The sequence below is a fragment of the Vibrio sp. V30_P3S12P165 genome (assembly GCF_009904905.1).
Lineage (GTDB): Bacteria > Pseudomonadota > Gammaproteobacteria > Enterobacterales > Vibrionaceae > Vibrio > Vibrio fujianensis.
The window spans coordinates 1-51,830 of the sequence record NZ_WXWH01000053.1; the positions used below are offsets into that span (position 1 = coordinate 1).

The 51,830-nt window shown below is 42.7% G+C and carries 45 protein-coding genes and 1 tRNA gene; 17 read left to right on the forward strand and 29 right to left on the reverse strand.

Annotated elements, in window-relative coordinates; translation table 11 throughout:
* Nucleotides 1-2: 2 nt before the first annotated feature.
* The 3 genes from CAG57_RS10470 to CAG57_RS10480 are packed head-to-tail and all read right to left on the reverse strand — an operon-like array spanning nt 3 to nt 3,044.
* Nucleotides 3-1,178, reverse strand: coding sequence for a glycosyltransferase (locus CAG57_RS10470; RefSeq protein WP_161426937.1), 1,176 nt, complete (start codon nt 1,176-1,178; stop codon nt 3-5).
* Between the two features lie 11 nt (nt 1,179-1,189).
* A complete protein-coding gene (locus CAG57_RS10475; RefSeq protein ID WP_161426936.1) occupies nt 1,190-2,554 on the reverse strand; it encodes a protein adenylyltransferase SelO family protein in 1,365 nt (454 codons plus the stop codon).
* Nucleotides 2,544-3,044, reverse strand: coding sequence for a toxin-activating lysine-acyltransferase (locus CAG57_RS10480; protein ID WP_161426935.1), 501 nt, complete (start codon nt 3,042-3,044; stop codon nt 2,544-2,546). Before CAG57_RS10480 ends, CAG57_RS10475 begins: the two co-directional genes overlap by 11 nt.
* Before the next feature lie 299 nt (nt 3,045-3,343).
* Here CAG57_RS10480 and yfbR point away from each other — a divergent pair, with 299 nt between their 5' ends.
* Together yfbR and CAG57_RS10490 are read left to right on the forward strand one after the other, a co-directional pair.
* Nucleotides 3,344-3,928 carry a 5'-deoxynucleotidase gene (yfbR, locus tag CAG57_RS10485; protein ID WP_161426934.1) on the forward strand — a complete coding sequence of 195 codons (585 nt, stop codon included), beginning with the start codon at nt 3,344-3,346 and terminating at the stop codon, nt 3,926-3,928.
* 43 nt (nt 3,929-3,971) lie between these two features.
* Nucleotides 3,972-5,300, forward strand: coding sequence for an anti-phage deoxyguanosine triphosphatase (locus tag CAG57_RS10490; RefSeq protein ID WP_161426933.1), 1,329 nt, complete (start codon nt 3,972-3,974; stop codon nt 5,298-5,300).
* Between the two features lie 56 nt (nt 5,301-5,356).
* Here CAG57_RS10490 and CAG57_RS10495 read toward each other — a convergent pair whose 3' ends face one another.
* Complete coding sequence (locus CAG57_RS10495) at nt 5,357-5,971, reverse strand: tRNA-uridine aminocarboxypropyltransferase (RefSeq protein ID WP_099610178.1); 615 nt, start codon at nt 5,969-5,971, stop codon at nt 5,357-5,359.
* 3 nt (nt 5,972-5,974) lie between these two features.
* Here CAG57_RS10495 and rrtA point away from each other — a divergent pair, with 3 nt between their 5' ends.
* Nucleotides 5,975-6,532, forward strand: a complete 558-nt coding sequence (gene rrtA, locus CAG57_RS10500; protein WP_161426932.1) for a rhombosortase — start codon at nt 5,975-5,977, stop codon at nt 6,530-6,532.
* Between the two features lie 46 nt (nt 6,533-6,578).
* Here the strand turns inward: rrtA and sohB are convergent, their stop codons facing one another.
* A complete protein-coding gene (gene sohB, locus CAG57_RS10505; protein WP_202597786.1) occupies nt 6,579-7,640 on the reverse strand; it encodes a protease SohB in 1,062 nt (353 codons plus the stop codon).
* An 89-nt stretch (nt 7,641-7,729) separates the two neighbouring features.
* On the opposite strand from sohB, the gene CAG57_RS10510 reads away from it, so the two are divergent.
* A complete protein-coding gene (locus tag CAG57_RS10510; protein ID WP_161426930.1) occupies nt 7,730-8,473 on the forward strand; it encodes a YciK family oxidoreductase in 744 nt (247 codons plus the stop codon).
* A gap of 69 nt (nt 8,474-8,542) precedes the next feature.
* Here the strand turns inward: CAG57_RS10510 and CAG57_RS10515 are convergent, their stop codons facing one another.
* Both CAG57_RS10515 and mlc read right to left on the reverse strand, forming a co-directional pair.
* On the reverse strand, nt 8,543-9,487 hold the full coding sequence (locus CAG57_RS10515) for a chemotaxis protein CheV (protein WP_099610175.1): 945 nt from the start codon (nt 9,485-9,487) through the stop codon (nt 8,543-8,545).
* 127 nt (nt 9,488-9,614) lie between these two features.
* Nucleotides 9,615-10,832 carry a sugar metabolism global transcriptional regulator Mlc gene (gene mlc, locus CAG57_RS10520; RefSeq protein ID WP_099610174.1) on the reverse strand — a complete coding sequence of 406 codons (1,218 nt, stop codon included), beginning with the start codon at nt 10,830-10,832 and terminating at the stop codon, nt 9,615-9,617.
* A gap of 319 nt (nt 10,833-11,151) precedes the next feature.
* Here mlc and pyk point away from each other — a divergent pair, with 319 nt between their 5' ends.
* Nucleotides 11,152-12,597, forward strand: a complete 1,446-nt coding sequence (gene pyk / locus CAG57_RS10525) for a pyruvate kinase (RefSeq protein ID WP_099610173.1) — start codon at nt 11,152-11,154, stop codon at nt 12,595-12,597.
* Nucleotides 12,598-12,735: 138 nt separating this feature from the next.
* Here pyk and CAG57_RS10530 read toward each other — a convergent pair whose 3' ends face one another.
* Together CAG57_RS10530 and cydH are read right to left on the reverse strand one after the other, a co-directional pair.
* Nucleotides 12,736-13,920 (reverse strand): patatin-like phospholipase family protein, encoded by a 1,185-nt coding sequence (locus CAG57_RS10530; protein ID WP_161428343.1) that lies wholly within the window; start codon nt 13,918-13,920, stop codon nt 12,736-12,738.
* Nucleotides 13,921-13,940: 20 nt separating this feature from the next.
* Nucleotides 13,941-14,030, reverse strand: coding sequence for a cytochrome bd-I oxidase subunit CydH (gene cydH / locus CAG57_RS10535; RefSeq protein ID WP_099610172.1), 90 nt, complete (start codon nt 14,028-14,030; stop codon nt 13,941-13,943).
* Nucleotides 14,031-14,872: 842 nt separating this feature from the next.
* Here cydH and CAG57_RS10540 point away from each other — a divergent pair.
* A complete protein-coding gene (locus CAG57_RS10540) occupies nt 14,873-16,333 on the forward strand; it encodes a sodium-dependent transporter (protein WP_099610171.1) in 1,461 nt (486 codons plus the stop codon).
* Nucleotides 16,333-16,434, forward strand: a complete 102-nt coding sequence (locus tag CAG57_RS10545) for a MetS family NSS transporter small subunit (protein WP_099610170.1) — start codon at nt 16,333-16,335, stop codon at nt 16,432-16,434. Before CAG57_RS10540 ends, CAG57_RS10545 begins: the two co-directional genes overlap by 1 nt.
* A 97-nt stretch (nt 16,435-16,531) precedes the next feature.
* On the opposite strand, the gene ptsG is transcribed toward CAG57_RS10545, so the two are convergent.
* From ptsG to yceD, 14 genes are all read right to left on the reverse strand, one after another.
* The gene (gene ptsG, locus CAG57_RS10550) at nt 16,532-18,028 is read right to left on the reverse strand and encodes a PTS glucose transporter subunit IIBC (RefSeq protein WP_099610169.1); all 1,497 of its coding nucleotides are present in this window, start codon (nt 18,026-18,028) and stop codon (nt 16,532-16,534) included.
* A 446-nt stretch (nt 18,029-18,474) separates the two neighbouring features.
* Nucleotides 18,475-19,242, reverse strand: coding sequence for a TatD family hydrolase (locus CAG57_RS10555; protein WP_099610168.1), 768 nt, complete (start codon nt 19,240-19,242; stop codon nt 18,475-18,477).
* Nucleotides 19,233-20,198 carry a DNA polymerase III subunit delta' gene (gene holB / locus CAG57_RS10560; RefSeq protein ID WP_161427995.1) on the reverse strand — a complete coding sequence of 322 codons (966 nt, stop codon included), beginning with the start codon at nt 20,196-20,198 and terminating at the stop codon, nt 19,233-19,235. The genes CAG57_RS10555 and holB overlap by 10 nt, the downstream gene beginning before the upstream one ends.
* Entirely contained in the window at nt 20,195-20,836 is a 642-nt protein-coding gene (gene tmk, locus CAG57_RS10565) for a dTMP kinase (protein ID WP_099610167.1), read from the reverse strand. The genes holB and tmk overlap by 4 nt, the downstream gene beginning before the upstream one ends.
* Nucleotides 20,836-21,849 (reverse strand): endolytic transglycosylase MltG, encoded by a 1,014-nt coding sequence (gene mltG, locus CAG57_RS10570; protein ID WP_099610166.1) that lies wholly within the window; start codon nt 21,847-21,849, stop codon nt 20,836-20,838. Before mltG ends, tmk begins: the two co-directional genes overlap by 1 nt.
* A complete protein-coding gene (pabC, locus tag CAG57_RS10575) occupies nt 21,846-22,649 on the reverse strand; it encodes an aminodeoxychorismate lyase (RefSeq protein WP_099610165.1) in 804 nt (267 codons plus the stop codon). The genes mltG and pabC overlap by 4 nt, the downstream gene beginning before the upstream one ends.
* Nucleotides 22,650-22,726: 77 nt before the next feature.
* A complete protein-coding gene (gene fabF / locus CAG57_RS10580) occupies nt 22,727-23,971 on the reverse strand; it encodes a beta-ketoacyl-ACP synthase II (RefSeq protein WP_099610164.1) in 1,245 nt (414 codons plus the stop codon).
* Between the two features lie 89 nt (nt 23,972-24,060).
* Nucleotides 24,061-24,297 (reverse strand): acyl carrier protein, encoded by a 237-nt coding sequence (acpP, locus tag CAG57_RS10585; RefSeq protein ID WP_000065130.1) that lies wholly within the window; start codon nt 24,295-24,297, stop codon nt 24,061-24,063.
* Nucleotides 24,298-24,531: 234 nt separating this feature from the next.
* A complete protein-coding gene (gene fabG / locus CAG57_RS10590) occupies nt 24,532-25,266 on the reverse strand; it encodes a 3-oxoacyl-ACP reductase FabG (RefSeq protein ID WP_099610199.1) in 735 nt (244 codons plus the stop codon).
* 25 nt (nt 25,267-25,291) lie between these two features.
* The gene (gene fabD, locus CAG57_RS10595) at nt 25,292-26,215 is read right to left on the reverse strand and encodes an ACP S-malonyltransferase (protein WP_161427997.1); all 924 of its coding nucleotides are present in this window, start codon (nt 26,213-26,215) and stop codon (nt 25,292-25,294) included.
* A gap of 75 nt (nt 26,216-26,290) precedes the next feature.
* Entirely contained in the window at nt 26,291-27,241 is a 951-nt protein-coding gene (locus CAG57_RS10600; RefSeq protein ID WP_099610162.1) for a beta-ketoacyl-ACP synthase III, read from the reverse strand.
* Between the two features lie 5 nt (nt 27,242-27,246).
* Nucleotides 27,247-28,272 (reverse strand): phosphate acyltransferase PlsX, encoded by a 1,026-nt coding sequence (gene plsX / locus CAG57_RS10605; protein ID WP_161427998.1) that lies wholly within the window; start codon nt 28,270-28,272, stop codon nt 27,247-27,249.
* Between the two features lie 9 nt (nt 28,273-28,281).
* A complete protein-coding gene (rpmF, locus tag CAG57_RS10610; protein ID WP_021019534.1) occupies nt 28,282-28,452 on the reverse strand; it encodes a 50S ribosomal protein L32 in 171 nt (56 codons plus the stop codon).
* A 31-nt stretch (nt 28,453-28,483) separates the two neighbouring features.
* Nucleotides 28,484-29,008 (reverse strand): 23S rRNA accumulation protein YceD, encoded by a 525-nt coding sequence (gene yceD / locus CAG57_RS10615; protein WP_099610160.1) that lies wholly within the window; start codon nt 29,006-29,008, stop codon nt 28,484-28,486.
* A gap of 212 nt (nt 29,009-29,220) precedes the next feature.
* Here yceD and CAG57_RS10620 point away from each other — a divergent pair, with 212 nt between their 5' ends.
* Nucleotides 29,221-29,802 (forward strand): Maf family protein, encoded by a 582-nt coding sequence (locus tag CAG57_RS10620; RefSeq protein ID WP_161427999.1) that lies wholly within the window; start codon nt 29,221-29,223, stop codon nt 29,800-29,802.
* A gap of 19 nt (nt 29,803-29,821) precedes the next feature.
* Here CAG57_RS10620 and rluC read toward each other — a convergent pair whose 3' ends face one another.
* Nucleotides 29,822-30,772, reverse strand: coding sequence for a 23S rRNA pseudouridine(955/2504/2580) synthase RluC (rluC, locus tag CAG57_RS10625; RefSeq protein WP_161428000.1), 951 nt, complete (start codon nt 30,770-30,772; stop codon nt 29,822-29,824).
* Between the two features lie 613 nt (nt 30,773-31,385).
* Here rluC and rne point away from each other — a divergent pair.
* A complete protein-coding gene (gene rne, locus CAG57_RS10630) occupies nt 31,386-34,451 on the forward strand; it encodes a ribonuclease E (protein ID WP_161428001.1) in 3,066 nt (1,021 codons plus the stop codon).
* Between the two features lie 701 nt (nt 34,452-35,152).
* On the opposite strand, the gene adhE is transcribed toward rne, so the two are convergent.
* A complete protein-coding gene (adhE, locus tag CAG57_RS10635) occupies nt 35,153-37,825 on the reverse strand; it encodes a bifunctional acetaldehyde-CoA/alcohol dehydrogenase (protein ID WP_099611351.1) in 2,673 nt (890 codons plus the stop codon).
* A gap of 628 nt (nt 37,826-38,453) precedes the next feature.
* On the opposite strand from adhE, the gene CAG57_RS10640 reads away from it, so the two are divergent.
* Nucleotides 38,454-39,089, forward strand: a complete 636-nt coding sequence (locus CAG57_RS10640) for a YchE family NAAT transporter (RefSeq protein ID WP_161427245.1) — start codon at nt 38,454-38,456, stop codon at nt 39,087-39,089.
* 101 nt (nt 39,090-39,190) lie between these two features.
* On the opposite strand, the gene asd is transcribed toward CAG57_RS10640, so the two are convergent.
* Complete coding sequence (gene asd, locus CAG57_RS10645) at nt 39,191-40,303, reverse strand: aspartate-semialdehyde dehydrogenase (protein ID WP_161427246.1); 1,113 nt, start codon at nt 40,301-40,303, stop codon at nt 39,191-39,193.
* A 423-nt stretch (nt 40,304-40,726) separates the two neighbouring features.
* Between asd and nhaC the strand changes: the two genes are divergently transcribed.
* Nucleotides 40,727-42,169, forward strand: coding sequence for a Na+/H+ antiporter NhaC (gene nhaC / locus CAG57_RS10650; protein ID WP_161430690.1), 1,443 nt, complete (start codon nt 40,727-40,729; stop codon nt 42,167-42,169).
* A gap of 62 nt (nt 42,170-42,231) precedes the next feature.
* Here the strand turns inward: nhaC and yejK are convergent, their stop codons facing one another.
* Entirely contained in the window at nt 42,232-43,239 is a 1,008-nt protein-coding gene (yejK, locus tag CAG57_RS10655; RefSeq protein ID WP_099611352.1) for a nucleoid-associated protein YejK, read from the reverse strand.
* Nucleotides 43,240-43,323: 84 nt separating this feature from the next.
* Between yejK and CAG57_RS10660 the strand changes: the two genes are divergently transcribed.
* The 3 genes from CAG57_RS10660 to CAG57_RS10670 all read left to right on the forward strand — a co-directional run bounded on the left by CAG57_RS10660 (nt 43,324) and on the right by CAG57_RS10670 (nt 45,512).
* Complete coding sequence (locus CAG57_RS10660; RefSeq protein WP_161426982.1) at nt 43,324-43,539, forward strand: YejL family protein; 216 nt, start codon at nt 43,324-43,326, stop codon at nt 43,537-43,539.
* Between the two features lie 34 nt (nt 43,540-43,573).
* Complete coding sequence (locus tag CAG57_RS10665) at nt 43,574-45,373, forward strand: DUF3413 domain-containing protein (protein ID WP_161426983.1); 1,800 nt, start codon at nt 43,574-43,576, stop codon at nt 45,371-45,373.
* A 62-nt stretch (nt 45,374-45,435) separates the two neighbouring features.
* Nucleotides 45,436-45,512 (forward strand) — tRNA-Pro (locus tag CAG57_RS10670).
* A 150-nt stretch (nt 45,513-45,662) separates the two neighbouring features.
* Here the strand turns inward: CAG57_RS10670 and betA are convergent.
* Complete coding sequence (betA, locus tag CAG57_RS10675) at nt 45,663-47,324, reverse strand: choline dehydrogenase (RefSeq protein ID WP_099611355.1); 1,662 nt, start codon at nt 47,322-47,324, stop codon at nt 45,663-45,665.
* Nucleotides 47,325-47,383: 59 nt separating this feature from the next.
* Nucleotides 47,384-48,121: a FadR/GntR family transcriptional regulator gene (locus CAG57_RS10680; RefSeq protein ID WP_099611356.1), complete on the reverse strand. Its 738-nt coding sequence runs from the start codon at nt 48,119-48,121 to the stop codon at nt 47,384-47,386.
* A gap of 383 nt (nt 48,122-48,504) precedes the next feature.
* On the opposite strand from CAG57_RS10680, the gene betB reads away from it, so the two are divergent.
* From betB to CAG57_RS10695, 3 genes are all read left to right on the forward strand, one after another.
* Nucleotides 48,505-49,959, forward strand: a complete 1,455-nt coding sequence (betB, locus tag CAG57_RS10685) for a betaine-aldehyde dehydrogenase (protein ID WP_099611357.1) — start codon at nt 48,505-48,507, stop codon at nt 49,957-49,959.
* 246 nt (nt 49,960-50,205) lie between these two features.
* On the forward strand, nt 50,206-51,423 hold the full coding sequence (locus CAG57_RS10690) for a BCCT family transporter (RefSeq protein ID WP_161426833.1): 1,218 nt from the start codon (nt 50,206-50,208) through the stop codon (nt 51,421-51,423).
* Nucleotides 51,424-51,677: 254 nt separating this feature from the next.
* On the forward strand, nt 51,678-51,830 hold a 153-nt coding region (locus tag CAG57_RS10695), incomplete at its 3' end, for a helix-turn-helix domain-containing protein (RefSeq protein ID WP_161433708.1).

Genomic DNA, 51,830 nt, shown 5'->3' on the forward strand with positions numbered 1-51,830 from the left:
GATTATCTTGTCAGCCAGTCTTTCTTCTTACCAAAAAACTCATCCACATATCCGAGCAAATTGGGTAGCCATGTAATGGACTCTAACAAAGCGGAATAAATTGGTGCTTTGAAAACCTGTCGATTTGAAAAATCAGAAGATAAATCAAAATCTTTTATATAGGACTGCACCAGTAAAAAGTAAATAAATATATTAGCTGCACCAATGACTATTGGAATCCAAATACCCATTGCTACCATAAATCCTAATAAAATAATTCCAGATGGAAATATATACTGTGCGGCAGTCAATAAAAACCAAGGAGAGGCACACAAGCCAGCGAGCCAATGTGTATTCCAAGCTTCTGTATAAGCTTCTACTCGTCCCCGAGCCCAACGCCGTCGTTGATTAAACAACCCCTTAGCATCCGTAGGGCACTGCGTTGTAGCTTTTGCCTTAGGTGCATAGCCTGTTCGATAGCCATTTGATATTGCCTTCCAACACCAAGCAATGTCTTCGACTAACCACTTGCTCCACCCACCTAGTTTTTTGACTATTGAAGCTCGGTGGGCCACAAAGGCCCCTGCCAATACTGGCACGCATCCTAATTTGTCTTGTGCGGCTCTGATCGCGCCATAAAAGCTAATATGTTCATAGTGTTGCAATTTACCAATGAAGCTGTCTTTATAATTTTCCGGCGTAATATAGCCACACACGGCGGCATATTTATCATCAGACCAAAGTTTAGTAACCAGTTCATAGATACCATTGGGTTCAATATAGGTATCACTGTCTACAACGACGTACACTTCCCCAGTAGCTATGCCAAGTTCTAGCACGTGATCTAAAGCATATCCTTTCCTACCACCATTAATTTCCCTTTCTACAACCTGGAAATCATGGTTAACCTTGGTATTAGCAATCCATTCCCTAACGTCAGCTATTGCATTATTTGTAGATCCATCATCAATCACAATAACCTGAATTCGACTTGAATAGCTTTGTTCATTTAGCTTGTTCAATGCACAAACTAAGTGCTCTTCATTTTCATTGTAAAACGGCAAAAATACAGAAACGGTCGGATCGTAGTCACTTTTTGACTTAGACTTCTTAAGCTTATAACACCCAAATAGAACTAATGTTGTAATAAATGATAGTAAAGACGTAGTGATTAAAATTACTTCAATGACATCAATCATAACCACCTCACTTATGATAAATAACTATTAATAAACGGACTAACAGATTGATAGTCGTACTTTGTATTTAAATGACCTTGGAGCATGGTAAAGGATGAATATTTGGCATTTCGTAAAGGGAAGCCTATAACCTTAGCATTGAGACCGAGGGCTTTTGCTTCAAAGAGGACATTCTGACGAAAGTCTTCATCATTAAAGCGAGTAATAAACCTTCGCTCTTTGCTTTTAAGGCGCTCTTTTAAAAGACTCGCTTGTTGCAAATTCGATTCTGAATGATCCTCTATTCCTAACTCTACTAACAGGAAACTATTCTCATATTCATCAAGTAATTTCGAAAAGTTAGATGAATACTCTCTTATTTGACTTGGGCTTAAGTCGTCTTCCGAGTAATGGTTAACAGTATCAATGAAGTTAACCAGCCAAGACTCTATGAGTTGATGATCATCCCATACGGCTCCGACACCATTTGCCAATACATAGTTACCGAAATCGGGTACAGCTGTTATTGTGCCAAAATCCAAAAAACGCCCATCAACCGATATGTTTGAGCTCGTTAAGGAGCCATGCGGGATCCCTTTCACTCTTGATGCTGCAATCTGGCAAGCGAGTCGATCGATCACTATATTGAGGGCATCGCCTAGGGAGGCATTTTGTTTTTCACCTAACAACAAATTAGAGAGGTAGGGCGCAGCCTTTCTTACGCGATTGGCATCATTATCACGAAGGTAACGGTAGCTTTCCTCTGGCCAAAAGAAGGTACAACGCTCAAAATGAGCAGGGCGCACAGATATTTCCCTTATTGCTAGGGCACAATGTTTATCAGGAGCGCCATCTAAGTATCCAAACTTATGCTTTACGTTGGTCTTGATTATGGCTAGTGTGCGTATGGCTCCGTAAGGCAGATGCTTGTGGCAGATTTCGCCCCAAATCGCTTCACTGATCGCTTCATCAATAAACAGCTTACCGTGTGAATGACTTTCAGACATATTTGCAGCGACTAACGGGTTACGCCCAATTCCTTTGATTTGAAAATGGCCATTTATTCCACACCTTGCGCTACCACCATTGCATATTTCATGTCGAGACCCGTACTGGTCTGCCATGAACTGTTTTTTGTCATTAGTAATGATTCGTGTTTTATTGGCATATCCCTTTGACACGTAACTAAAATTATCTATCAACTCACATTTAATGGATTCTTCATCAAATTTGATTTCATATTCTTGTATAAGCTCTTTATTGATCCAAACAACCTCAGTGCCTTTTAGCTTGTAGGCATCGAACAAAACAAAGGATTCCTTGGGCAAATAATTATCAACAATAGGAGTATTATCTTTTCCAGCGCACTTATATGTTTGAAGTAATTCAGCATCCATAAACATTCCGTTTATTTGTTTTGATGATATTGCCTTGAGAGTCTCGAATACATATATTAATCTCACGTCTACTTATGTTTGTAGAGAACATGACATGCTTATATAGATCCTTCAACTGACTTGCTCTGTTTTTTTCTACAAACCAATCTACAACAATTAGATTACTTCCCTCATTCCAATTCATTGGCTTAAGTGAGAATCTAGGCTGAGTCATATAATTAGACAGTGTTAAATCATCAACCCAAGCCCATATAACGTATCCTGTGAATCCAACATCGCTAGATAACTTTAAAAATTTATATTGTCTGTGAATTACCGCTGGTTTTATCCAATGGAGGAAAGAAGCTAGATTTAGCTCCCTGCGTTTATCACATTTAGCCATTATCTCTAAAAATTGTCCTAATTCATGGGTCACTTCTACCTTTGATAAAGGACCATAAGGCAGTCCGGTAATTTGACTATTAACTAAAGAAACCGCATTTTTTCGCATTACAACCTACAAGGGCAGTGTTATCTATTACTTCTTCTATTAAAAAATAGAACTAGAATAAACACACCTTCACTAGTGATTTTTTTCGTACCACAATACACAATGACTTATTGATAAACATAACTATTTCACCGGCATACGAGACAAATCAAACACATTACCCTCGGGAACGAATGTCACTCTGCTCACCACCGCTGCAAGTTTGTCGCGGCAAAGCGGTAACTTCAAGTCATAGAGAGATAACGTTATACTCAGTTAACGAGATCCATCAATTCCACTAAGCAAGGATGTCTATTGCTATGAAAGAGAGCCACTTTTTTGCTCACCTCGCACGGATGAAATTAATTCAACGCTGGCCGCTGATGCGTTCTATCTCCAAAGAAAACGTTTCTGAACACAGCCTGCAAGTGGCGTTTGTTGCTCATGCACTGGCGATAATAAAAAACAAGAAGTTTGCCGGGCAGCTCAACCCTGAGCGTATCGCGTTATTGGCCATGTATCACGACAGCAGTGAAGTGTTAACGGGCGATTTGCCAACACCCGTTAAATATTTTAACCCTGATATTGCTAAAGAATATAAAAAAATCGAAGCCGCGGCTGAACAGCGCCTACTAGCCATGTTACCGGAAGAGTTGCAAGATGATTTCAAGCCTTTTCTGCTCACTGAAGCGGCGCATAGTGAAGATGCTGCCATCGTCAAACAAGCCGACAGTTTGTGCGCTTATCTTAAATGTTTAGAAGAACTCAGCGCAGGTAACCATGAATATGCCCTAGCTAAAAAGCGGCTTGATATCACATTGAAAGAGCGGCATACCCCAGAAATGGCTTATTTTTTAGAAACTTTTGCCCCAAGTTTTGAATTAACACTAGACGAAATTAGTTAACACACTGTACGTTTTATAACAATAAGTTTGATCAGGAGTTGGGATGCAAATTGTAATCAATCCGGAATGGCAAGCACGCAATAATGATGAACATAAAATTCGCCGTGATGATCATCGCAGCCCTTTTCAGCGCGACCGGGCGAGAATTCTCCATTCTGCTGCTTTTCGTCGTTTACAGGCAAAAACTCAAGTCCATGGAACCAATTTAAATGATTTTCACCGGACTCGTTTGACCCATTCACTTGAAGCGGCGCAAATTAGTACCGGGATTGTAGCGCAACTAAGACTAAAACAGCCCGAATTTGCGGATTTATTACCCTCAGATAGCTTGATCGATGCGTTATGCCTTGCGCATGATATTGGCCATCCCCCTTATGGGCATGGCGGTGAAGTGGCACTTAATTATATGATGCGTGAACATGGTGGGTTTGAAGGCAATGCCCAGACGTTTCGCATTGTCACAACCTTAGAGCCGTACACTGAACATCATGGAATGAATCTTTCTCGCCGCACCTTACTGGGGTTACTCAAATACCCTGCGCTATTGAGTCAAACGCATGCTGATAAGCGACCCGAATCGGTACCTCATCAACGACAGTTAAAGGCCAAGGAATGGTCGCCCGCTAAAGGTATTTATGATTGTGATAAGGCCTGTCTTGATTGGGTTCTTGCTCCACTCAGTGAGCAAGATAAACAACAATTAAGCCAAATGCGAGCACGTCCAGCGACACCTTATCAGCATAAAAAAACACGCTTCAAATCATTAGATTGTTCCATCATGGAATTGGCCGATGATATCGCCTATGGCGTTCATGATTTAGAAGATGCGATTGTCCTTGGCATGGTCAATCAAACAGAATGGCAACAAGCAGCAGAAGAACAACTACTAAATAGTGGCGATACTTGGTTTGTCGAGCACACCCAAAGCGTAACGAAAATGCTATTTTCTGGCCAGCACCATATTCGTAAAGATGCGATTGGTGGATTGGTCAATGCGTTACTCACCAGTATCAGTATTAAACCCGTTGAAAGCGCTTTTGACAGCGATTTACTCGCGTTTAATGCCTATTTACAACCTAGCATGGCCAATGCGTTGGAAGTCTTAAAATCGTTTGTCAGCCAATATGTGATCCAAGTTCCACAAGTACAACGCTTTGAATATAAAGGACAGCAGCTGATTATGGATCTCTTTGAAGCGCTGGCGGCCGATCCTGAACGCTTGTTACCACAGGCAACTCGAGAAAAATGGCAAAACGCAGAACAACATTCAGGAGGAGGGATGCGGGTGATCTGTGATTATATCGCTGCGATGACCGATGCTTACGCGCAGCGTCTACATCAGCAGCTTTTTTCTACTCACAGCTCTTACTAAAAGTCTCGACACGAGATGTTATCGATAAGCCGTGGTGTCTCAAGCAGTTTTGATTGCTACCGGCTTGATCTGCTGCCGTAATGCTGCTCAAACACCCCTTTGGGCATCTGGTTAATTTGATGATCAATCATGGCTTCAAAGCAAGTCAGTAACGGGGAGAAGTCTTGTTTAGGTTGCCATAGTTGCAGTAAGTGAAATCCCGCTTCTACTGTCGATAACGCATTATCATTCGGCGCTTTACGAATGCGATAGTTACCCTTTAATGTTTCAGGAAGATGCAAACACGGTAAATGATGTAGCTGAGTGTTGATCTGCCACATTTTAAATACCTTTCTCCAAGTGCCATCAAGCAAAATAACTCGAACTTTTTGTTCTATTGAAGGCTCGCTATCCGAAACACAAATTGAATGCTCACAGGGATACAAAACCTGATGAATTACATCCGGCTCGGCCAGCAATGCATTCAATTCAGGGTGATGACGAAAGTCTTCACCGATCCATAAGCGACAATTAGCAAGTGATAAGGTCAAAATACGAGCCGTCCCCATTGGACGATGTTGTTCCGTTGGGTGTTGAAGAATGATAAGCTCCACCGTGGAATCTAGTGGTACAATTCCCGCACAAATACAAGCTTTGCGCGCTTTTCCGCATCGAGAACAATAACGAGACATATTGTGAATCTTTACCTAGTGTTGTGTTTAGTCAGTTTACTGTGCCTCGGCTTACAATTTGAGCCGTTCAGTAGTCTTAGTGCTTGGCACCGAATAGCGATTGAACAAGGGCAATGGTGGCGAATTCTAACAGGCAATTTAACGCATACCAACTTTGTTCATCTCACGATGAATCTAGCAGGACTCTGGGCGATTGCCTTGCTCTTTCGGCCTACCGCAAAATCACTTCTTGTGGCTCTAATTATTTTAAGTGGCTCAGTAGGTATTGGGGTTTACTTTACTCACATGACACTCTACGTGGGTTTATCTGGCACATTACACGGTTTATTTGCCTTCTTTGCCGCTCAAGAATGGCTACACGGTAGAAAGAGTAGCCGCTGGCTGGTTGTTGGTGTGATTGCCAAAGTGGTTTGGGAACAATGGTTTGGCGCATCGCTTGGGACTGAAATTTGGATCGAAGCTCGTGTCGCGACAGAGGCTCACTTGATTGGATTAATCGCTGGGATACTGTGCGCTATACTAGAAAAAGGATATGCATTAAAAATAAAGCGCCCAAACTAGGCGCTTTATCATAGAGCATGCTTGATGATCAACCTTGCTTGATAAGTTAAATAATCGGACGCTGACCCCGACTCAGCAACTTAAGCAGCACTGAATCTGTCGCCTCTCCGGCCACGCCGGCCAATTTATCGGCTAGTTTTTTCTTCTGTACATAACGTATTGCGAGCACCGTTTTTTCTTTACAAGCTTTCACTATCAAATCATCTGAGGTGGTTATTTCATCCACTAAACCTAAATGTTGTGCTTGAGTACCAAACCAATGTTCTCCGGTTGCCACCTTCTCTAACTCTAACGTTGGACGATGATCACGAATAAACTGCTTAAATAGTTCATGGGTTTCTTCTAGCTCTTGCTTGAATTTATCACGGGCCTTATCCGTGTTTTCACCAAACATGGTTAGCGTTCGCTTATACTCGCCAGCAGTCAGTTGTTCAAATTCAATATCATTTCTCTTCAGCAATTTATGGAAGTTGGGTAATTGAGCAATCACACCAATAGAGCCAACAATCGCAAAGGGGGCTGAGACAATTTTATCGGCAATACATGCCATCATATACCCACCACTAGCAGCGACTTTATCTACCGCGATAGTCAAAGGTAACTGAGCCGCCTTTAAACGATCCAATTGTGAAGCCGCTAAACCATACCCATGTACCATACCGCCGCCTGTTTCTAAGCGCAGTAGGACTTCATCACCAGCTTGGGCAACGGCTAAAATAGCTGTCACCTCTTCTCGCAATGAAGCCACTTCTTTCGCATCGATGCTGCCACGAAAATCCAGCACAAACAGATGAGGCTCACGCTCAGCAATTAACTCCCCTTCTTTTATCGATTTTTTTAACGCCTTTTCTCGAGATTTTTGCTGCTCTTTTGCCTTTTTTTTCTCTGCTTTATGACGTGCCTTCAACACACTATCGTCATGCAGATAAGACTCAAACTGCTCAACCGTCTCTTTATGCTGGTCAGTCAAGTTGGTAATCACTAGCTCACCTTTAGCAGAAGGATGCTTTGCTCCAACCGATTTTACCAGCACTAGCACCATGACGAGTGCAACGACGACAGTCGCAATCTTGGCTAAAAATAAGCCATACTCCAATAAAAATTCCAATGTACTCATCCTCTTCAATGCGAATTGGTGTATTGTAACCATCTTGTCACGAAGACGAAAAGTAAATCATAACGATAAGGAAACATAGCGTGAATTATTCTGTTTCTGTTGACGCCTTAAAAAATAAAGTCATTTTGGTTACCGGTGCAGGAGATGGTATCGGTAAACAAGCCGCCCTCACCTATGCAGCTTACGGTGCAACCGTGATATTATTAGGTCGGACGGTAAAAAAACTCGAAACCACTTATGATGAAATAGAAGCCGCGGGCTACCCTCAAGCGGCTATTGTACCATTAGATATGCTTGGAGCGACCAAGCAGCACTACTTGGATATGGCTGACACCATTGAAGAGCAGTTTGGTCAATTAGATGGCGTACTGCATAGCGCAGGTTTACTGGGAGTTCTTAGCCCATTTGACCAAATTGGTGAAGCGACTTTTGATGAAGTCATGCAAGTGAATGTTAAAGCTCAATTTATGCTCACCCAAGCCGTGCTTCCTTTATTAAAAAAAGCCAATAATTCACGCCTGATTTTCACCAGCTCAACCGTTGGCCATCGTGGTCGCGCTTTTTGGGGGACTTATGCGATTTCCAAATTTGCCACTGAAGGGATGATGCAAGTCCTTGCTGATGAATTATCGGAAACATCCATTCGCGTCAACGCTATCAACCCAGGAGCCACTCGTACGGGAATGCGAGCGAAAGCCTACCCAGCAGAAGATGTCAATAAGTTAAAAACCCCCGAAGAAATTATGCCTCTTTATTTGTATTTAATGGCACCAGAAAGCCAATCGGTACATGGCCAATGCATTGATGCGCAGCCTAAACGCTAGGGTCTGTGGCCTTAGTTGGCATAAACGGCCGGAAATAAAAAAGCCTTACTCAAAAGCAAGGCTTTTTTATTAGGTTAAGGTTGCCCGCAAACGGTCTTGCACCGCTTCCACTAATAGATCGGGCTGAAATTTAGAAATAAACCGATCACAGCCTACTTTTTGCACCATTGATTCGTTAAAGCTGCCACTCAATGACGTATTCAGTGTGATATAAAGATCTGACATCCGCGGATCATTTCGTATTTCATAGGTTAGACGATAACCATCCATCTCTGGCATTTCAGCATCGGTGATCAACATGAGTAATTCTTTATTAATGTCTTTACCTTCATCACACCATGATTTCAGTAACTTCAATGCCTGTAGACCGTCCCAGCACTCAATAATATTAAGCCCGAGCTGAGATAATGTCCCTTTTACCTGACTTCTGGCTGTTGCCGAGTCATCAACAATCAAAATATTACGCCCAACCATTTCACTCAATAAATTATGATCCAAGACTTCTTCAGAAATAGAAACATCGTAATCAATAATCTCAGCCAATACTTTTTCAACATCAACCACTTCAACAATGTGTGTCTGATCCTGCTCTTTAATATGCGTGATGGCTGTCAGATAATTTGAACGGCCAACCGATTTAGGTGGAGGTTGAATTTCAGTCCAAGCAGTATTGATAATATTACGTACCTGGCCAACCAAGAAGCCCTGCACAGTACGATTATATTCGGTGATGATAAGGTTTTGTTCTTGATTCTCTAAGCGAGAAGGTGGAAAGCCAATTGCTTGACGTAAATCAATCACTGGAACCGCTTCACCGCGCAAAGAAGCAACACCAATAATATTGGGATGTGAACCTGGCATCTTTGTGGTGATGGGCACTTTAATCACTTCACGGACTTTGAAGACGTTAATGGCAAAAATTTGTCGACTATTCAAACTGAACAGTAACAGTTCTAGGCGGTTTTCTCCCACCAAATTGGTCCGCTGATCAACCGTGTTTAAAATACTCGACATACAAAATCCCACCAATAGAGAAGCATTATCATGTTACAGTATATACCGAAACCATCGTAAGGTATTTAAGTCTGTGTACAAATTACATGACAAATTTGTACACTCACCGATTCAAATAAAAAAAACGTTATCCTTCAACAACCTTCATCAGTAACAAACCATCATATAACGCTTGTTTTATCAACGCAGCTCCCGGCATGGTTGCCTGTTTATAAAAACGTGATTCTAACAATTGGAGATCTTGATGATAAACCGGTAGGCTTTGCTCTTCAATACAGCGTTGAATGGCCGGATAAAGTACACTTTTTGCCTGATTGATCACACCACCGACTAATATCTTTTCAGGATTAAATAAATTAATCACAATCGCAATCGCTGCACCAAGATAACGCCCTAACTGTTCGATAACTTCAACCGCTAACGGATCACCTTCTGCAGCCGCTAAACAGATATCTTCAATCGTGATCTCAGATTTATTAACTAATGAGGACTCCTCACCTAAAGCGATACGAATTGCAACCTGTTCTCGAATGGCTTGAGAACTTGCTACCGTTTCTAAACACCCGATATTACCGCAGTGACAACGTTTTCCTTGAGGATCAATTTGAATATGCCCTAATTCACCAATATTGCCATGGCGACCTTGTAACACTCGTCCATCAACAATAATTCCGGCACCAAGACCGTGGTGGATAGAAATTAACACTGAATTATCAACATCCTGTGAATGACCAAACAACTTTTCAGCTAATGCCCAAGCCCGAGTATCATTCGCAACAAAAACAGGAAGACCCGTTGCTTTATAGATTTCAGGGCCCAACGCTAAATTCGCCACATTATAATGTGGCATCTGTAACACAATACCTTGTTCTGAATTCACGAGGCCAGGTAAAGTAATAGCAATGCTGGTTACACGATCCAGCTGAGCGGCATAGGTTTGGAAAAACTCTTCAATTTCAAATAATAACCGCGCCAACACATCGTCTTGGTCAATCTCATGAATATCGATTTTCGTATCGATTAAGACCTCACCGCCCAGTTCATGTAATGCGATAGTAAGATACCCTCTCCCTAAACGCATTGATAGAAACTGCCAACCTTGATTATTCGTCTGTAGCCCGACCGCAGGACGACCTCGACTAATCGCTTCTTGAACGGTCGTTTCATGAATCAGATGCGCATCAATCAGCTCACGAGTAATTTTTGTAATGCTCGCCGGCGCTAATTGACTTTCCTTTGAGAGATCAATACGAGAGATAGGACCTTTTTGGTCGATGAGTTTATATACACGGCCAGCATTGACCTGTTTGATATGATCAATATGGCCTGGTTGAGCCATGTACATGGTGCACTCCAAAATTCAATAACCTGTCAATTTTTTTACTTTGCGAAGTAATTGTGAAGCAATTTGGTGAATAGCCGTGACAAGCGTCACGCATATAACTAGAACTTTGTGTTTTTAGTCAAAATGTACAGAGCAAAATCACAACAATATAAGCCGATTTCACTCTTCGCTACGCTCATGTTTACGCAAAATAGACCTTAATTCGCAGTCAAATAGGCCAGGTGGATCTGCTAAACATTATCCTCGAAGCCTTCCCGATGGTAATAATGATATTCAACTATACTTACCTCAGTGCTGGGCTAACTTGTCGGAGAAAAGAATGACAAACATATTGAGAAGAACAAAAATCGTCGCCACCTTAGGCCCTTCCACTGATAAAGGGGAAGTGTTAGAAACCATCATTCACTGTGGTGTTAATGTTGTGAGAATGAATTTCTCGCATGGTACAGCAGAAGATCACCGATTACGAGCGGGTAAGGTCAGGGAAATTGCAAAAAAAATGGGCAAAAATGTCGCCATTTTAGGTGATCTTCAAGGGCCAAAAATTCGTATATCTACCTTTAAAACAGGAAGTATCATCTTAAATGAGGATGATACTTTTATTCTTGATGCTCAACTTGCACCGGGAGAAGGCACGGTAAACGCGGTCGGCATCGACTACAAAACACTACCAAACGACGTAAACAGTGGCGATGTTTTGCTTCTGGACGATGGGCGAGTTCAACTCCAAGTCATAGAAGTTAATGATGATAAAGTAATTACGCGTGTCGTGATAGGCGGAACGCTATCCAATAATAAAGGAATTAATAAAAAAGGAGGCGGACTGTCAGCAGAAGCACTCACAGAAAAAGACAAACGAGATATTTTACTCGCGGCAGAAATTGGCGTCGATTATTTAGCCGTTTCGTTTCCTCGAAATAGCCAAGATATGGACTATGCCCGTAAATTGGCTCGCGAGGCAGGGTTAAACGCTCGTTTAGTGGCTAAAGTTGAACGTGCAGAAACAGTCTCCTGTGATGAAAATATTGATGATATTATTCGTGCTTCCGATGTCATTATGGTTGCCCGAGGCGATCTTGGGGTTGAAATTGGCGATCCTGAATTAATTGCAGTTCAGAAAAAACTAATTTATCGAGCAAAGGCATTAAACCGAATCGTTATCACCGCAACACAAATGATGGAATCAATGATAGCCAACCCAATGCCGACCCGAGCAGAAGTGATGGATGTGGCTAATGCAGTATTAGACGGGACAGACGCGGTCATGCTTTCAGGCGAAACAGCGGCAGGGAAATATCCGGTAGAAACAGTAAAAGCAATGGCGGATGTCTGTATTGGAGCTGAAAAAATGATTGAAGCCAGTCAACAGAATTATCGAATTGATCGCGCATTTCAAACCGAAGAAGAAGCAATTGCTATGGCAACCATTTATGCAGCAAATCACCTTGAAGGTGTTAAAGCGATGGTCACGCTCACCGAGTCGGGTAGGACAGCATTAATGACTTCACGGCTCAATTCTATTTTGCCTATTTTTGCTATGTCGAGAAATGATATCGCATTAAATCGCTGCGCTTTATATCGTGGCGTGACGCCATTTTATTTTGATAGCAAACAGACTGAAGGCATGGTCGTCGCACAAGCCGCGCTACAAGCTCTCAAAGAAAAACACCTGCTAGAATTTGGCGATTTAGTCATCATAACTCAAGGTGACATTATGGATGTCGAAGGCACAACAAACTGTATGCGTATCATCCCAGTACTATAACCCCCATTATAGCGGTGCCGGTAAGCAGCAATAAGTGGTTGGGTCTCATATTCGTCATATGATGTGCCTCAAAGAGAGCGACATCGCCCAACCTCTAGAGTCTGTTGACCCGAGCACTTCAAATAAGAAGAAAACCGCTTATTGGTCAAAATAATAGGAACCGGTTGAGCGAGCGCCTTGGCGTTGCTCAGCTTGCTTCTGAGCCAATAAAAACGTCTCAATGAATCGATATCCGGCCTGCAAACCCAACCGATAATCATGTAATAAATCATCATGGCGACTCAATAACGAACTCGATCTCAAGGGTTCACTGGGTACAATTTGTACAATAAAAGCATCATCAGGGGGAGAGTGCAAAAAGTCACTGGTCAAGGCATAAGTTTGATAGTGAACCATCAACATATCGGCTAATCCAGCATCAAATTTATTTCCTAGCAGGTGGCTTAATCGATAAATATTATCAGCGCCAAATAGCCATCGTCCGCCATTTAACACGTCCAACTGCTTTTGTTTTAACTGCTGAGATTTTGCGATTTGTTGATCAATAAAGCCTTTCCAGTCTTGCTTCCAGTTCAATAATCTATTTTGCCAATGCATTTGGATAGAATTCATCGATTCTCGCAACCACTGTACCTGACCACCTTGAGACGCTTTCGTTAATACATTTTGTTGGCTCTCTTCATCAAGCGTTTCGGTTCTAATCACCGCAATAAAGCGAGCCTCTTGCCGCCATGCTTCTTGGACAGGAATAGATGCAGAGACACCACCATCAATGTAACTCTGCTGCCCTAGTAACACATCTTTCGTGTACAACCCAGGGATGGCGCAAGTCGCGGTTAATACTTCTCGCCAATGCTCACTTAACATCGGGAAATAAGCATCTTGCAACGAATTAACTTCAGTAACTGCCGCAAAAGCTTTACGGGTTCCAAGCGTAGAACGGCCCATGTCTAAATCTAATCGGTAAGGATATTGACAAATTTTATCCAATGCCCATTCTAAATTAAGGTGCTGCTTACGTCGAATGTAACTGAATAAATGGAAAAACTTTGGATCCGTGGTCAATTCAAGAATAAAAGCCTTACCTAACCCCTGCTGACGACAAAGATAGGCACAAAGATTGAGCGCCCCAGCAGAGGTACCATAAAATTCATGAAATGGATCGAAATTAGATAGGATAAAAGCGTCTAATACGCCTGCAGTAAAAATTCCTCGCTGCCCTCCTCCTTGAGCCACTAATGCATTCTTACCGGTAATAAATTTCGAGAGTCGATCAATGTCGACTCTCTTTTCTAACTCAGAAACTGTCCCTTTGTTCACCATAGGCGAACCCTTCTTTTTGATTAGTTGGCAATCGCAACAACGCCGTATCCGATTAAGATAACAAATACTGCTGCCGTAATCACTAAAGCATACTTAAGATCGCGTTCCATACCTACCTCCTTTTTACGCTGCCCCTATTGCTTCATATGGCTGCGAGATGGCAATCACGTTCATTTCCATCAACATAGAAATAAACAAACATCGCTAACCCCCAAGCAACATTGAACCCAAAAGGGTTAACTAAGTAATAACATTCAAAGCATGGTTATACAATCTTTATGATTTTTGTCACGATAGATATGAAGCCGCTATCACATTAATTGTCCTGATAAGGATGACGATTACCGTTTAGCATCAAACATCAGCAGGCATTTTATTGACCAATAATCGACATCTCGGAGCCATTCGCTGATGTGTGTCTATTTTTTAGTCATTTTATCTATTGTTATAGATAGTTTTATCCATTAGTTATCACCCTTAAAACAGCTTATTTATTTGTTAAATGTAAAAAACAAAAAAATAGATAACTACTTGTATATGAAAAATTATTTTTTTGCCCTATTTAATCAGCATAAGCTTACGTTTACATTCTATTGCCATCTTTAACATATCGCTGTAGTCTCTTAATCAATGCGCAGCTGATTATTTCAGGTGACGCAAAAACATAGCAATATATTTAGAGCAATATTCTGAGTTCTTAATGTTTTGGAGAAATTTAACTCTAAGTTTTGACTTAATCATGGATGATGAAACAGACTTTTAACAATTAAACCTGGTTTAAATCTAATAACTTAGTGATAGGTAGAAGACGATATCCTTCAGTCATTAGTACCAGTGTGCTTGAGTGAGAGAACCGCTTTACTCGGTACACTGCAGTAAACTTTCAACTACCTATGAAATGGCCAATTTATTAAGAAGCTTCATACCTCAGGGAAGACAAAAGGAGTAAAAAATGAAGCGAGAACAATGGGGTTCACGAGCAGGGTTTATACTAGCGGCAGTAGGCTCTGCGATTGGTTTAGGGAATATTTGGCGCTTCCCTTATATGGCCTATGAAAATGGCGGAGGAGCATTTTTCATTCCTTATCTGTTTGCCATGTTAACTGCAGGGATTCCATTTATGATCCTAGAGTTTAGTATGGGACAAAAAAATCGAGGTTCAGCCCCCACCACTTTATCAAAGATTCATACAAAATTTGAATGGCTTGGCTGGTTTCAAGTCGGTATTGCTGCGGTCATTGGCGTTTATTATGTGGCCGTTATCGGATGGGCTATCTCTTACTTTGCTATGTCTTTCACGCAAAGTTGGGGCAGTGATACCAATACCTTTTTCTTCAATGAATACCTAAACTTAGGTGATAACTCGCCGACACAACTTGGCTCCATTCAGTGGAAAATAGCCCTCACCATGGCGATTGCTTGGGCAATTACTTATGCAGCTATTGTCGGTGGCGTCAAATCTGGAATCGAGCGTGCATCTAGAATTATGATGCCTATCTTATTTGTTATGGTACTGCTATTGATCGCGCGGATGATCTTCTTACCCGGTGCATTAGATGGCGTAAACTATATGTTCGAACCTGATTTTAGTAAAATCTGGGACGTTAAAGTATGGGCTGCGGCTTATGGACAAATCTTTTTTACCTTAAGTATTGGCTTTGCCATTATGCTCGCCTATTCCAGCTATCTTCCTGAGAAATCAGACATCACCAACAATGCATTTATGACGGTACTGATCAACTGTGGTTTCTCTATTCTAGCCGGGATTATGATTTTCTCGGTGCTAGGCTATATGGCACAAGAGCAAGGGAAACCACTAACCGAGGTGGTCTCAGCAGGGGTTGGATTAGCCTTTGTGACGCTACCAGCGGCGATTAACTTATTACCGATCCCTTATATTTTAGGCCCACTGTTTTTCTTAGCATTGGTTGTGGCTGGGTTAAGCTCCCACATCTCCATTTTAGAGGCTGTAACCTCAGCCATCATCGACAAACTTGGCTGGAGCCGTAAAAAAGCCGCTAACGTCGTGATAGGTTCAGGCTTTATTATTTCCATGGCTTTTGCAACTAACGGAGGGCTGTTACTGCTCGACTTAGTCGACCATTTTGCTAATAACGTGGGCATTATGCTTAGCTGTTTAGTTGAGTTAATTTTGATGACTTGGCTGATGAAAGTTTCCGATGCTCGTAAATACGTAAATAGCATTTCAGATTTTAAAATTGGCGTATGGTTTGATATCTGTCTACGTTTTATTTCCCCTGTGGTACTGGCTATCATCGTAACGACCAAATTTAGAACACTCTTTACTGAAGGATATGGTGGTTACAACCTTACGTTAGGCTGGGCAATGATCCTACTATTACTCGCTATTGGAGTGATGGTTAATTTAACGAATCGCAAGGAAGCATACTAATGACAACAAGCGCAATTATCATGATGGTGATCGGTTTAGGTCTGACATGGGGTGGAGCCATGATTTGTATTAGAAAAGCAATGGCAAAGCAGCAGTCATAACCTGAAGTCTTGAGATGAAAAAGCCATAGATTCTCACTAAATAATATAAAAAGGAGGCCGAAGCCTCCTTATTTATAGGGGAAAGAAAAGATAAAGATTAACCGTGATTACGGATCCATTCATCCATTTCTGTTTTAAGATTATCAGACTTAGTACCAAAGATAGCTTGTACGCCACCAGATACAACCACAACACCCGCTGCACCAAGTTGTTTCAATTTTGCTTGATCAACAGCCTCGGTCTTAACTACAGAGACACGAAGACGAGTAATACACGCATCTAAATTGGTGATGTTTTCTTTACCGCCAAATGCAGCGACAAGTTCACCTGCCAGCTCTGAACCTGAAGAAGTGTTAGCATCAACAGATTCGTCTTCACGTCCAGGTGTTTTTAGATCCAAAGTACGGATCACAAAAGTAAACACAACATAATAAAGAACAGCGTAGGCAATACCTAAGCCGACAAGCAGTAGCATATTCTCAGCACGTGGTGATTGAACAACAAAGTCAATAAAACCATTTGAGAATGTGTGACCATGTACTACGCCCAAAGCGTTAGTCAGTACATAAGCAAGGCCAGCAAGGACAGCATGGATTGCATACAATACAGGTGCAATGAATAGGAAAGAGAACTCAATCGGTTCAGTAATACCGGTTAAGAATGAAGTTAACGCAGCAGAAGCCATGATACCGACAATTTTTGCACGATTTTCAGGTTTCGCACAATGCGCAATGGCAAAGGCTGCCGCAGGAAGACCAAACATTTTGAACAGGTAACCGCCAGCAAGCTGACCAAAACCATTACCCGCAGCACGGCTAGCATCATCAGCAGTTAGGAAGCACGTCATGATACCGTTAACTGTTTGACCCGCACCATTGACACATTCACCCGCTTGATAGAAGAAAGGAACGTTCCAAATATGATGTAAACCAAATGGGATCAATGAACGCTCTACGACACCATAGATACCAAACGCTGTCACTGGGTTCTGGTTTGCTGCCCAATCAGAGAAAGAGGCGATTAGCGCGCCCACTGGTGGCCAAATAAACGAAAGAATGACACCTAATGCAATCGCTAAGAAACCAGTAATAATCGGTACGGCGCGTTTACCAGCAAAGAAGCCCAAATATTCTGGTAGCTGGATTTTGTAAAAACGATTAAATGCCCAAGCAGCCACACCACCAGCGAGAATCCCACCAAGAACACCGGTTTCATACTTTCTTCTGATCGCTTCAATTGCTGAATTATCAAGCGTTTGACCAATAGCTAGCAACGCCTCTTTTGCTTGATCAATTTCGACATCAGCCAAAACTTTCAACGTCGCAACCATAATACCGTAGCCAACAATGGCAGAAAGACCTGACACACCATCGTTATTCGTGAAGCCTAAAGCGACACCAACAGCAAATAGCAGAGCCATCTGACCAAACACCGAACCACCGGCTTGTTCCATTAAGTGAGAAACCACCTCTGGCAACCAACTAAAGTTCGCTGCCCCCACACCAAGCAAAATACCTGCAACAGGTAAAACTGATACTGGAAGCATCAGAGCTTTACCTACTTTTTGCAGGTTAGCAAAAGCGTTTTTAAACATGTTTATGCTCCTGATTAAGTTATTAGAATTAATTGGGTTCTAACGGCGCACCCCCGTAGCCTAAATGTTAGCACCCCATGAAAATGTAACCACAAAATGTATTATATTTTCCGCCTCTAAATATATCTTGATGCCCCTCAAACTTTCTAGTTAGTTAAGAAATTTAGTTTCAAAATAATAGCCAGATCACAAACTATTTCACGTTTTTTTTTCATCACAAAACAAACGCAACTTACTGATTAATATACAAAAAATACAGGCGCTCATTAATTTTGATGGGTGAATAAAATAAGCGAGCTTGTTATTTTTTGTAACAAAATTACACAACCACCAGTATAGTATAAAAAAACAACAGACTTAGTAAACAATAGAAAAATAAGTATAAACTGTGAGCAAAGCGCTTAAAGATGAAATCTTGATCACATTTTTAGGTACTTATTAGATTTCTATCGCAAAAAAAGATCTTGGAAATTTTTACTGGTTTTTTCTGCAACTTTATGCACAGAAAGCCCCTTTAACCGAGCAATAGACTCCGCGACTTCAGCAACATATGCGGGTTGGTTCTCTTGGCCTCGATATGGCACAGGCGCTAAATACGGAGAATCCGTCTCAATCAATAGCCGTTCAAGTGGTAGCTGTTTAACTACTTCTTTCAACTCCGTTGCTTGGCGAAAAGTGACGATACCGGAAATTGAGATATAAAAACCCAACTCTATCGCCGCTTCGGCAAAGGATAAATCTTCAGTAAAACAGTGTATGACGCCACCACATCGCTCAGCATGGCCTTGCCTAAGTATAGCCAGAGTATCTTGTCGTGCTTGCCGAGTATGGATAATTAACGGTTTATTAAGATCAACCGCAACATCAATATGTTGCGAAAATCTTAATTTCTGTAAATCAGCGGTTTCTGGTTGATAATGATAATCTAACCCCGTTTCACCAATCGCAACAACTTTTGTATGGCTGGCATACTCACGAAATCGATCAAGCTCAAAATCGCTCATTACATCAAGCGGATGGACACCACAAGACGCATAAACGTGTTGATAAGGTTCAATCATGGCTAGCATAGAAGAGAAAGAATCCAAGGTAACCCCAACTGACAACAGCTGTTTAACCTTGGCTTGTTCAGCTTTAGCAATCACATCATCAATGCTTTTATGGATATTTTGATAATCTAATTTATCAAGATGGCAGTGTGAATCTACAAACATGGAGCCTCGTTAAATTTAAATAGCCAATCGGTAATTAATAATTCAGCATTTAACCCACTAAATAAGCGTAACTGCTCGATCAGCTTCGCCAAGCCCTGGGTCTGTTGTTGTAAACGATCCAAGTGAATCATTGCTGAAAGAGCCTGACTCCCTGGAGTAAAATGACCACTACTCAGGCCAAAAGCGACTTTTTGTGCATCGGTTAATAAAAACCACAGCCAGTTTAAATAGGTCAATGGCTTAGTACTGAGCGCTTTACTGCAAGCAAGTAATGATGACAAATCACCACGTAGTGCAGATAAAAATTGCTGCTCAATATCGCTATAGTGTTTTATTTCACCCGAAGCAATCGCTTCTTTAGTCGCCAGTGGCGCATTGCGATAGATATGCGCTGCATACTCCGGTATGGGCAACTGACACTCGGCTTCTAACCACATTTTGACCGATTTTGGCTCTGGTTCTGGAATGGCAATTTTTTGACATCGGCTCACTATGGTCGCAAGCAATCGATTGGTATTTTCTGTCACTAACACAAAAATACACTGCGCAGCAGGCTCTTCAAGTGTTTTTAATAGTGCATTCGCCGCTGATTCATTCATCGCCTCGGCAGGTTCAATCGCAATTAATCGAAATCCAGATAACTGAGAAGACTCTTGTGCTAAACGATTAGCATGACGAATTTGATCAACGGTAATATTTTTCCCGACTTTCTCTGGCCGAACTAAGTGATAATCTGGATGACTTTGTGATCGCATCAATTCACACCCATGACAAAAACCGCAAGGCTCGCTCGAGTGGTTCGTGCACATTAGCGCTTGAGCAAATCGCTCCACAAGTTGAAATGCACCACATCCCTCGGGGGCAGAAATCAAAGTTGCAGAGGCAAAGCGTGTGCTATCAAGCTGAGTTTTCCATCTCATCCACGCAGGAATCAACCAAGGATAAAGTGAATTCATCGTTGATCTTGACATGTCGTTAACCACTGGCTGAGTACTTGCTGAATGTTATGGCTTACAGCGTCAATCGGCTGCTGTGCATTAACAATGGCAATAGAGTCATCATGGTTGGCTAATTCCAAATAACGCGATCGAGTCCGCTCAAAGAAGCTGATGTCCATCTTTTCGATCCGATCCAACTCTCCTCGTCCACGGGCACGCTCTAACCCAACTTTAGGGTCAATATCCAGATATAACGTAAAATCAGGACGAAAACTGCCCAAAGCTATTTGCTTTAACTGTGACATCGTTTGGTGAGCGATTTGACGCCCTCCCCCTTGATAAGCTTGGGAAGAAAGATCATGCCGATCCCCAACCACCCAATCTCCTCGTCTTAACGCGGGTTTGATGACATTCTCAACCAATTGAACTCGCGCTGCATACATCAGCAAAACCTCGGTAATATCGTTAAGCACTTCACCCGGATGCTCTTCTTTCACTAAAGCTCGCATCTTTTCAGCCAGTACCGTGCCTCCGGGCTCACGTGTTTGAGTGACCTGAGTAATACCGTGTTCATAGAGTGTATCCATAACGACTTGCATTGCTGTGCTTTTGCCTGCACCTTCTAACCCTTCAACTACGATAAATTTTGTCTTCATTATTGGTTTCTAAGTTGTTTTAAATAAGCGCGTACCGCGCGATTATGTTCAGTTAATGTTTTAGAAAAAACATGATCCCCCTGACCACTGGCCACAAAATACAGATAATCACTTTGCTCTGGATTGATCGCTGCATAAATCGAAGCTTCTCCCGCCATCGCAATAGGCGTGGGTGGCAGCCCGTTAATCACATAGGTATTATATGCGGTCGGCTCACGTAGATCGGCTTTACCAATACGACCATTATAACGCTCTCCCATGCCATAGATCACGGTAGGATCCGTTTGTAAACGCATCCGTTTGTTAAGTCGATTAATAAACACTGAAGCGACTCGTTCTCTCTCCGCATCTATCGCTGTCTCTTTTTCAATGATGGATGCTAAAATTAACGCTTCATAAGGAGACTGCAGTGGTAAGTTTGGCTGACGATTTTCCCATGCTTTAGCCAACGTTTGATTTAATTTGTGGTGCGCACGCTTTAAAATTTCCACATCGACTTCACCTTTCGTAAAGTGATAGGTTTCAGCAAGAAATAGCCCTTCTAATTGTTGATGTTTAATACCCAGTCGTTGAGCGATGTCAGCTTCAGAAAGATCTCGGATGGTTTGGCGAAGTTCTGGTGTGTTCGCTAAAACTTCACGCCAGTCACTAAATCGGCTGCCTTCCACAAACGTGATAGAAAATTGAAATTCTCGCCCAGAGACAAACAAAGCAAGGCTTTGTTGTAACGACATTTTAGGCACTAGTTGGTACGTTCCCGCTTTTATTTTGGTTAGTTCCGGATGTAACCGACGAAGCAATTTTGCAGTAAAGTGATCTTCAATCCACCCTTTTTTAACCAGTAGAGCTAACGTCCCATTTAAACTTGTCCCTGACGTTATAGTGATCAGTTGGGGTTCATTGATAGACAAACTTTGCGTTAGATAGCGGTCCGTCTTTGAAACTAGATACAAATAACCAGCAAAGCTGATCATTAAAAAAAATAATAGCAAAGACAATAACTTTTTAATCACGAATCAAATATCTCCTGAAAAGCGCGCACGTAGGTGCCAATAATATAATTTTGAGAAGTAATTTTGATGACAGGTGCGACTTCTAGCAGAGCATTGGATAGGAAAACTTCATCGGCGAGATAGAGATGCTCAAGCGGAAAATAGCCAATCTCCGCCGTTAAACCTAACGATGCGGCTGACTGTAAAATAATACGTCGAGCAACACCGGCAACACCGGTATTATCTAAACTGGGCGTATATAAGACATTTCCCTTTATCCAAAATAGATTTGCCATTGTCGTTTCAACCACAAAACCATTGAGATCGAGACAAACACCATCCAGGTAACCGGCCTGATCCATTTCTCCTTTAAGCAGCACTTGCTCTAAACGATTATTATGTTTGTGCCCTGCAAGAAGTGGATTTAGACCCATTTTTTGGGTACAAACCCCAAGAGTAAGACCCAATTCTCGCCATTGCGCATAATGTTTAGGATACTCGAAAGGATAAATCGTCACATTAGCCGGACTCGCCTGTGCTGGGCTATAACCACGGCCACCCACTCCTCGACTAATATGTAGTTTTAGCCCCGCCTTTTTATCTTGTTTGGCTGCACCTGTAAGCGTATCACGAACTTTTTGCCAATCTGGTGCCATGATACCAAAATATTCCAAGCAGGCGTCCATGCGCTCACGATGATAATCCCAATACTGAATGCTTCCATATTTGGTGAGCATCGTAGTAAAGCAACCATCACCGTATTGAAAAGAGCGATCCCAAATACTGACTGAATCACCTAGCTTGCCATTATGCCAATACATCTTCAATTCCCTGAAAAAACAAACGGCCTAATGCTAAGCACTAAGCCGTTGAAACACAAGTTAAGTCAAAAAGGAAATTAAATGCGCTTAAAAATTAATGAACCGTTGGTACCACCGAAGCCAAACGAGTTGCACATCGCATATTCCATACCATCAACTTTACGTGCCGTATGAGGAACCAAATCGATTTCCAGCCCCTCTTCAGGATTATCTAAATTAATGGTTGGTGGAACCATCTGATCAACTAAAGACATGATGGTAATAATAGATTCCACTGATCCCGCCGCACCGAGTAGGTGACCCGTCATTGACTTGGTTGAGGAAACTAAGACCTGGTTTGCCCCCTCTTCACCTAACGCTCGTTTGATCCCTTTTATTTCAGCCACATCCCCTGCAGGCGTCGAAGTACCATGCGCATTGACATAACCAATTTGACGACCAGCCACACCAGCATCACGCATGGCTGCTTCCATAGCGAGTGCACCACCAGAACCATCTTCACTGGGCGCGGTCATATGATACGCGTCTCCTGACATGCCAAAACCCACTAATTCTGCATAAATTTTAGCACCACGAGCTTTCGCCAGCTCATACTCTTCGAGTACGATCACGCCAGCGCCATCACCCAATACGAATCCATCACGCTCTTTATCCCAAGGACGAGAAGCTTTTTGTGGTTCATCATTACGGGTCGAAAGCGCTTTAGCTGCACCAAACCCAGCCATACCCAGTGGGGTTGATGCTTTTTCACTACCACCAGCGACCATGGCATCAGCATCACCATAGGCAATCATACGTGCGGCATGACCAATATTATGTAGCCCTGTGGTACAGGCGGTTGAAATAGCAATATTCGGGCCACGCAAGCCACGCATGATCGACAGGTTGCCCGCAACCATATTAACGATCGTTGAGGGGACAAAAAATGGACTCACTTTGCGTGGGCCTTTTTCGATCAAAGACTGATGGCCTGATTCAATCAGATCCAAGCCACCAATGCCAGAACCAATTGCAACCCCTATTCGGGAAGCATTTTCTGAGGTCACTTGTAAACCTGAATCGTCTAATGCTTGAATACCCGCAGCAATACCATATTGGATAAAGAGATCCATTTTACGGGCATCTTTTTTAGACATGTACTCTTCACAGTTAAAATTTTTAACTAAACCTGCGAAACGAGTTGAGAAATTTGTAGTATCAAAGTGCTCAATATTAACAATACCACTTTGACCAGCTAGCAGGGCTTTCCAAGAAGATTCTACTGTGTTGCCTACTGGTGACAACATACCCATGCCAGTGACAACGACACGACGCTTGGACACGATCTTATTCTCCGGAATTGAAAAATTCTATGAGAGGGATTAAAGATTGAGAAAAACTCAGGCGGCTAGAAGGCCGCCTGGGGAGAACATTACTGAGCGTTGCTGGTTACGTAATCGATCGCAGCTTGAACAGTAGTGATTTTCTCTGCTTCTTCATCAGGAATCTCAGTATCAAATTCCTCTTCTAGAGCCATAACGAGTTCAACAGTGTCTAGAGAATCAGCACCTAGATCTTCAACGAAAGAAGATTCATTTTTTACTTCTGCTTCGTCTACACCTAGCTGTTCAACGATGATTTTCTTTACGCGTTCTTCAATGTTGCTCATGTTTTCTTTTCCTTTACAGATTTCGCCTAATGCGATGATTCCGTAGTTTATTCGAACTAGTGAAAGTTGCAAGAGGGAGCTTGCTGGTCAAACCACAAATTTACCGATTTTAACCGAAATTCACACCATTATTGATATAAGTCATGCATAAATATTATGCAATTTAAACCCAACTGTTACCAGAAGTCGGTATTAACTTGATATATAACACCCGATTCCATTAAACAACCGGCGTTAAACCATGTACATACCGCCATTGACATGCAATGTTTCACCGGTAATGTAACCCGCTTCAGATGACGCTAAAAACGCAATTGCTGAAGCAATTTCCCGTGGGTCGCCCAAACGTCCCGCTGGAACTTGTGCTAGTGTAGCAGCACGTTGCTCATCATTCAGCGCTTTTGTCATATCAGTTTCAATAAAACCTGGTGCAACTGTGTTAACCGTCACACCACGTGATGCAACTTCACGAGCCATTGACTTAGTAAAGCCAATTACGCCCGCTTTTGCTGCCGCATAGTTTGTCTGTCCAGCATTCCCCATGGTACCAACCACTGAACCCACATTAATGATACGACCATGGCGTTTTTTCATCATGCCACGTAACACCGCTTTCGATAAGCGAAAAATGGAAGTGAGGTTAGTATCGAGAATATCTGTCCATTCTTCATCTTTCATGCGCATCAATAAATTATCACGGGTAATACCCGCATTATTGACTAAGATATCGATACTGCCAAACTGTTCATTAATCGCTTTTAATACCATCTCGATGGAGCTGAGGTCAGTGACGTTTAAAGCAAACCCTTTCCCGTTATCACCTAAATAAGCACTGATGGCTTCAGCACCATGTTCACTGGTGGCGGTACCGATAACCGTCGCACCACGAGCAACTAGTGTTTCCGCAATCGCTTTACCAATCCCACGACTTGCACCAGTGACTAGAGCAACTTTACCTTCAAGACTCATAAATTCCGTCATGTTTTTTCCCACTTTATTTTACGGCATCCAATGATGCAAGATCGTTAACAGCTGCAGCATCGACTGTTTTTACAATACGTTTTGTTAAGCCAGTTAACACTTTACCAGGGCCAACTTCAAACAGTTTTTCAACCCCAGCATCACTCATTTTCTGTACCGCTTCGGTCCAGCGTACTGGGTTATACAATTGGCGTACCAAGGCATCTTTTATCTTAGCCGGATCTGTTTCTGCAATTACATCAACGTTATTAATGACAGGAATATTCGGTGAATTAAACTCAAGCCCAACCAACGCCAGCGCGAGTTTCTCTGCTGCAGGCTTCATTAACGCACAGTGAGAAGGTACAGACACTGGTAAGGGTAATGCACGTTTTGCCCCAGCCTCTTTACATAGCACACCCGCACGCTCAACCGCTTCTTTTTGTCCGGCGATGACCACTTGACCTGGTGAGTTAAAGTTAACCGGTGAAACAACTTGTCCTTGAGCCGCTTGCTGACAAGCATGAGCAATCGAATCATCGTCTAACCCAATGATCGCATACATCGCACCCGTTCCGGCTGGTACCGCTTCTTGCATTAGCTGACCACGCAATTCAACCAATTTAATTGCTTGCTGAAAATCAATCACGCCTGCACACACTAACGCTGAATATTCACCAAGACTATGCCCAGCAAAATATTCTGGCTGTTCAAACCCTAAAGATTGCCAAACTCGCCAAATGGCAACAGAAGCGGCTAAAAGTGCAGGTTGAGTACGAAATGTTTGATTGAGATCCTCTGCTGGACCATTTTGTACCAACGCCCATAGATCATAACCCAGAACTTCAGAGGCTTGGGCAAAGGTTTGTGTGACCACTTCATATTGCTGTCCAAGTTCAGCAAGCATACCAACAACTTGTGAACCTTGGCCGGGAAATACGATAGCAAACTTGCTCATATTCTATTCCTTAACCTTAATAATGAATAAGGAGTCATAACACTCCTTAAAACTAAATAAATCACTGAATGAGGTTCAAAAACGTACTAACGCTGAGCCCCAAGTAAAACCTCCACCAAAGGCTTCAAGCAATAGCAGATGACCTCGTTGAATTCGTCCATCACGAACAGCCTCATCAAGTGCCGTTGGAACCGTTGCGGCAGAAGTATTACCATGACGATCTAAAGTGATAACGACCTGATCAAGAGACATAGACAGTTTTTTGGCTGTCGCTGAAATAATACGATAATTAGCCTGATGGGGAACAAGCCAATCCAACTGTGACTTGTGCATATTATTGGCTGCTAACGTGTCTTTCACCAATTTTGACAGTTGCGTAACCGCAACTTTAAAGACTTCGTTACCGGCCATATACAGCCATTTGTCGGGATTACCACCGCGTTCAGGTACTTCAAGGCTCAATAAATCACCAAATGCGCCATCGGCATTGATATGCGTCGATAAAATACCGGGGTCTTCACTGGCTCCAATCACAACCGCACCGGCTGCATCACCAAATAAGATGATCGTTGAACGATCGGTCGGATCACAGGTTTTTGATAATGCATCGGCACCAATCACAAGCACATGCCGACACATACCGGACTTAATATGTTGATCAGCAACCGATAAACCATACATAAAGCCTGAACATGCCGCAGCCAAGTCAAAAGCCGGACAGCCTTTAATCTGCAATTTCGCTTGTACCTGACAAGCGGAAGAAGGAAAGCTATGGCTACCACTGGTGGTTGCAACAATAATGAGATCTATCGCATTTTTATCAATACCTGCCATTTCAATGGCATTTTCGGCGGCATAAAAAGCCATATCTGCCACCGTTTCGTTTTCAGCAGCAATACGACGTTCACGAATACCAGTGCGAGTGACAATCCACTCATCACTGGTTTCTACCATTTTCTCTAGATCTGCGTTGGTACGCACCTGAGTTGGCAGGTAGCTGCCTGTACCTAAAATTTTGCTATACATGAAGACTAATAATGCCTCTCGAGTAAAACCGCTTCCAAACGATCGCTGATGCGGCTAGGGACCTGTCGTTTTACCTCATGAACCGCTTCACCTATCGCGTTGACGACTGCGGATACATCAGCACTTCCGTGACTTTTGATCACAATGCCGCGTAATCCTAGCAAACTTGCGCCGTTATACTGGTCGGGGTTCAAGGTTTTTAATTCATTAAATAAATCTGAAAATAGTTTTCTTGCTAGCCAACCCTTTATGGATGAGGCTAAAAATCGAGTTTTTAGCTTATCAATAAAGAGTTGTGCTGTTCCTTCACACGTTTTTAAACACACATTACCCACAAAACCGTCGCATACCACGACATCAGCAGCATCGACTAATAGCTGATTCCCTTCAATATAGCCAATGAAATTCACGGCCTGTGTTTGCTTTAACATTTGTGCGCACTGTTTGACAAGATCATTGCCTTTTATTTCCTCTGCGCCAATATTTAAAATGGCCACACGAGGTGGACGATGCAAGTGTTGTTCAGCCAATGCAGCTCCCATCACCGCAAACTGAAAGAGAGAATCGGCATCACTCGACACATTTGCCCCAAGATCAAGCAACCAGGTTTTTTTGCCTGATGCTGTCGGTAAAGCGGAAACAAGCGCCGGTCTATCAATGCCCGGTAAAAGCTTGAGACGAAAACGTGACAATGCCATTAATGCTCCAGTATTGCCAGCACTCACGCAAGCATCCGCGCAACCTTGAGCAACACAATCAATAGCCAGCCCCATAGAGCTATCTTGGCTATTACGCAATGCCAATGAAGGTTTTTCTGAGTTAGAGATCATTCGGTCACTATGCACCACACTCAAACGAGCATCGGGTTCGTAACCTAGCCAAGATAAGTATTGGTTAATCGTTGTTTGATCACCAACAAGAATCACTTTTAGCTCTGGGAAATGCGACAGTGCCTGCACGGCGGCAGGCACTGTAACGCGAGGACCGAAATCCCCGCCCATTGCATCAAGTGCAACGGTTAATTTTTGCAAAGGTCAACCTTACTTGTTGATAACCTTTTTGCCACGGTAGTAACCGTCAGCAGTCACGTTGTGACGTAGGTGAGTTTCACCTGAAGTCGCGTCTACAGAAAGAGCAGCTGTAGTTAGTGCATCGTGTGAACGACGCATGCCACGCTTAGAACGTGTTTTACGGTTTTGTTGTACGGCCATGGACCCTACTCCTATGTTAATGCTTAAAGATTTACTTCTTTAAACTTTTTAAAACATCGAATGGATTCGGCTTTTCTTCCAACACTTCTTCTGGAAGTTCACCAAACACCAAATTGTCTGATTTAACGCTACAATCCGCTTCATCATGCATCGCAACTTGGGGCAAATTTAAGATGAACTCGTCTTCAACTAACTGAATGAGATCTACCTCGCCGTACTCATTAAGATCTACCAAATCATATTCGTCCGGGGCATCTTGTTCGCTTTTCTCACTATAGTAGGGAGTATAAGTAAACTCGACTTCGCACTCATGTGCGAATAACTCATTACAGCGTTGACACTCTAAATCAACTGCGATGTTAGCTTTACCAGAGATAACAACCAGTTGCTGTTCATCCATCCCAAATGACAATGAGACGTGAGCGTCGCGTTTTACGCCTGCGACTGACTCTTCTAAACGCTTTAAAAGACTCTGTTGGATGATACCATCGTAATCAAGTCGTTTTTGAGCAGCTTTAGCCGGGTCAACCGTTCGCGGTATTTTTACCTTTTGCATAGGGCGCGAATATTATCTTCCAAAATAGTTTTAGTCAAAGGAAAAGGCAAAAAAGTTGCTTTTCCCACTCTTATTTATCGTTATTATATGGCAACGCAATACCTTAATGGGTAAGACTAACCGCCTCACTCTTGAAACAAGTGTGCTCTGCTTGAGATAGTACCAGAAGATCCGATATGCTACCTACAAAGCCGCGACAATTGTAAATTAAAATGCAGAATTACCAACTAGTTTTAGCGTCAACCTCACCGTATCGTCAGCAATTGCTGGAAAAACTCGCTATTCCGTTTATCACCACACAACCCAATTGTGATGAAACCCCATTGAACAATGAAGAGCCAGAACAATTAGTTACTCGCTTAGCAACCAATAAAGCGCTCTCCTGCTCGCTTGACAAACCCAGCTTGGTGATAGGATCCGATCAAGTTTGCGTGATTGATGGAAAAATCGTGGGAAAGCCCCACCATCGAGAACAGGCCATTGAGCAACTACTCAACCAGAGTGGACGAGCCATCACTTTTTATACTGGGCTTGCGCTATACAACTCACTCACCCGAAATACTCAGGTGATCGTCGACACCTATACGGTTCATTTTCGTAGGCTAACCCATGAAGTAGCCGCTCGTTATGTCGACATAGAGCAGCCCTTTTACTGCGCTGGAAGTTTTAAAAGCGAAGGTCTAGGCATTGCTCTTTTCGAACGATTAGAAGGAGACGACCCCAACTCATTGGTCGGTTTACCTTTAATAAAATTGGTGACACTCCTTGCCAATGAAGGCGTATCGGTTTTATAGCGCAATCAGCTCGCGCCGACTAATTTAGTCGGCGCATTTTATCAAGTGCTTGCTGTAATTGAGCCTCTAACGGAGCGTGTATCTCCATTTTCTCCCCTGTCGCAGGATGCAAAAATAAAATATGTGCTGCGTGTAAAAATAACCGATTGATACCAAATTGAGCAGCATAAGCATCAAAACGGCGATCACCATAGCGGTCATCCCATGCGATGGGATGACCAACATATTGAGTATGCACTCGAATCTGATGGGTTCGTCCAGTAATAGGGCTTGCTTGGATTAACGTCGCTTGGGGAAATTTCTCTATAATTCTAAATCTGGTCTCTGAAGGCTTTCCTACTGGATTTACCCGCACAATACTATTGACTTCATTTTTTAATAAAGGTGCATTCACTACTTTATGCTTTGTCTGCCACTCTCCCATGACTAAGGCATAGTAATATTTCTGTACCGTTTTCTCTCGAAACTGACTCTGTAACTGACGTAATGCTGAACGCTTTTTGGCCACTAATAGAATTCCGGACGTATCTCGATCAATGCGATGAACTAACTCCAGAAAACGAGCCTGTGGGCGTAATGCCCGTAAGGCTTCTATCGCGCCAAACTTTAGTCCACTCCCCCCATGGACAGCCGTACCTGATGGCTTATTTAATATCAATAGGTGCTCATCTTCATAAAGAATACAGTCTTCTAATTCAGCGACCCGGTTTAGCTTGGTACTTAGCGCGGCGTTCGTTTGCTCTTTTATATCCACTGTGACAGGTGGAATCCGTACCACATCCCCTGCGGCGAGTTTATATTCGGCTTTGATACGCTTTTTATTCACTCGTACCTCACCTTTACGTAATATTCGATAAATTACGCTTTTCGGTATATTTTTTAATTGGTTACGTAAGAAGTTATCTATACGTTGACCTGCCATGTCATCGTCGATGTCGACAAATTGGACTTCAGTTCTCATTTCGTTCATGTGGGCATTTTAACGGTAATTTATGGAAAATCACGCTTTTCTTAACTAAGGAAAATAACTTGGTTGTCACCAATTCCAAACTAATTTGTTGAAAATAGCAGCAAGTGTCATTTATACGCGATTAATAAAGGTTTGCGTTATTGATAAAAATACAATTTCAACCGTTGGATTATGCTCCCTTACCGAGAAAACTGTGACATTTTTATCCAGCGTATGAAAAATTTAAGCGCTTTCTGATAATGCTGATTGCTGAGTTTACCAGTCACTGCTATAGTTCATGGCTGCAACGAGTCAAAAGGTTAAGCTTGATGTTTTATCTTTTTATTCGCAGCAAATTTGTGAGTAGTTCCGCTAAACATCAGTATGCAGCACGTGGCGTAAGACATCACTGATGAAAGCTTCTTGTTGCCCTACTCCTCGTCTTTTCATGTTGAGTACTCTCCGCCACTATGCGGATCACAGGCAATCGTATGCTTGTGATGACTGATGTGCCCTCAGAGCATCCCCTCCAGCCGGGAGGCTGTAACCAATAGCCATGGGATCTGGCACCATGAAAACGAAAAAAAGCAGCAAGAATAATAATCAAAACGAAGAAAATACAACGAGATTTTAAATGAAAAGAATGTTAATTAACGCAACTCAAAAAGAAGAGTTGCGTGTCGCCTTGGTCGATGGCCAGCGACTGTTCGATCTAGATATCGAAAGTCCTGGACATGAATCTAAAAAAGCTAATATTTACAAAGGACGCATTACCCGCATTGAACCGAGTCTAGAAGCCGCATTTGTTGACTACGGTGCCGAAAGACACGGATTCCTCCCCCTCAAAGAAATCGCCCGCGAATATTTTCCAGAAGGTTATAGCTATCAAGGCCGTCCAAGCATTAAAGAAGTGCTAAAAGAAGGTCAAGAAGTCATCGTCCAAGTGGAAAAAGAAGAACGTGGTAGCAAAGGGGCCGCATTAACGACTTTTATTTCTCTTGCTGGTAGCTACTTAGTGCTAATGCCGAATAACCCTCGTGCTGGCGGAATATCTCGTCGTATCGAAGGTGATGAACGCACGGAACTAAAGGCCGCTCTCAGCACACTAGTCTTACCACAAGGTATGGGGCTTATCGTCCGTACTGCTGGCGTTGGCAAAAGTGCCGAAGAGTTAGAATGGGATTTAAATGTCCTATTAAACCACTGGAGCGCGATTAAGCAAGCTTCTGAGTCTAATCCGGCTCCTTTCTTAATTCACCAAGAAAGTAACGTCATTGTCCGTGCAATTCGCGACTACCTCCGTCGTGATATTGGTGAAATTCTTATCGACAGCAACACCATCTATGAACGTGCATTAGAGCATATTCGTTTGGTTCGTCCAGACTTCGTCAATCGGGTGAAAAAATACGAAGGGGATGTACCACTATTTAGTCATTTCCAAATTGAAAGCCAAATTGAATCGGCCTTCCAACGTGAAGTTCGCTTACCTTCTGGCGGCTCTATTGTCATTGACCCAACAGAAGCACTAACCTCGATTGACATCAACTCCGCCCGAGCAACCAAAGGCGGTGATATCGAAGAAACGGCATTGAACACCAACTTAGAAGCCGCGGATGAAATTGCTCGTCAGCTCCGTCTACGAGATCTAGGAGGCTTAGTTGTTATCGATTTTATCGATATGACACCTGTACGCCACCAGCGTGAAGTAGAAAATCGCTTACGTGAAGCGGTTCGCCTAGATCGCGCTCGTGTGCAAATTGGCCGTATTTCTCGCTTTGGCTTATTGGAAATGTCGCGTCAACGCTTAAGTCCATCGTTAGCAGAGGCCAGCCACCATATTTGTCCTCGCTGCTCTGGTACTGGGGTTATTCGTGATAATGAATCACTGGCACTTTCTGTATTACGTCTGATTGAAGAAGAAGCTTTAAAAGATAATACCTCTCAAGTTCTAGCGGTTGTCCCCGTTTCTATCGCTTCCTACTTACTCAATGAGAAACGTCGTTCAGTAAACCATATTGAACGTAATCAAGCAGTGAAAATTACCATTGTTCCTAACTCTGATATGGAAACGCCTCACTTTGAAGTGATTCGTGTCCGTGAAGGTGAAGAACAAGAGATGCTTTCTTATTTAGTGCCTAAAAAGCTCGAACAACTGAAAGAAGCGGAAAGCAAAGAAGCTGCAGAAGTAGACGTTAAACCTAAACGTTTAGAAGAGCCTGTATTAAAAGGATTTGCAGCACCGGCGCAAACCGCTCCTGCCCCTCAACCCAAAACAGAGCAAGCCAAGGCCCCCACTGAGCAACCGACTAAACCTGGATTAATTAGTCGGGTATTAAGTGCATTATCAGGGCTATTTAGCCATGAGCCAACGGCACCTAAAGAAGATGAAACGCCAGCAAAACCGGAGCAAGAGAAGCCTTCTCAAGCTCGTCGTGAACGCAATGATCGCCGCCGTAACCCTCGAGATAAGAACCAACGACGTAAAGCGAATAACGAAGAAACCAACAGCAGTAAAAATAAAGCTGATAAAGAAAACGCCCCTCGCAAGGCACAGCAAGAGCGCAAACCCAAACAAGAACGTAGTGAGCAACCACGTCGTAATAAACGTGACAATGCACAGACGACAAAATTGCAAGAGCAAGGGCGTCAACTTGCTGAAGAGGCGTTGAAAGATACCGCAGTTCAACCAGAAACGGTTACTCAATTTGAAGTCAAAGAGTCAAAACCGGCTGTCATTAAAGAACGTCGTCAACGTCGTAAGTTGGAAAAATCAATTCGAGTGGTAAAAGATAACCCGGTATCAGCCATAGATAATGAAGCCAAACCGACCACCTCTGCTGTCAATACTCCTGAGTCCAAACCGGTTGAACAAGATCCAGCGATTGATACATTAGCTTCTGAAATATTGCCAAACGCCAATCATGGTAATGAAGGCAAAGAAGAACAAAAACAGCGTCGTAACCGTCGTTCACCTCGTCACTTACGTGCCAGTGGTCAACGTCGCCGTCGTGGTCGTGATCGTCGCCCAAATCCATTCCGCTTACGTAAAGGTGGGGTCGCTTCTCCTGAAATGGCTATGGGGAAAGTAATGCCTCGTTATGATTTAGCTAAGCCTAATCGTGAACAAAACCAGACACCACTGGTTACGACCGATGTCTCACCTCAAGCAACAGTAGAGCAAACGCCCTTACTCGGCGGCTTTGCTTGTCCAGAAATGGCCATGGGTAAAGTTATTCTGCGTCGGGAACCGACTACAGAGCTTATACAAAACGCAGAAGATCAATCATTGATCGTCGCTAATGCTCAACCCATTGCTGAATCTATCGATACTGAAAGTCAACATAGTGAAAATAATGAGTTAGTCATTAATGCTGGGTCGGTTAAGTCAGTAGAGCCGATAAGCTTAGATGTTGAGACAACACCAGTGACTCCTACGGAAGAAGTAGAAGACGCACCTGAAAGTGATCTGCTACCAGAGGAAGCTCCTATCGTGATTAATGAGCCTAAAGCTAAAACGGTTAAACGCAAAGCAGGACATGCGTTTGCGCCGATGGCTAAAGCGCCAGGCACTCATGATCTGAAGGAAATATCTGTCATCGCAGCGCCGTTACGCGATGATCGCTATCAGCCTAAAGGTGCCGGTAGTCAGGCCGCAAAAAATCAAGCAAGTGCTGAGATGGCAAAACCTCAGTCTTTCTAAGGTCAGGTTAAAACGCCCAAGGCTGCCAACAATGGCAGCCTTTTTTATGTTTCAACAACACTATCGCTCATAATCAAAAGCTTAAACTATCCAGTCAGCATCCTGAGAATAAGTCCTCTATCCTCCATCCTCAATCAGGATGATGAAGCCTCTAATTATCTAGCCAACACGATGACATCGACAGCTTTAAACCAACGTATCAACTCATTGATGGATCACCAATAACCAATTTTGTAATCTATCTTGCTAAGGCTGTATAAAAACGAAAATATATCGCTCTGATACCCAAACGACTTGAAGTTGCAGCTAGGCGGCAAGTGAGTGACAAATTTGTCTGGAACAAATTTGAACAGCCGTAGGCTGCCCTTTGGTGAGAGCCACGGATGGCTCTCATCATCCCCATGAGCATAGACAAACGATGTGATTGAGATAAACGAACGTAGCCTACATCGCTGCAGCTTCAAGTCGGAAGGGTATAGTGATTGAGAATCTACGGATGGTCGCTATCCTCTGATAAGCAAGAATAGGTAGGATTGAGGAAGAAAGAGCACACGAAAACAATCGACTAGTAGGATGCACGAATAAACATCATAAAAAATTAGGCTATCTTTCATTAAGCAAAAAGCCCTTCTGTTTTAGAGAAGGGCTTTTATATTTCATGAAGACATCTCGTGCTAGCGAAAACGTCTCACGAACTCAGCTTACTTTTTCTTTGCTGGTTTTTGGTCTTCTTTTTTCTTGATGACGGTTGTTCCTTCGAACGTTTCGCCTTCAACAAATGGTTTACCGTAGTACGCAGCAAGAAGAACATCTTTTAGCTCAGAAATCAGTGGGTAACGAGGGTTTGCACCAGTACATTGATCATCGAACGCTTCGACAGAAAGTTCGTCAACTTTTGCAAGGAAATCAGCCTCATTTACGCCTGCTGCTTGGATAGATAACGGAATATCTAGCTCTTTCTTCAACTCTTCTAACCAAGTCAATAAACGTTCAATTTTCTGAGCGGTGCGATCACCCGCTTGGCTCAAGCCTAGGTGGTCAGCCACTTCAGCGTAACGACGGCGTGCTTGTGGACGGTCGTATTGAGAGAACGCAGTTTGTTTGGTTGGGTTATCATTCGCGTTGTAGCGCACAACGTTAGAGATAAGCAATGCGTTCGCAAGACCATGTGGTATATGGAACTCTGCACCAATTTTATGGGCCATAGAGTGACATACACCTAAGAAAGCGTTTGCAAATGCTACACCTGCAATTGTCGCTGCGTTATGTACTTTTTCACGAGCGATTGGGTCTGCTGCGCCATTCTTATAGCTTGAAGGTAAGTACTCTTTTAGCATTTTCAAAGCTTGAAGTGCTTGGCCATCAGAGTATTCGTTAGCCAGAACAGAGACATAAGCTTCTAGAGCGTGAGTCACCGCATCATAACCACCAAATGCAGTAAGAGACTTAGGCATGTTCATAACAAGGTTCGCATCCACGATAGCCATGTTAGGTGTTAGCTCGTAATCAGCCAGTGGGTATTTCGCCCCAGTTGTATCGTCTGTCACAACTGCAAATGGGGTTACTTCTGAACCTGTACCGGAAGTGGTCGTGATGCAGACCAATTCTGCTTTCTGACCCATTTTAGGGAACTTGTAAATACGTTTACGAATATCCATAAAGCGCATAGCAAGCTCTTCAAAATGCGTTTCTGGGTGCTCGTACATTACCCACATAATTTTTGCTGCATCCATTGGTGAACCACCACCAAGTGCAAGGATAACGTCTGGTTGGAAGCTCATCATCGCATCAGCACCTTTCTTCACAACAGACAGCGTTGGATCCGCTTCTACATCAAAGAAAGTTTGCACCTCCATGCCTTGTGCTTTTAGCAAGCTAACCACATCGTCTGCATAGCCGTTATTGAATAAGAAACGGTCAGTAACGAGGAAGGCGCGTTTTTTACCTTCTAGATCACCAAGGGCAATAGGAAGGCTTCCACGACGGAAGTAGATAGATTTTGGAAGTTTATGCCACAACATGTTTTCAGCTCGCTTAGCCACTGTTTTCTTGTTGATTAAGTGCTTAGGACCGACGTTTTCAGAGATAGAGTTACCCCCCCAAGAACCACAGCCAAGCGTCAAAGAAGGTGCAACGTTAAAGTTGTATAGATCACCAATACCACCGTGAGTCGTTGGGATGTTAACAAGAATACGTGCTGTTTTTAGACGATCACCGAAGTAACGGATACGCTCTGCATTCACGTCTTGGTTTGTATATAGGCCAGAAGTATGACCAATACCACCGATTTCAACCATTTTCACAGCCTGGTCGACTGCATTTTCAAATGAAGAAGCACGGAACATACCCAATGTTGGAGACAGTTTTTCATGAGCGAATTCGTCATCATAAGAAACTTCGCCAATACCTTCACCGACTAAGATCTTAGTATCAGCAGGTACTTTCACTCCCGCCATTTCGGCGATTGCAGTGGCAGGCTGACCCACAATTTTTGCGTTCAATGCGCCATTAATTAGCAATACTTTACGGACTTTATCAGCATCTGCTTTACTTAAAACGTGAGCTTTATGTGTGGCAAAGCGCTCTTTCACTTCGTCATACACTTCATCCATTACAATAACAGCTTGCTCAGAGGCACAAACCACACCGTTATCGAACGTTTTAGACATTAAAATAGAAGCCACAGCACGTTTGATATCAGCAGTTTCATCAATAACAACAGGTACGTTACCCGCCCCAACACCAATTGCAGGCTTACCTGAAGAGTAAGCCGCTTTAACCATGCCAGGGCCACCAGTCGCAAGGATAAGTGCGATACCATCATGCTTCATCAATGCGTTAGATAATTCAACTGAAGGCTCATCAATCCAACCGATAATATCTTTTGGCGCACCAGCTGCTACAGCGGCATCAAGCACCAATTTCGCCGCAGCGTTGGTTGAATTTTTTGCACGTGGGTGTGGTGAGAAGATGATACCGTTACGAGTCTTCAAAGAAATAAGAGATTTAAAGATAGCGGTAGACGTTGGGTTGGTGGTAGGAACAATACCGCAGATAATACCAACTGGCTCTGCAATTGTCATGGTTCCGAGATTGTCGTCTTCTTCAAGAATGCCGCAGGTTTTTTCGTCTTTGTATTTATTGTAAATAAACTCTGACGCAAAGTGGTTTTTGATAACTTTATCTTCCACAATCCCCATGCCAGATTCCGCGACAGCTTGTTGCGCTAGTGGAATACGAGCTTGGTTTGCGGCTAGTGATGCAGCGCGGAAAATTTTGTCAACTTGCTCTTGAGAGAAAGTGGCAAATTCTGCTTGTGCTGCTTTAACGCGAGCAACGAGAGCATCAAGTTCAGCCAAATTAGTAACAGGCATAGTGAATCTCCTAAAAATAGAAAAATGTTAAAAACTCTTTATTAAATCGATAACCTGATGCTTTTCTATGGTCTTCATAACCTACCGAATCAGAGACTTAGTAAATAGCTTTCACGACTGAGTATAATATTTCACTGTTTGAAAAAAATTGACTCAGATCAGTTATCAAAAAGTAATTACGAGTTTAGGGGGAATACCGTGAAAAAACAACAGATAACACAATGAATTAAAAGAAAAACAAAACCAAGAAATAAGTATCCCAAAAACAAAGTTTACGCATCAAAAAACTAAAAAAACTACAACAATCTGTAAAAAAGTTTCATTTTTAAACAACACCCTCATTTGTGACCAACATTTCATGTGCTACTTACCAGTATATAAAAGCAAGCTTAACTCTCCACTGTTGTCACTATTTTTTCGCTAAAGTGTGCTAACGTTAACAAACTTTCCACACCAACTCACCCATTAGCCATCAATTGCAACAATTTATTTACACTATTCTTTAACGATTAGTTTTCTTAATCATGAGCAAACCAATACGATAGTTTTTTTCATTCGTGATTTTGCGCAGATTAGCATACATTACGCGCGCTTTATTATCTTCTTATGATCGCCAAGAGAACCTTTCATGTATCTTGAACTTGCTATTTTTCTTCAATTCTTTTTAGGCTTGGTTGCTGCCGTTAATCCAGTCGGCATTATGCCGGTGTTTGTCTCCTTAACCAGCCATATGACTGCGGAAGAAAAAAACAAAACCGCAGCGACCGCCAATATAGCAGTAGCCGTGATTTTGATTACGGCCCTACTCGGCGGACAAGTCCTGTTGGATATGTTTAGCATTTCGCTCGATTCCTTCAGAGTCGCGGGAGGCTTGTTATTGATCAGCATTGCATTCTCAATGATGAGCGGGAAACTGGGGGAAGATAAACAAAATAAACAAGAAAAATCGGCGCATATCAGCCGGGAACAAATCGGAATCGTGCCTATTGCGATGCCTTTAATGGCGGGCCCTGGTGCCATTAGCTCAACCATTGTTTACAGCGCACGCTATCCAGGCATATTAGACACGGCTGGCATTGCATTAACCATTGCCGTTTTCAGTCTCAGCTCTTGGTTACTATTTCGCTCAGCACCTTATATTATACGCATCCTTGGGCAAACCGGCATCAACGTGATCACCCGGATTATGGGGCTAATTTTAGCAGCATTGGGCGTGGAGTTCATAGCCAACGGTTTGCGCAGCCTTTTCCCTGGCCTCGCTTAGATACCGATTATTCATTATCACATAGTTACAAATTAAGACACGGTTACAAATTAAGAAAGCGCCCAATGCGCTTTCTTAATAATCATTCAACATAGCGGAAATCATTTTTCAGCGAGGATAATTCGCAACGTTCGACGCAATGGCTCGGCTGCTCCCCACAAAAGCTGGTCTCCTACCGTAAAGGCATTGAGAAAATCATCCCCCATCGACATTTTACGTAAACGCCCGACAGGGACAGAAAGCGTCCCCGTCACTTTCGCTGGGCTCAGTTCACGCGCAGTAATATCACGCTCATTTGGAATCACTTTAACCCACTCGTTATGTGAAGCGATCATCTCTTCAATTTCATCGAGAGGGACATTTTGTTTTAACTTGATAGTTAACGCTTGAGAGTGACAACGCATAGCTCCGATACGAACACACGTTCCATCAATTGGAATGGGTGAATCCTGCAAGCCTAAAATTTTATTGGCTTCAACACCAGCTTTCCACTCTTCTTTGCTCTGTCCATTCTCACGCTTCACATCAATCCATGGGATGAGTGAGCCAGCCAAAGGCACGCCGAAGTTGTCGGTTGGGAACGATGAGGAACGCATCGTTTCCGCGACTTTTTGGTCGATATCCAAAATTGAACTCGCAGGATTTGCAAGCTCTGAGCTAACTGAATCATTTATCACGCCCATTTGTGAAATCAGTTCACGCATGTTTTGTGCGCCAGCTCCAGATGCAGCTTGATAAGTCATGGCACTGGTCCATTCAACCAATCCTTTCTCAAATAAGCCTCCAAGCCCCATTAACATCAAACTAACCGTACAATTACCGCCAACAAAGGTGTTCGTTCCCTGATGGATACTTTGTTGAATTTGATTAAAGTTGACAGGATCTAAGGTGATGATAGCTTCAGGATCCATGCGTAACGTTGATGCAGCATCAATCCAATAACCTTTCCATCCGGCTTGTCGAAGTGCCGGATAAACTTTTTCTGTATATCCACCACCTTGGCAAGTAATTACGGCATCTAACTGCTTCAAACTGTCGATATCAAACGCATCTTGTAACACGCCTGCATCTTTACCAAAGTTAGGCGCAGCAATGCCAATTTGTGATGTACTGTAAAATACCGGCTCGATGAGATCGAAGTCTTTTTCTTCCACCATACGCTGCATCAGTACTGAACCGACCATGCCACGCCAACCCACTAAACCTACTCTCATTACACTAACTCTCCGTGTGTTCAAATAAAAAAACTGCCACCCACATCTATAAGTGGTTCAATCTAAAATCTCAACATTTGATTACGTTAATTTGAGACTTTATTTTCTATCTACTGTGCTTTAACACTGTTTTAAGTTCAACCCCCTAATAAAGCTTATCTTTTCTTTTTTTAGAGTTTATTAATTAAAAGTTTACTTAATTATTGATATTTAGTTACACGAAAACACCACACTACAAACTTTTTTATTTCATTAAATTTGCCAACTAGCAACATTTAAGCCTACAAAACAACCACTTTATCGATATAAATCACAACAGTTATCATTGAATTCGATATATTATTCCTTTTAATGTAAAGTCTATTCGAACTGATAAGGACGCCCAATCTCCTTAGTATTATCATCGAACACGAGGTTCTAAACATGACACAGGCCCCACCACGCTTACCCAGTTTGCTACAAGTGATTGTTGCACTGGGTCTGTTTTTATTATTGGCTTTTTCGTTTACGGCTAAGTTTGATTTGCCCATCCAACTCGCCCTTTATATTGGCTGGTTTATTATTATGGTGCTCGGTATTCGTCTTGGTCACCAATACAAAGCATTAGAAAAAGCCGCCTTGAATGGCATTTCCAATGGATTAGGCGCTGTATTGATTCTTCTTGCGGTTGGTGCTCTTGTTGGTACTTGGATCGCTGGCGGGATTGTTCCAACCATCATTTATTATGGATTAAAAGCCATTCATCCATCGATTTTCTTACTTGCCACCATGATTATTTGTTCTCTCACCGCGTTAGCAACCGGAACCTCTTGGGGAGCGGCTGGAACCGCTGGGATCGCCATGATGGGAATCGGACAAGGGCTCGGCGTTCCCGCCCCCGTGACGGCTGGTGCTGTTTTATCTGGATGTTACTTTGGCGACAAAATGTCACCTTTGTCCGATTCGGTTATTCTCGCTTCATCAATGTCTAACGTTGAAGTGGTGGAACACATTAAAGGCATGTTGCCAATCGCGTTAATTAGCTACATTATCACCGGAATCATGTTTACCTTATTTGGGTTTCATTATGCGGGTAATGTCGATATGTCGCAGGTCCAATCCGTTATCAATGCGATGGAAACACAGTTTTATATCACGCCTTACTCTTTTATTCCGGTGTTGATTGTTTTGGGCCTTCTCGCTATGCGTATGCCATCTTTCCCTGTGATTAGCTTTGGGTCACTGCTTGGCATTATCTGGGCGATAATGATTCAAGATGTCGAATTTCTTCCTGCATTTAATACAGCATGGGCACCATTTAGCATTTCTTCTGGCGTTGACTTCATTGATTCAATCTTAAATCGTGGGGGTATGTCATCCATGCTCGGATCGGTGGCTGTGATTATTTTTGGCCTTGGCTTTGGTGGCTTGCTTGATAAAGTCGGCGTGTTAGAAACCATTGCCAAACTATTTGAACGTCGCGTGACAAATAGTGGTTCACTAGCAACCAGCACCATTGGTACTGCATTTATGGGTAACATCTTTGGGTCAGCAATGTATGTCTCGCTGATTCTTACCCCTAAAATCTGCGCCAAAAACTATGACCGTTTAGGCTATCAACGTAAAAATCTATCCCGCAATGCTGAATTTGGCGGCACGCTCACTTCCGGTATGGTGCCATGGAGTGACAATGGTATTTATATGGCTAGCATCTTAGGGGTGGCGACGCTCTCTTACGCACCGTTTATGTGGCTTAGCTTTGTTTGTATTGCCGTGACCATTTTCACTTCATATATGGGATGGTTTGTTGACAAATGTGAACCAAGCGTAACAGCCTGTACCGAGAATACGGACGAAGCAGCCGAGTTACAACGTCAATCGATCTAATCTTAAACTCACCAAGATCAAAAAGGAGCGTCTCCGCTCCTTTTTCTTCGTGGTATGACCGATTATGACTGACTTTTTCTCGTTAATTGTTCACGTAAATTGGGAGGAGTCCCTTTGATGGTCAACGTATCGGTTTCTGGATCGTAAAAAACTCGCTCTCCCATTAATAAACTATCAAAACTAATATTAAGCCCGCCCCCCGCGCCTACATACTTGGTCAGTTTTCTGACCGCAGAACGATCGCCAGGAAAACTTTCTTCTAACTCATAACCGTGTTCACGAGTAAATTCAAAAAAGCTCGTTCCATCTTGGCTTGATGGTAATTCCCCCGAAAGTTCTTTGACCTGAACTTCATCCCCCGATTTAATTTGATCATTACAGTAGTCGTAAACTTGTTTTTTATAACTGATCGCCTCTTCTTTTTCTAATTTAGCATCGGTACAAAAATCTTCCACGGCTTGCATAAGCACTAAATTCTGTTGCTTGGGATCCAATCCGATCTCTGCTTGTAAGAAATCCAAGAAAAAATCTGACACTTTACGCCCCACCCGACCTTTAATGTAGGAAAGATAGCGATTAGAATCCTTATCCGTTTCAAAACTAGACAGATCAATCCTTGCTGCTATGTCCATTTTGCTAATGTCTAAGTAATCTGTGGCGCTAATATCTAACCCCTCAGTCACCTTTAAGCTTTGGTTAAGTGGCAATAAACCGATAAATAAAAAGTGCGTCGCTAACGATTGATATTCTGCAAACACAAGAATACCTTCATCGGCGAATGGGTATTTGATCAACTCATTTTTTAGTTTCTGAGCACTCATTTGAGAAAACGTATAAAAATCTTGCTCACCTTTGCGCAAAGCGTTTAACCAACCTAGGACATCACTGTCGGATTTAAACGACCCAAACCCCTTCCCGGCTTTCGCGTTAAAAACGCGATGCAGCTCAGCGACTAGTTTTTCGGTCGCGGTATCGTTATCAAGCGATTGAGTCCGGTAATTAACCATTAACTCATCGTTATCGTTTTTACATAATTGATGCAAAATGACATTAGAAAGGTGCAAACTCATAGTGAAATAATCGTCGTACTGGTTTCAGTTGTAAGGCATAGTAGGTTATCATAAGCCGCTTTTACTATCATCTATAGAGTCTTTATGCCAATTACATCGAAATACAGTGACGAACAAGTTGAAACGATCCTGACCGAAATCGCGGCCGTGCTTGATAAACATCATGCGTCTCCAGAACTCACGCTGATGATCGCTGGTAACATTGCTACCAATGTACTCAATCATGATGTAGCCAGTTCCCAACGTAAAGCCATTGCAGAGAAGTTTGCTCAGGCATTAACTTCATCTTTACAAAATTAATTTCATTCACAACACTGGATAACTAGAAAAACCCATGGTAGATAGCGGAAACACATACGGCGAGCGAGTATCACGTTTAGTAAGCTGGGGGCACTGGTTTGCTTTCTTTAATATTATTGCAGCCATGCTTATCGGTACGCGTTATATTACTCAGACACCATGGCCAGACACGCTGTTAGGGCAATTTTATCTCGTCTTTTCTTGGGTGGGACACTTTGGTTTTTTAGTCTTTGCGCTTTATTTACTCGTTCTTTTTCCGCTTACTTTTGTTATTCCATCACGGACATTATTCCGTTTTTCTGCGGTCTGTTTTGCTACATTAGGTTTAACCGCTCTTTTAATTGATACGCAAACCTATCAAACCATTAATTTGCATCTCACCCCGGTTGTATGGGAACTATTGTTCAGCGATGAAAGTAGTATTAGTACCGATCTACAGCACTTGTTTGTCGTTCTACCTTTGATCTTTTTACTACAACTGGCGTTATCTGAGTGGGTATGGCGAAAACAACGCAAGCTTTCTCATAAACGCATTGGACGACCTTTAGCAGCGGTGTTTTTTGTTAGCTTTATCACCAGCCATATCATTTATGTTTGGTCGGATGCTTATTTCTATGCCCCCGTTACCAGTCAAAAATCCAACTTTCCCCTCTCCTACCCCATGACAGCCAAATCCTTTATGGAAAAGCATGGCTTATTAGATAGAGATGAATACTTAAAGCGGCTAGAAGAGAATAAAAACAACGTTGATTTAGTCAATTATCCGTTGGAAAAAATTGAATTTGGCCGCAGAGCGAACCATCTAAACATCGTCATTGCTAGTGTGGATAACCTACGTGCTGATGTTGTGACGCCGCAATTAATGCCAAATACTTATCGGTTTGCCAGTCATGCACTGACTTTTAATAATCATTTTAGTTCTAGCAATGATATGTATGGCATGTTTGGCTTGTTCTATGGCTTACCAAGCAGCTACGCCAGCAGTATTAAGGTTCAAGGTGCATTACCCGTTTTGGTTAATACCCTGCAAGAGCAGAAATATGAGTTTGGCTTATTCAGTAGCGATAACTTTTCAGATCCTCTATTCCAAGAAACCGTCTTTCGTGGGTTACCGCTTACCAAGTTATCTTTTGAGGCCGATATCAGTCATGATCAACAAACGATTCTACGCTGGGCGCAGTGGGCTCAAGAACAAAATTCACCTTGGATGAGTTTTATAGAACTGACTACTGTTAGTCAATTTAATAGTATGGCCAGCAATAATGAGAAATCAAACACGACCGAGAGACTTCGTCACAGCTATTACGAATCGGTGACGCAAGCCGATCACGAATTAGCCCAATTATTTGCTCAGTTAAACGAGTTGCAGCTACTCGATAACACCATTGTGGTCATCACCTCTAACCACGGTACAGAATTTAATGAAACCAAAACCAATAGCTGGGGAGCGAACAGTAATTACAGCCGCTACCAATTGCAGGTTCCAATGATTATCTACTGGCCGGGCAAAGTCCCTACCACATTTACTCATCAAACCAGCCATTTAGACTTCTCGGTCACTTTATTACAAGATTTACTAGGGGTATCTTCCAACCCAAGTGACTTTAGCAGTGGCAAAAATTTATTTAATGAAAACCGACGACGTTGGATACTCGCTGGTGACTCACGCGAGTTAGCACTTATTACTGACCAGCATACAACCGTAATAGATAAATTTGGTAATTTTAAGCTGTATGATGAAAACTATCAGCGATTAACCGATCAAAATCCGACGCTACCTATTTTGATGCAAGGGCTAACCGAATTGCAGCGTTTTTATTCAAAAGATAATTAAATCATAACTTTAAGCTTTTTTCGGCTTGACGATGACAATAAAAATAAGTACATTACGCCCATCGGACTGTAGCGCAGCTTGGTAGCGCACCGTCATGGGGTGTCGGGGGTCGGAGGTTCAAATCCTCTCAGTCCGACCATACACCTAAAAAAAGAGAGCTTCGGCTCTCTTTTTTTTTATCAGAGGGATAAATAATCACTCTTGTAACCGTGAAATCATCCCCCTCCCTAAATAAAAAGCTAGTAGTACGGAGAGGGAAAAGACTTAGGCCCTATTAGGATAAGTTTTATTATGCTGCGGTATGCTTTTTCTGGGTGTGTTGATAAAACTCAACCTCCATTGCTGGTTCAGTATAATTACCTAGAATTATATCTGCTGCTTTTTCTGCTACCATCATGGTGGGAGCATAAAGGTTGCCATTGGTTATTGCCGGGAAGATAGAGGCATCAACCACGCGCAGGTTTTTAACACCATGAACATTAAGCTCAGCGTCCACTACAGCCATATCGTCATAACCCATTTTACAGGTACAACTTGGATGATACGCACTTTCGCCATCGCGGGAAACAAAATCCAGAATTTCCTCATCAGTTTGAACTGAAGGTCCCGGAGCTAACTCCTCACCACGCAGATGATCGAAAGCGGGCTGTTCAATAATGTTTCTGGTGCAACGAATCGCTTCAACCCACTCCTTGCGTTCTTGCTCTGTTGACAGGTAGTTAAACAGAATAGCGGGCTTCTGATCCGGATCGTTTGACTTTATTTTAACATGCCCGCGAACATCAGTATTCATCGGTCCAACGTGTAGTTGAAAACCATGCCCATCCCGCGGTGCGCTTCCATCATAACGAATTGCCAGTGGAAGGAAGTGATATTGCAGATTCGGATAAGCGACTTCATCATTACTACGTATAAACCCACCAGCTTCAAAATGGTTTGTCGCGGCGTCTCCCTTACGTCGGAACAACCAGTCGAAGCCTATTTTAGGCTGGTTATACCATTTTAGTGCAGGATAAAGACTAACAGGTTCTTTACAAGTGTACTGAACATAGAGTTCAAGATGATCCTGAAGGTTCTCGCCAACGCCAGGCAAATGATGAACAGGGTTGATTCCTAACGCGCTAAGCTCTTCCTCATTGCCTATACCAGAAAGTTGTAAAAGCTTAGGTGAGTTAATGGCCCCCCCACATGAGATAATCTCCTTCCCGTAAACCGTGCGGGCTTTCTTACGGCGTTTGAACTCGACACCGATTGCAGTTTTACCATCAAATAGGATACGGCTAGCTGTTGCACCCGTTAGTACAGTCAGGTTTTTACGATGCTTTACCGGATGCAGATAAGCACGGGCAGCACTTAATCGACGGCCGCGATATATGTTTTGGTCAAATGCAGAGAAGCCTTCCTGCTGATAGCCATTAACATCATCGGTTAACGGGTAACCCGCTTCCTGTGCTGCTTTAAAAAATGCATCAAACAGTGGGTTATTACAAGCAGCAGTTGAAATAGCAAGCGGACCGTTGTCACCGTGATATTTATCGGCCCCTTTTAGGCGGGTTTCAAATTTCCGGAAGTAAGGTAAGCAGTGCTTGTAGTCCCAGTTTTCCAGACCTTTTTCACGACCCCATTTTTCATAATCCATTGCGTTTCCGCGAATATAGATCATGCCATTAATACAACTACTACCACCAAGTACCTTACCTCTTGGTTGAGCAATTTTACGGTTGTGCATATGTGGCTCAGGCTCTGATTCATAAAGCCAGTTATACGTACTATCTGTTAGCAAGTAAGTTAGTGCTGCTGGCATATGAATACGGAAGTCAAACCGATAATCCGGGCGACCCGCCTCTAATACCAATACTTTATTTTCAGGATTTGCACTCAATCTGTTTGCTAATACGCAACCAGCCGAACCCCCACCCACGATTATATAATCGAAAGTCTTCTTTGCCATTTAATTACCTCTTATTTTTCTGTGCCGGTATTTGTCTGTTTCCGGTTTAAAATGAATTCTTATCTAGAGCTTCGGTCTAAACACTCTTGTAACAATAAGTAGTGTTGGCTAATCGACGCCTGCAGCTTAAGTGGTTCTTTATCGATTATTTTTTCCGCTGTATAACGCCAGTTTTTTACTGTTTTCTTCAAAAAATCACGATCGGAATAAAGATTGTTATCGTAAGAACCAAAACCCTGCTGCATCGCATGCATCACCCACTCAAAAACGTTGTTGTTCGCCATTTCAGCCAACAACAAGTTGAGTTTTCGGTCTGTTTCTGCAAGGTCACAAAAGTTCAGAGGCTCTTGAGCGCTGGATAGCTCCAAACGGTCAATTAGCTCCAACATACGCTTTTTCTGTTCTTGAGTTGCACGTAACATAGCTAACAGTGCAATGCTCTGGTCTATACTTTCCCTAAACTCTGCAATTTCATTAGCACCAATGCGTTTTTGCTTAAGAAACAAGGCAAGTGATTCGCTGATATTAGAAACGTCTATTTGTTTGATAAATGCCCCACCTTTGGGGCCTTTACGTATTTCAATCAGTCCCTTTTGTTTCAAAGCTCTAATCGCTTCCCTGATAACACCCCGCCCGGTTTCAAACTGAACTTGTAACTCCCTTTCGCTTGGAAGGCAGTCTCCAGGAAGTAATGTTTCATTTAGGATTCTAGACTCAATTTGAAGAGCGATATCCTCACTTGCCCGCCCAATCTGAGCTGGCGTAAACAAACGTTCTACTGTCGATTTTTTTGTCACTTTGTTACCTATATCTATCTATATCGTTTGCTACGAGCCTATTGGTACTACCAATAGGCTAACAATAAAGCTGGTTATCTTTCAAGTTGGCTAATTTTCATAAACTTTTTAAATTATTGGTACTACCTTAATTGATTGGCGTATTTAACTTATTGATCTTTATTGGATTATGCCACCAAAAAGCCATCAAAACGAAAGGTTTGTCCGCTAATGATTTAATGGGTAAACTTTACCGAAAATATTAATTAAAACATTATAAAACAATAAGTTGAAAGTTTTTTGATTTCTTTTTAATTTATTTGAGTTCAAACCAATTGAATTTGATCTATCGCTTCTGATATGCAAAAGTAATTAAACATCTAACAAAGAGAACTTTTTTCAATATGACATCACTTTATATTCACGGAAAAGAATTTTGCGCCACCTCTGGAGAGAGTTTTGGGACGTATAACCCTGCAACAGGAAAGCTTCTGAGTGAGGTGGATCAAGCCTCAGAGCAGGATATAGAAGCAGCTATCGACTCTGCACAGAAAGGCTTCCTGCAGTGGTCCGCACTTTCTGGCGCTGAAAGAGGGCGAATCTTGATGCGTGCCGTTGCCATTTTAAGAGAACGGAATGATGAGTTGGCTAAGTTAGAAGTTCAAGACACAGGAAAGCCACTTCAGGAAGCGATTGAAGTAGATATCGCAACGGGCGCGGATGTTATCGAATATTACGCCGGTTTAGCCGCAGGCCTTCAGGGGCAACAGCAAGAACTGGGAAAAGACCAGTTTTTCTATACTCGTAGGGAGCCTCTTGGGATTTGCGCCGGTATAGGGGCGTGGAATTATCCCATGCAGATAGCGATGTGGAAATCAGCACCAGCGTTAGCAGCTGGTAACGCTATGATTTTCAAACCATCAGAAGAGACTCCTCTTACCGCTATCAAATTAGCTGAGATTTTTACTGAGGCCGGAGTTCCTGATGGCGTTTTCAACGTTGTTCAGGGGGATTACCGTGTGGGCCAAATGCTGTCCCGCCACCCTGAGATCGCAAAAGTGTCTTTTACTGGTGAATGTTCAACCGGTAAGAAGGTCATGGCAGACGCGGCAGGAACATTGAAGCAAGTAACAATGGAGTTGGGTGGCAAATCCCCGCTGATCATTTTTTCTGATGCCGATCTTGAAAGTGCCATCAACGGAGCCATGCTGGCAAATTTTTATACTCAAGGAGAAGTCTGTACCAATGGCACGCGAGTCTTTGTTCACGATGATATCTATGACGAATTTCTCACCCGCCTAGCCCAACGAACTAAGAAGCTGATCATCGGCGATCCGATGGACATGCAGACTCAGGTGGGAGCACTCATTTCTACTGAACATATGCACAAGGTTCTTGATTTTATTGAGCAAGGTAAAGCAGCCGGTGCACGTTTAATTGCGGGCGGTGAGCGCGTAATTCAGGCCCCACTAGATAAAGGTAATTTCGTGCAACCCACGATATTCGCGGACTGTGAAGATGACATGCCACATGTCAAAAATGAGATTTTTGGTCCAGTGATGTCTGTATTGCGCTTCTCTGATGAAGACGAAGTAATCCGTCGCGCCAACAATACAGATTATGGTTTGGCTGCTGGATTGTTTACTCAGAACCTATCGCGAGCTCACCGTGTTATAGCACAACTTGAAGCCGGTATCTGCTGGGTTAATACCTGGGGAGACTCTCCGGCCGAAATGCCCGTAGGTGGATATAAGCAATCCGGTGTAGGCCGTGAAAATGGCCCGGAAACGCTCAACAGTTATACCCAAACTAAAAGTGTCCTAATTTCATTAAAAGATCTGGGATCACCATATCAATAGACAATGCCACTCAAGCAAAAGAAGGGATTATGCCTAGCTACTCTCTTCTTATTCTATTTCATATCAGCCTGAGCGATTTTCGCAAACGGCTTAATTCGCCAAGCCCAGTTGCTCAGGTTTTAATTATCGTCCGCACGATACTTAAGGCCTGATGATACATGGTCTGTCACTGACGGCTGAGGTGTGGTCAACAAAACATAATAAGGAATAAATTGTGTTTCATCTCAATAATAAGGAGTCCAGGTAATGACCATTTGGTTATCCATCGGGATATTATTTACTTTTTCTACGATCGTCTTTGTTCTTTTACGATGGGGGAACATGAAGTGTGTCGGTGTCACACCGGTCAGGACTTTTGCTTTCATTGCTATTCTATTTACATCTGGCCTAGATGTGGGATTGATTATGTTCCCGCTAACAGAGTTTGCCGGTTACGCCGACCTTGCAACCAATCCAGAGTACGGGTTCAGTAATCCTCTGGCGATTGAGTTTGGTTTCTGGGCGTTTTTTATTTGGGCGTTCTATTTTCTAACTTGCTTTTATTTTTGCGTGATTGAACCGAGAGTTAAGTTTTTTGAGATCCCGTTAGTTAAATTCATCAACAACCTAGTGATCATTGGCACTTCTGCATTCACGGCTTATCTATTACTGGCTAACTTACCGTGGTACCTGCCAGAGCTTGGCGATGGCGAGAGTATCGTCGGTACCTTCTACCTGGTTGTGTTCGCAGTGATTGCTATTTCGGTCTATTCTAGTACCAGCATTCGCTATGTGCGAGTGTTGAGTTTGGGTAGTAGTTGGTTGTTTTTATCACTAATTGTCATGATGTGGAGCACCGCTTTTCTGTCTGAAACGTCTAATGTAGGTGAGTTCTTTACTACGATCGCACTGTTGGGAGACTATTTTACCAACTTAGAGCATTTCATATTGCCAATTAATGACTACCATGAATTTTATCTGTATTGGTGGTTTGCCTGGAGTATCATGATCGGTCAATTTACCTCCCGCTTTGTCGGCGGTATGCGTACCTATCAAGTGCTAATTGCGATGATGGTGTTACCGTCAATACCCATCGCTATCTGGTTTAGCGTTCTTTATTACTACAGCGCCAACGCTATCCCTATTTCTAGCTTCTATAACCTAGCGATGGTATTTGTTGGTGTGACTTTTGTGATTAACTCGCTTGATTCACTGGTTCGCCTGTATACCGACAACTTGAACCTGACTGTCAAGCGCTTCGGTAAAGTGAAATATGTCGTTGGGAATATCACCTTTCTAAGCGGCCTGACTCTACTCTTTAAGCTGGACTTTCTGCAGATCCAGTGGGTAGGGGCACTAGCTATAGCACTTGTGCTGGCCTGCTTTAGTTATATTTTGGTTTCGCATTATCGTAAAGTTGCAGCTATTGATTCATCACCAGCAGAGAACAAAATAGACTTCCACAAAATTGAACTGGTTAACTAGAAACTGACAAGGAGGCCATGAGCCTCCCCCTTACCCTTTGCTTACAGGAAAGTATAGGGAACGTTCATCTAGGGCATTTTATCAAACGGGCTCTCTGTACCACTACACAAAATTATTTGTGAGGTTTTAATCTATCAGGTAAGTTTTGTATGTGATCTTCCCAATTGTCACCGATCATGCAAAACTGATCCACTAACGATCATCGAAAACTGATCCACTTGGTATCATCCGTTTATTTTTTATACGGGTGATTTATGTTAACCAAGGAGACATTTGTGGATATTCATGTTCGCTTTGCACAAGGCCAAAGCATTCGTAACATTGCCCGTCAATTAGGCATTTCTCGTAATACCGTAAAACATCATTTGCAGCAGCATCAGATGCCCTCTTACGCGCAACGAGCAAAA

What these genes read in the sequence shown, in the direction of transcription:
- CAG57_RS10470 (WP_161426937.1), bottom strand. Translation starts at nt 1,178, where the DNA reads ATGATTGATGTCATTGAAGTAATTTTAATCACTACGTCTTTACTATCA.
- CAG57_RS10475 (WP_161426936.1), bottom strand. Translation starts at nt 2,554, where the DNA reads ATGGATGCTGAATTACTTCAAACATATAAGTGCGCTGGAAAAGATAAT.
- CAG57_RS10480 (WP_161426935.1), bottom strand. Translation starts at nt 3,044, where the DNA reads ATGCGAAAAAATGCGGTTTCTTTAGTTAATAGTCAAATTACCGGACTG.
- yfbR (WP_161426934.1), top strand. Translation starts at nt 3,344, where the DNA reads ATGAAAGAGAGCCACTTTTTTGCTCACCTCGCACGGATGAAATTAATT.
- CAG57_RS10490 (WP_161426933.1), top strand. Translation starts at nt 3,972, where the DNA reads ATGCAAATTGTAATCAATCCGGAATGGCAAGCACGCAATAATGATGAA.
- CAG57_RS10495 (WP_099610178.1), bottom strand. Translation starts at nt 5,971, where the DNA reads ATGTCTCGTTATTGTTCTCGATGCGGAAAAGCGCGCAAAGCTTGTATT.
- CAG57_RS10515 (WP_099610175.1), bottom strand. Translation starts at nt 9,487, where the DNA reads ATGTCGAGTATTTTAAACACGGTTGATCAGCGGACCAATTTGGTGGGA.
- mlc (WP_099610174.1), bottom strand. Translation starts at nt 10,832, where the DNA reads ATGTACATGGCTCAACCAGGCCATATTGATCATATCAAACAGGTCAAT.
- pyk (WP_099610173.1), top strand. Translation starts at nt 11,152, where the DNA reads ATGACAAACATATTGAGAAGAACAAAAATCGTCGCCACCTTAGGCCCT.
- CAG57_RS10530 (WP_161428343.1), bottom strand. Translation starts at nt 13,920, where the DNA reads ATGGTGAACAAAGGGACAGTTTCTGAGTTAGAAAAGAGAGTCGACATT.
- cydH (WP_099610172.1), bottom strand. Translation starts at nt 14,030, where the DNA reads ATGGAACGCGATCTTAAGTATGCTTTAGTGATTACGGCAGCAGTATTT.
- CAG57_RS10540 (WP_099610171.1), top strand. Translation starts at nt 14,873, where the DNA reads ATGAAGCGAGAACAATGGGGTTCACGAGCAGGGTTTATACTAGCGGCA.
- CAG57_RS10545 (WP_099610170.1), top strand. Translation starts at nt 16,333, where the DNA reads ATGACAACAAGCGCAATTATCATGATGGTGATCGGTTTAGGTCTGACA.
- ptsG (WP_099610169.1), bottom strand. Translation starts at nt 18,028, where the DNA reads ATGTTTAAAAACGCTTTTGCTAACCTGCAAAAAGTAGGTAAAGCTCTG.
- CAG57_RS10555 (WP_099610168.1), bottom strand. Translation starts at nt 19,242, where the DNA reads ATGTTTGTAGATTCACACTGCCATCTTGATAAATTAGATTATCAAAAT.
- holB (WP_161427995.1), bottom strand. Translation starts at nt 20,198, where the DNA reads ATGAATTCACTTTATCCTTGGTTGATTCCTGCGTGGATGAGATGGAAA.
- tmk (WP_099610167.1), bottom strand. Translation starts at nt 20,836, where the DNA reads ATGAAGACAAAATTTATCGTAGTTGAAGGGTTAGAAGGTGCAGGCAAA.
- pabC (WP_099610165.1), bottom strand. Translation starts at nt 22,649, where the DNA reads ATGTATTGGCATAATGGCAAGCTAGGTGATTCAGTCAGTATTTGGGAT.
- acpP (WP_000065130.1), bottom strand. Translation starts at nt 24,297, where the DNA reads ATGAGCAACATTGAAGAACGCGTAAAGAAAATCATCGTTGAACAGCTA.
- fabG (WP_099610199.1), bottom strand. Translation starts at nt 25,266, where the DNA reads ATGAGTCTTGAAGGTAAAGTTGCTCTAGTCACTGGTGCAAGTCGTGGG.
- fabD (WP_161427997.1), bottom strand. Translation starts at nt 26,215, where the DNA reads ATGAGCAAGTTTGCTATCGTATTTCCCGGCCAAGGTTCACAAGTTGTT.
- CAG57_RS10600 (WP_099610162.1), bottom strand. Translation starts at nt 27,241, where the DNA reads ATGTATAGCAAAATTTTAGGTACAGGCAGCTACCTGCCAACTCAGGTG.
- rpmF (WP_021019534.1), bottom strand. Translation starts at nt 28,452, where the DNA reads ATGGCCGTACAACAAAACCGTAAAACACGTTCTAAGCGTGGCATGCGT.
- yceD (WP_099610160.1), bottom strand. Translation starts at nt 29,008, where the DNA reads ATGCAAAAGGTAAAAATACCGCGAACGGTTGACCCGGCTAAAGCTGCT.
- CAG57_RS10620 (WP_161427999.1), top strand. Translation starts at nt 29,221, where the DNA reads ATGCAGAATTACCAACTAGTTTTAGCGTCAACCTCACCGTATCGTCAG.
- rluC (WP_161428000.1), bottom strand. Translation starts at nt 30,772, where the DNA reads ATGAACGAAATGAGAACTGAAGTCCAATTTGTCGACATCGACGATGAC.
- rne (WP_161428001.1), top strand. Translation starts at nt 31,386, where the DNA reads ATGAAAAGAATGTTAATTAACGCAACTCAAAAAGAAGAGTTGCGTGTC.
- adhE (WP_099611351.1), bottom strand. Translation starts at nt 37,825, where the DNA reads ATGCCTGTTACTAATTTGGCTGAACTTGATGCTCTCGTTGCTCGCGTT.
- CAG57_RS10640 (WP_161427245.1), top strand. Translation starts at nt 38,454, where the DNA reads ATGTATCTTGAACTTGCTATTTTTCTTCAATTCTTTTTAGGCTTGGTT.
- asd (WP_161427246.1), bottom strand. Translation starts at nt 40,303, where the DNA reads ATGAGAGTAGGTTTAGTGGGTTGGCGTGGCATGGTCGGTTCAGTACTG.
- nhaC (WP_161430690.1), top strand. Translation starts at nt 40,727, where the DNA reads ATGACACAGGCCCCACCACGCTTACCCAGTTTGCTACAAGTGATTGTT.
- yejK (WP_099611352.1), bottom strand. Translation starts at nt 43,239, where the DNA reads ATGAGTTTGCACCTTTCTAATGTCATTTTGCATCAATTATGTAAAAAC.
- CAG57_RS10660 (WP_161426982.1), top strand. Translation starts at nt 43,324, where the DNA reads ATGCCAATTACATCGAAATACAGTGACGAACAAGTTGAAACGATCCTG.
- CAG57_RS10665 (WP_161426983.1), top strand. Translation starts at nt 43,574, where the DNA reads ATGGTAGATAGCGGAAACACATACGGCGAGCGAGTATCACGTTTAGTA.
- betA (WP_099611355.1), bottom strand. Translation starts at nt 47,324, where the DNA reads ATGGCAAAGAAGACTTTCGATTATATAATCGTGGGTGGGGGTTCGGCT.
- betB (WP_099611357.1), top strand. Translation starts at nt 48,505, where the DNA reads ATGACATCACTTTATATTCACGGAAAAGAATTTTGCGCCACCTCTGGA.
- CAG57_RS10690 (WP_161426833.1), top strand. Translation starts at nt 50,206, where the DNA reads ATGACCATTTGGTTATCCATCGGGATATTATTTACTTTTTCTACGATC.